This window comes from Leisingera sp. ANG-M1 (genome assembly GCF_000813745.1).
In the GTDB taxonomy this organism is placed as follows: domain Bacteria; phylum Pseudomonadota; class Alphaproteobacteria; order Rhodobacterales; family Rhodobacteraceae; genus Leisingera.
Map to the genome: position 1 here is coordinate 1 of NZ_JWLC01000020.1, position 57,671 is coordinate 57,671.

Genomic DNA, 57,671 nt, shown 5'->3' on the forward strand with positions numbered 1-57,671 from the left:
TACAAACAGTGAAGCTGACACTCCATCATCGGCCGAAGCCTAAGAGCGCGACATACAGACGTTTGATCCATCGAAAGAACCAAACCGCCCGCATATCTCTTCAGTCATCCATCAATGTCAAAGAGCTTCATCCGGAGGCAAAAATCAGACCGTTGCGCCAATCTCCTCAGCGCGCCCGCCTGCCAAATCTCCAAAATGACCCGGTCTCTCCCGAGCGTCCAGCCGTCTCTCCGGCCCGTTTCCCGATCTTCGCTGCGTCGCCGCCGCCCCGTCCGGTGTGTCCCCGCTGCGCCTCAGCGCCGCCGGTGAGGGGGCTTTTACGGATACCCCCCAACACCCGCAACCCCAAAATCAGCAAAATCGCAAATTTCCAAAAAGAAATATCACAAATCAAACAAAATCAACAGCTTACACCAAAACAAATCCAGCAGCACAAACCCGAACCAAGCCGCCCCTGCCCGCTCCAAACCGCCGCCCCAGCACCAAATCCCGCTCCAGGGCAACTTACCCACAGACTCAAACAGCTTACCCACAGAACAAACCACCGGAATCGCCGCATCCAGCCAGAATCCCCCCTTCTTCCTGATCAAAAATACCCGCGGAGGGGGGGAGCCGCAGAGCGGCGGGGGAAAAGCACCAATTCGAAAAAGCGGCCCAATAAATGAAGAGACTGCCCCTATCGGGGACGCAGCAGCCGTGCCCGGCTCATTGCCCGCGCGGCAGCGGCAGGCAGCCGGGAAGCCCTGCGGGCAGGACAATCCTTGCGCCGCTGCCATATAATGCCCTGGCAAAACCCTCGCTGCCGGAGGCCAATGTGATGCTGTACCGGGATGCTGCCAGGATGGCGGTGCCCTCCGGCAGATCCAGCAGCAAATCCTTGCCGGGAAAGACCACCACGTAGGCCGGCGCTTCGTCGGTCAGCACCGCAACAGCCAGAAGGACTGAGATCCAGCCCAGGAAAAGCAGCGGCAGCGCCAGTGCGGCTGACCTAATAGTCATGAATATGCTCCAGCGTCAGGCCGGCCCCCTCCATCCGGCGCAGCCGCTCTGCCAGACCGGCCACTTTCACGGTGATCAAATGGCGGTAGTCGCCGAACCCCTGCCTGCGGCGGCTGAACAGCGCATCCGGCTCCGACGGCTGGCCGGACAAGGCGGTGAACAGGATATCGTCATTGCCGGCGATCTCGGCCACATTCACCCCGTCCGCTGCCATCTGCTTCAGCAGATGCGTCAGCGCCCGGTAGCGCGGGGTCTCGATCTCAATCCCTTCCGGCCTCTCCTGCAGCACGTCGACGCCCTCGTATGCCGCCAGCTGTGCCGCACTGGCACCGGTAACGATCATCCGCAGCCTCAGCGCATCCTGCCCCGTCGCGGCAACCGCTTGCGCAATCACATCCGCATAGGCGGCCTTGGCCCCGTACTCGAGCCCAAGCGCCAGCCGCCGCTCGCGGTCGCGCAGGGAGGCTCCGGCCTGGCTGCGCAGGTCTGCGGCATCTTCGCGGAACCGCCACTTGTACCAGGGCACCTGCTGCAGGAATTCAGCATAGTCCGCGGCCTGACGTGCCGACAAATCGTCCAGAGCTGCACGCTGCCCGCCGCGCAATGCGGCAAAGAGCCGGCCCAGGCTTTCTTCGTAAGCCGCTTTCAGCGCCAGTTCCGCAGTAAAGCTCACCCCGATCACATAGACCATCTGCTTGGTGGCAGTGTCCGTGCCGCCATAGGCTGCGGCACTGCCTGACAAGGCGCATAGCGCACTCCAGAACCCGCCGATCCCCTGCAGATAGCCATAGTCATGCGGGTCGCCGTCCCGGATGACTTCCGCATAATCTTCATAAGCATGCACAATGTGCCATTCGGGATAGGTCATCAGGGTGCGGCTTTCCGGCCGGTGATGCCCCGCGGCAATCAGCGCCTCATATGGCTGCGGGGCGCCCTCGCCGCGGCACATGGTTTCCACATAGCCGACCGGGGCAGCCAGGCCGATGGCCACAAGCAGCAGCAGCAGTACCAGCCGCTTGGCCCACCGCCACAGAAACCTCATGCCGCCTGGCCCGCATTGCGGAACCCGGCCCAAACCGCAATGCCGCCCAGGGCCAGATGCGGCAGGTTTGCCAGGAACCGCGGCAGCGACAGGTCTATGCCTGCGGATTCATTGGTAAAGATCCCCAGATCCAGAAAACCGTAGCCGGTGAAGAAGCCGAACGTCCCGTCGCCGAGATAGGCCAGCCCGAACAGGATCAGAAAGCTGCGCGCGGCGCGGTGCGACAGCAGCCCTGCAATCAGCGCCCACAGCGCTGAGGCCACATGCAGCGCATCGTCATAGATATCCAGCGCGAAGATGCCAAAGGCCAGCCCGTTTTCATCCGTCAGGCCGGGCACATAGTTCAGCGAGGCGGCGATCATCAGCGCCGCGAAATAGCCAAGCGAGAGTTTCTGCAGAAAAGTCATAGCCGCCCCAAATAGCTGTCCCAAAGATTGTTGCGCAGCACCAGCTGCGGATCCAGTTCCCGTTTCGCCTGCGCAAAACTCCCTGCCCCGGCATATGCAGCGGCAAGCTGCTCCAGCGTGGCATGCGGACGGTACGGCAGGTAATAGGCCCCGCCTAGCGCCACGACCCGGTCAATCAGCTCCCGGGTCATCCGCGCCATGTCCGCTTCGGCCCGCTGCGTCAGCTCCTGGCTGAACGACATAACCGCAGCAATCCGGGGACCGGTTGCAAAAGCCAAGGTGCTTTGATCGTCCTGCGCCACATAGCGCAGGGTCACATTCAGGAACTCCTGATACGACGCTGGGATCACTTCACGGCAGGCCTCCAGGAAGCCATCAAAGGCCTCGAAGCCCACAAAATACTCGTGCAGAATATCGGTGCGGTCCGGGTTGCGGTCATCCAGCGTGACCACCGGCTCATTGATCAGCGAGTTACGTGTGGCCTCCCCCGAGCCCAGAACCGGCGCCAGCCGGGTTTCGTTCCACCAGCGGAATGACTTCAAGGTCTCATTGCCCAGCTGCGCCCGGTAGAGGCGGCTGGCGGCGTGGGACATCCAGCCTGACCCCGCAGCCGCCGACAGCTCGGCCTGGTCCGCAGTCTCGCGGTAAGTCACCAGCAGCGCGTTGCGGAAAAACGTCTCGCGTTCGACGTTCAGGCGGCCATAGGCCATGGTGACCTCAGGGTCTTCAATGGCCCTGCGGAACGCTCCGGCAAACTTCCCGGCCTCCATTACCTCGAAAGACGGCGACAACCGGGTGTTCTTCACCATCTCCACGTCCAGATCGACAATCACGCCGATCAGCCCGTAACCGCCCATCGCCATATTAAAGAGGCTGGTGTTCTCCGACGGCGAGCAAGTCACCAGATCACCGTCGGGCAGCACCATCCGCAGCGACCTCACCGTCGACCCCATCGGTCCAAAGGGCACTGGCCAGCCATGGGCGTTCACCGAATAGGTGGCGGCAACGCCGAAATCATGGTTCGACTGCATCACCTTGGGCGACCAGCCCGCCGGGTCCAGCGCTGCAATCACCTGCGACCAGCGGGCGCCGGCATGGGCCCGGTAAGTTCCGCTGGCGCTGTCGATCTCCACCGCGCCATTGTCGAACGTCACCGCTGTGCCATCCCGCGGGATCGCCTGCCCGCCCATGGAATGGCGCGCCGCGCCCACATTGAACGGCCGGCCCGCCGCTCGGGCCTCATCCAGCTCGCGGCGGACCGCGGCCACCAGGGCCTCACCCGCGTCTTCCCTGACGATCAGATGCTTATGCACCGGCGTTGCCGACAGCCCGCTGGCATCATTCAGCATATTGTCACCCGACGGCGCAGCCACCCGCGCCGTGCCGTCGTAAACCGGCAGGTCCGGCCCCAGCCAGCGCGACAGCCCCCATCCCGCGGCGGCACCGGTGCCCAGCAGGGCGGCTCTTCTGCTGAATGTCTTCATGGCTCGAAATCTCCCGCTGCGGATTTGGAAATAGCATGCAGTATTGGAATAAGAGCGTCCCGGAAGGCCTCCGGGTTCTCGATCTGAGGAATATGGCCAACGCCTTCCAATATGGTGAGCTGCGCCCCGGGTATCAATCCGGCCAGCTCTTCGGCCTGCGCCAGCGGGGTCACAGTGTCCTCCCGCCCCCAGATCAAAGCCACCGGCAGATCAAGCGCCTGCCAGGGGTCCGCGCGCGTGCTGAGCGCATCTCGCGGCGGCACAAACAGCTGTGGCAGCCAGTCTGCCAGCGCCTCGGTATACCCCTGCCGCCGCATGGGTTCCTGCAGCAAGGCTACAGTTTCCGCGGTTGCCGCCTGCTTCACATGCATGAAGCCGCGCAGGAATTGCCGGGTCAGCAGCGGGTTTGAGGCCGTGGCCGCAGTAATGTGTTCAAGCAGGATACGGTTTCGAAGATAAACAGGGACACCCTTAGCGGCCTGATGGCTACCAAGCGCAATGGCGCCATCCACAATCACCAGGCCTAACACCAGATCCGGGCGCCGCAGCACCGCCTCAGCCGCCGGGCCTGCACCAACGGAATGGGCCACCACAACCGGTCTGCTGTCCAGCGCCTCCAGCAAGGCCACCACCCGGTCCGCCTGCCGCAACCGGCTGTAATCACCATCCACCGGGTGCTGCGACCATCCAAAAGGCACCATGTCATATGCAATCGCGTGAAAGCCTGCCTGGCCCAGCGTCTCCAGCGTCGGCAGCCACAGCCCGGACCAGGCCGCCGTGCCATGTGCAAACAGCACAGGCGGGGCCTCAGGCTGGCCTGCCTCCAGCAGGAACACGCCGCCTTCCGCTGTGGCAGCAAAACGCCCCTGTTGCGGCACGCCAGTGCCGTACCCGGCAGTTTCGCGCCTTTCCGCAGCCCACCGGAAGCCGACAGCGGCAACAATGAGAACAACCAGAGCAGCCAGAAGAAGCCGCACAGAAAATTTGACAACACGTGCTGAAAATACAGAAATCATTGACGCAAACTTGATCACAGCGCCGATGATTGCAAGTTCCGGAAAATATGACCCCTGCAGCAGAACCTGGCTTTCGGCTCCGAATTGACGCTTGCTTTGAAATCCCATGCATTGTGAACTTGTTCACAGGAAAGTTGCGGCTTGTGACCTATACGCTGCAAATCCCTGATTCCGGTGCTGCGCATTGTCTGTAACCCGCGCACCCCCCGGGATCACCTGCGGAACTGGCAGCAATCACGGACGACGCCGCTTTGCCGGAAAGCGGGAAACCGTCTGGAAGGAGTAACAATGATGCGTTGGAGCAAACCCCTTGCCCTTGCAGGCGGACTGTCCGTTCTTGCTGCGGCGGCCCTGGCACAAGAGGTGCTGAAACCCGTAAAACTGCTGCAAACCTCCTCGGACTCCCTGCTTCTGGAGCGGCAGTTCTTTGGCCAGGTGGCCGCCAAGCAAACTGTCGATCTGGCGTTTCAGGTCGGCGGCCAGATCCTTGCATTCCCGGTTACCGAAGGCAGCGAAGTCGATCAGAGCGGGCTGATTGCCGAGCTGGACCTGGAACCGTTCGAGCTGCAGCTGGAGCAGGCCCGCCTGCGCAAGGAGCAGGCCGACCGCACCGTCGCGCGGCTGGAAAAGCTGACCGGCACCGTCAGCCAGGTCTCCATCGACGATGCCGAGACCGAAGCCGGCCTCGCCCGCGTCGCCCTGCGCGATGCCGAATACGAGCTTGAGCACGCCACGCTGGACGCGCCCTTCAACGCTCTGGTCTCCAGCCGCGAGGTCGAGCAGTTCACCACCATCAGCGCCGGCACCCCGGTGGTTCGGCTGCACGACATGTCCGAGCTGCACATCAAGGTCGATGTGCCGGAAATCCTGTTCCAGCAGGCCGATGAAAGCGACGTGCTGACCATCGTCGCCAACTTCCCAGGCCAGGACACCGACTATCCGCTGGAAATTCTCGAGTTTGACGCCGAGGCCAGCAGCGTCGGCCAGACCTACCGCGTCACCTTCCGCCTGACCCCGCCCGAGGACCGCCAGATCCTGCCCGGCGCCTCCGCCACCGTAAATGTGCGCGTCGACACCGGCGACAACGCGATCCGCGTGCCCGGCACCGCTCTGGTTGCCGCAACCGACGGCAGCACCGGCGTCATGGTCTTTGCCCCGGCAGGTGCCGAGGAAGGCACCGTCACCTGGACCCCGGTTCAGGTCGAAGCCACCCAGAACGGCGATTTCCGAATCGCGGACGGCCTGTCCGGCGGCGAGGAAATCGTGCTGACCGGCGGCGGTGCGCTGAAGGACGGCCAGCAGGTCAGCCGTTTCACCGGTTTCGGCAACTGAGGGCGGAAGCATGGACATTGCACGCGGGTCGATCAACCGGCCGCTTTACACCTGGATCATCATGCTGGCTGCCCTGTTGGGCGGCATCTGGGGCTTTCTGAACCTCGGCCGCCTTGAAGATCCGGCCTTCACCATCAAATCCGCGGTCATCGCAACCCAGTACCCTGGCGCCAACAGCGAGCAGGTGGCCCGCGAGGTCTCCGAACCGCTGGAATCCGCGATCCAGAAGATGGGCGAGGTAAAACTCATTACCTCGATCAACCAGCCCGGCTTCTCGCTGATCGAAGTCGAGATGCAGGACACCTATGACGGCACCGAGCTGCCCGCCATCTGGACCAAGCTGCGCGCCGAAATCCGCGACGCCGCTGCCGGCCTGCCCGAGGGCGTCAGCCAGCCAATGGTGAATGACGGCTTCGGCGACGTGTTCGGGCTGTTCTATGCGGTCACCGCCGAAGGCTACACCGACGCCGAAAAGCATGAGCTCGCCACTTTCCTGCGGCGCGAATTGCTGACGGTGGACGGGGTCGCCGACGTTGAAATCGCCGGCCTCCCGCAAGAGGCGATCTTTGTCGAACCCAAGATGGCCGTTGCGGTCAACCAGAACATCCCGATCGACGCAATCAACAACGCCCTGGCCACTGCCAACTCGGTCCGTTCGGCTGGCAGCCTTGATGCAGGCCCAGCGGAAACCCGCCTCAGCGCGCCGGAAGGCTCGGACTCCGTATCTGAAATCCAGGGCCTCACCATCGGGTCGCAGGGCGAGGTGGTCAATGTGATCGACATGGCCGACGTCCACCGCGGCCGCATTACAAACCCGGACCTGATCATCCGCTTTGACGGGGTCGAGGCCTTCACTCTCGGCATCGCGGGCCTCGCCACCGAAAACATCGTCGAGGTCGGGCACAACGTCGACGCCAAGCTGGCCGCATTGGACAGCCAGATCCCCTACGGCGTCGACCTGAAACCGATCTACCAGCAGCATGTGGTGGTCGAACAGGCCTCCAACGACTTCCTGGTGAACCTCGCCATGTCGGTCTCTATCGTGGTGGTGGTGCTGGCGCTGTTCATGGGCTGGCGCGCCGCCGTGGTGGTGGGTTCCACCCTGCTGCTGACCGTCGTGGGCACCCTGTTCTTCATGAACATGTTCTCGATCGAGATGGAGAGGATTTCGCTGGGCGCGCTGATCATCGCCATGGGCATGCTGGTGGACAATGCCATCGTGGTTGCCGAGGGCATGCAGATCTCCATGCTGCGCGGAAAGACCTCGCGCGAAGCCGCCCATGACGCTGCCTCGAAAACCCAGGTCCCGCTGCTGGGCGCCACCGTGATCGGCATCATGGCCTTTGCCGGCATCGGCCTCAGCCCGGACTCCTCGGGCGAGTTCCTGTTCTCGCTGTTTGCCGTCATCGCCATCTCGCTGCTGCTCAGCTGGCTGCTGGCGCTGACCGCGACACCGCTTCTGGGCCATTACTTCTTCAAACAGGGCAAGGGCGGGGACAAGGACGCCTATGACGGCATCCTGTTCCGCACCTACGGCGCCATCCTGCGCGCCTCGCTGAAACTGCGCTGGCTGGTGGTGGCTGCGCTGATCGGCGTCACCGTGGCCTGCTTTGCTGGCTTCGGGCTGGTGAAGCAGCAGTTCTTCCCGAATTCCAACACGCCTCTGTTCTTCGTCCACTACAAGCTGCCGCAGGGCACCTCGATCCACACCACCTCAGACCATATGCAGGTGTTCGAAAACTGGCTGGCCGAACGCGACGACGTGGTTTCCGTGGCCTCTTTCGTGGGCCAGGGCGCCACCCGCTTCATGCTGACATACTCGGCGGAAAAGCCGAACCCCAGCTACGGCCACCTGATCATCCGCACCGAAAACCTTGAGGCGATCCCGCCCTTGCAGGCCGACCTCGAGGCCTTCGGCCAGGCGCAGTTCCCCGAGGGCGAATTCCGCACCAAACGGCTGGTCTTCGGCCCCGGCGGCGGCGACCCGATCCAGGTGCGCTTCTCCGGCCCCGACCCGCGCGTGCTGCGCGAACTGGGCGAGGAGGCGAAGCAGCGGCTGGCAGCCGCCTCGCCGGATATCCTGATCCCGCGCCACGACTGGCGCGAACAGGAAGCGGTGCTGAAACCGGTCTATGCCACCGACCGCGCGCAAACCGCCGGCGTCACCCGCGAGAACATCGCCGATGCCCTGCAGTTCTCCACCGACGGGCTGCAGATGGGCGTGTTCCGCGAGCGCGACCGGCTGATCCCCATCGTCGTCCGCCGCGCGCCGGAAGAGGGCTACAACATCTATGACCAGGTGGTCTTCTCCTCCTCGGCCGGAAAGTTCGTGCCGCTGGAGCAGATGATCGACGGCGTTGATGTGGAGATCGAAAACACCCTGGTGCACCGCCGCGACCGGCTGCCGACCCTGACCGTCGGCGCCGACATCCCGCCGGACCTCACTGCCGCCACCGTCTTTGCCGAAATTCAGGAGACCATCGAAGCGATGGAAATCCCGCCCGGCTACATCATGGAATGGGGCGGCGAGCATGAAAGCTCGGGCGATGCCAATGAAAGCCTTGGCAAGCAGCTGCCGGTGACGCTGCTGATCATGGTGCTGATCTCGGTGCTTCTGTTTAACGCAATCCGCCAGCCGGTAATCATCTGGCTCCTGGTGCCGATGTCGGTCAATGGCGTGGTGATCGGCCTGCTGGGCACCGGCTTCCCCTTCACCTTCACCGCGCTGCTGGGCCTACTCAGCCTGTCGGGCATGCTGATCAAGAACGGCATCGTCCTGGTCGAGGAGATCGATCTGGTCCGCGAGACCGGCAAGCCCTTGCGCGAAGCGATTGTCGAGGCCTCGGTCTCGCGTCTGCGCCCGGTGATGCTGGCGGCGGTGACCACCATCCTCGGCATGGCGCCGCTTCTGACCGATGCGTTCTTCGTGTCTATGGCAATCACCATCATGGGCGGCCTGGCCTTTGCCACCGTGCTGACCCTGGTGGCGGCGCCGGTCTTCTACCTGATCTTCTTCCGCCGGGTGGAGAAACGGGAACTGGCCCTGGCCTGAGGCCAGCTGCCGAAACACTTGCAAAAGCCCCGGCAAACCCGCCGGGGCTTTTTCTTATCCGCCCTGCCCCGCAGCGTGCTGGCAGATGCGAGTGATAAACGCCTGCACGGTCTGCACCCGCGCGATGCTGCTGGTGTCCGGATGGCTCAGCAGCCACAGCCCGGCCTTGGACTGCAGCTGTCCGGGCAGCAGCTCCACCAGATCCGGATGCGCCCGCCCCAGATAATGCGGGAAAGGCGCGATGCCCAATCCGCTTTTGACCGCCTCAAGCTGGGCAAAAATGCTGTCGGTGCTCAGCGCCACATTGCAGCGGCCCGCAATCTCCGCGAACTCCCGGCATTGCACCGTCTGCGCCAGATCCCCTGAGGCAGCGATGATGTTGTGCCCCTCCAGATCCGCAACCGAGTCAAAGCCCCCGATCTCATCCAGATACAGATGCGAGGCATAGATCCCGAAACTCACCTCGCCCAGATTGCGGCCCACCAGCCGCTCCTGTTTCGGAGAGCCGATGCGTACCGCAATATCCGCCTCGCGGTTCAGCAGGTTCACCTTGCCGGTGGACAGCAGCAGCTTGACCCGCAGCTCGGGATGCAGATTGTGCAGTTCGCGCAGCTGCGGCGCCAGCAGGGTCTGGCCCAGTCCGCTGGGCGCCGCCACTGTGACCGTGCCCGCAAGCTGGCCGTCGCTGCCGGAAATGGCATCGCAGATCTGCAGCACCTGATTTTCCATCTGCTCGGCCCGGCGCAGGATCAGGCTGCCGCAGCTGGTCAGCTGAACGCCTGAGATGGAACGGTCGAACAGCGTTGCCGACAGCGCCGTTTCCAGCTCGCGCAGCTTGCGCCCCACCGTGGCCGGGCTTTCTGCCAGCTGCCCCGCCGCCCCGGCAATACTGCCCGCGCGCGCCACCGCCAGGAAGATACGGAACAGATCCCAATTCTGGGTCATCACGGGGGCGGGCCTCAGGCCCCGGACTGTCTGCATTGCGCCGGACACTCATCAGAGAACAACAGGAATGCGTCTCCAGCTAATTCCTAGCCCATTGTAATACCAGTCAAATTTACTTGTGCTGCCGTGAGCTCAAAAAAAATCCGCCGCCTTTCAACGGTTTATGTGAAAATTTCCCATTTCCTCAAAATGACGCGCCGCGCTTCAAATCTGATGCGTTGAGTTTCCCCAGCCCCTCCACAGGTCAGTCGCGACCGCGCGCAAACGGAGCAGCGCCGGCACAACTGGAGGAAAGACAATGACAGAACAGAACAGCATGGGCCCGATCACAGGGACAGCAGGCCCCGACCTTCTTACCGGGACAAACGGCAGCGATGCGCTGCAGGGCCTTGGCGGCAATGACACCCTGGTGGGCGGCCTTGGCAAAGACACACTGGACGGCGGTGCCGGGTCCGACACCGCAGGCTTTCGCGACATCGACGTGCCGGTCGAAGCCGATTTGGCAGCTGGCACCGCAACGCGCGAGACCGGCTTTGCCATCGTGTCCGAGGACCAGCCGCTGGCCTCGCTGACCACCGCCCAGACCCCGGCGGAGCTGGTAGCGCAAGCCGCGGCCGGCAATCTCTACTATAACATCCACACCAGCGACTTCCCCGGCGGCGAGATCCGCGGCCAGCTGCTGGTAGACAGCGACACAACCGACAACGGCATCCGCACGCTGACGCTGATCGCAGCACTGGACAGCGCCCAGGAGCCCGGCGGCGCCAGCGACTCCCAGGCCACCGGCGAAGGCCGGGTGGTGATCGTGGTTGACGGCGATGACGTCACCTACAGTTCCGAACTTCAGGTCACCGGCCTGGCGGTTTCCGATCTGCTGCCGGTGGCGGGCGTCAGCGCCATCCACCTGCATAATGCGCCTGCCGGTCAGAACGGCCCGGTCATCACCGACATCGTGCAGGATGCCGGCGGCGATGCAAACGGCCTCAACCCCGGCACGGAAGACGGCAATGTCTTTGACGAGGTGGCGGAAACCGACACCCTGATCAGCATCGAAAACCTGGATGGCTCCGATGACGGCGACCGGCTGCTGGGCGACCGGGACGCCAATGTGCTGAACGGCAACGGCGGCGATGACCTTATTCGCGGCCGCCGCGGCAATGACGAGCTGAACGGCGGCGAAGGCAACGACGACCTCCGCGGCAACCGCGGTGCCGACACTCTCGACGGCGGCGCCGGCGATGACGAATTGCGCGGCGGCCGGGGCAGCGACCAGCTGGGGGGCGGCAGCGGCAACGACCTGCTGCTTGGCGGCGCTGGCAACGATATCCTCAGCGGCGGCGGCGGCCGCGACACCATCGACGGCGGCGCAGGCATTGACACCAACTCCTTTGCCAACATCAACCAGGGCGCCGCAGACGCCTCGATCGCCGGTGTCACCGTGGTGCTGAACGCCGACGGCTCCGGCACCGCGTCCTACAATGGCGGCGGCGGCAATGGCCCGCTGATTGAGGAAGAGTTCACCGGAATCGAAAACATCACCGGCTCGTCCAACAACGATGACATCCGGGCGCTGGGAGCAGCTCCGAATGCCATCGACGGCGGTGACGGCGACGACTTCATCGCAGGCGGCGGCGGTACCGACTTCCTGACCGGCGGCGAAGGCACCGACACCAACAGCTTCATCAACATCGGTGCCGAAGTGGTGGCCGACCTCGGCTCCGGCAGCGCCTCTTACCAGCCCAATGAAACAACCACCGTGTTCGAAAACTTCAGCGGGTTCGAAAACCTCGACGGCTCGGCCAACAATGACCAGCTGTTCGGCGACGGCAGCGCCAATACCCTCACCGGCAACGAGGGCAACGACCTGCTGGTCGGCCGCGGCGGCAATGACGTGCTGGAAGGCGGCGCAGGCAACGATATCCTGCGCGGCGGCGGCGGCGCCGACACCACCGACGGCGGCGAAGGCATCGACACGGCGGACTTCCAGGACATCGGCGCCGCGGTAATTGCCGACCTGAACACAGGGACCGCTGTTTACCAGGGCCCGAACGGCGCCGTGGCAGACACGCTCCGCAGCATCGAGAACCTGACCGGCTCCTCCAACGACGACATCCTCGTGGGCGACGCGGGCGATAACCTGCTGGCTGGCGGCGCAGGCGCCGACACCATCAACGGCGGCGCAGGCAATGACGTGATCCGCGGCGATGCCATCGGCGACGGCGAGGCAATCACCGTCACCGTAACCAACACCCTGGACGAAGGCGGCACCTTCCTGACCCCGGTCTGGTTCGGCTTCCACGACGGCGAGAACTTCGACCTCTGGACCGATGGCGAGGCCGCCAGCGGCGGGCTGGAACGCATCGCCGAGGACGGCAGCGTCGAGGGCATCGCGGCCGAATTCAACCGGCAGGTGGCAGGCGGCGGCGTCGATGCCACCCTCATCGGCGCCAATGGTGCGCCGGGGCCGATCGACCCGGGCGAAACCGCCAGCTTCACCCTTAATGTGAACGCCGATCAGGTCGGCCGCGGCTTCTTCACCTGGGCCACCATGATCATCCCCTCCAACGACGCCTTCCTGGCCTCGCCGGATGATGCGCTGCAGGACTTCATCTTTGACGCCGACGGCAACTTTGCCGGCCCGCTGGTGATTGAACGCTTCGGCAGCGATGTGCTGGATGCCGGCACCGAGGTGAACACCGAAGAGGGCGCTGCCTTCCTCAACCAGACCGCCCGCGACCAGGGCACCGCCGAGAACGGCGTGGTCCGCCAGCACGAGGGCTTCAACGGCTCCGAAGGGCTGCCGGATGGCACCCCGGTCAACATCCTCGGCGGCACTACCGCGGCGGGCACCATCGTTGACCCGGTGGAAGGCGACTTCACCCGCAATGGCGGGGAAGAGCAGCTGTTGCGTATCGTGGTCGATCTGGCCGAGGGCGGCAATGACGTGCTGTCCGGCGGTGATGGGAACGACCTCATCGACGGCGGCCGCGGCAACGACCTGCTGCGCGGCCAGCGCGGCAGCGACACCCTGGAAGGCGGCGACGGCAATGACCTCCTGCTGGGCGGCGGCGGCCGCGACCTGGCCGAAGGCGGCGCGGGCAATGACCGCCTCGACGGCGGCCGCGGAAGCGACACGCTGGACGGCGGCGCGGGCAACGACCGTCTCGACGGCGGCCGCGGAAGCGACACGCTGGACGGCGGCACCGGCAACGACCGTCTCGAAGGCGGCCGCGGCGCCGACACCTTCGTCTTCAACGAGGGCTTCGGAGACGACGTGATCACCGATTTCAACGCCTTTGCGCGCGGCGAGACCGTGGACCTGACCGGCGGCGATTTCGGCTTTGCCAGCTTTGACGACCTGTCCGGCTCCATCAGCCAGGACGGCAGCAACGCGGTGATCGACTTGGGCAGCGACGGCACGATCACCCTTCTGGGCGTGCAGGCCGCCGACCTGAACGAGGACAACATCCTCATCTAAACCAGCCGGCTGCGGCAGTCACTCTACCGCCGCAGCCTCCCCGTTTACCTTTTTACTCCCGCTGCAGAGAAAGGCCGCAGATGCCCCCGCAAACCGCATCCCGCCCCGAACTGAGGCACGCCTTCCTGCGCTGCCTGCCGGCCCTGGCCGCCACCGGCGGCTTCAGCCTGATCATCAACCTGACAATGCTGACCGGCCCGGTCTACATGATCCTGGTCTACGACCGCGCCCTGCCCAGCGGCAGCGTGCCAACCCTGATCGGCCTATCGGTGCTGATGATCGGCCTCTACGCCGTCTTCGGCCTGCTGTCCCAGGTCCGCGCCCGGCTGCTGGTGCGCATCGGCAACCGGATTGCCAATCTGCTGCAGGCCCGTGTCTTCTCAGCCCAATTGCAGCAGACCGCCCGCCAGGGCGGCACCAAGGGCCAGGACGCCCTGCGCGATCTCGCCACCCTGCGCGAATTCATCGGCGGCCCCACACCTGCGGTGCTGTTCGATGCCCCCTGGACCCCGGTCTACCTCGGCTTCGCCTGGCTGCTGCACCCCTGGCTCGGCTATGCTGGGCTGGCTGGCGTGCTGGTCCTGCTGCTTGCAGCGCTCCTGAACAACGCGCTGGTGCAGCGCGGCGCCCGGCAAACCGCGCCGGACCAGGCCCGCGCCGCCCGCATGATGGCCGACATCACCCGCAATCACGAAGTGATCGGCGCCATGAAGATGGGCCGCGACCTTTATGCCCGCTGGAGCAGCCTGCAAAACCAGGCCATGGTCCGGCAAAGCCGCACCAGCGACCTGACTTCCGACCTCTCCGCCCTGTCCCGCACCCTGCGGCTGCTGCTGCAATCCGCGGTGCTTGGGCTGGGCGCCTACCTGGCCATCGGCGGCGACCTCAGCGCAGGGTCGATCATCGCCGCCTCGGTGCTGACCGGCCGCGCGCTGGCCCCGGCCGAGCAGGCGATTTCCGGCTGGCGCCACTGCGTCGCCGCCCGCGGCGCGCAGCAGCGGCTGGAGACCCTGCTGGCCGCAAACCCCGAGGCCGCCAGCAGCATCCGGCTGCCGCAGCCCAAGGGCGCCATCGAGCTTAAAAACGTCTTTGCCGCCGCTCCCGGCCAGACCCAGCCGGTTCTTAAGAACGTCAGCCTGTCGCTGCAGCCGGGCGAAGTGCTGGCGGTGATCGGCCCCAGCGGCTCGGGCAAATCGACCCTGGCACGGGTGATCGCCGGCGCCTGGCCCGCGATGCGAGGAGATGTGCGCCTCGACCGCGCTGCCATCGCCTATTGGAACGCAGTGCAGCTGCAAAGCGCCATCGGCTACCTGCCCCAGTCGGTAGAGCTGTTCGACGGCAGCCTGCGCGAAAACATCGCGCGTTTCCACGCGGATGCCAAGGACGAGGACATCATCGCCGCAGCCGCAGCAGCCAACGCCCACGATCTGATCCTCAGCCTGCCCCAGGCCTACGCCACCCCCTTGGGCGAAGGCGGCAATGCGCTGTCCGGCGGCGAGCGCCAGCGCATCGGCCTCGCCCGTGCGCTCTACGGCAGCCCCGCAGTTGTGGTTCTGGATGAGCCGAACTCAAACCTCGATGCCGCAGGCATGACCGCTCTGAACATGTCCCTCCAGCACCTGAAAGCCTCCGGCAAAACCGTGATCCTGATCGCCCACCGCCAGAACGCATTGGCACTGGCCGACAAGGTGCTGGTGCTCGACAAAGGCCAGGTATCGGCCTTCGGCCCGCGCGAGGATGTGCTCAACACCTATTCGAAAAACCGCGCCGCCATGACCCGCAAGAAGGAGCAGGAAAATGCCTGATACCGCACCTGAGCCCACCGGCAGCACCCGCGGCTGGACCCTGTTCGGCCTGGCGGTCAGCACCGCCATGCTGGGCGGCCTTCTGGCCTGGAGCCTCAGCACCCGCATCGACGGCGCGGTGATCGCGCCCGGGACCGTCGGCCTGCAAACCAGCCGCCAGGTGATCCAGCATCTGGAAGGCGGCATCCTTGCGGGAATCAGGGTCCGGGAGAACCAGCAGGTTGCCGCGGGCCAAGTGCTGGCCGAACTCGACACCACCCAGGACCAGGCAGAACTGAACGCGGCCAACAGCCAATTTGCCAGCCTGACCCTCCGCCAGGCCCGCCTCAAGGCCGAACGGGCCCAGTCCGGAACACCGGATTTTTCCGTTCCGCTGCCGCCGGTGGCCGGAACCGCGGACATCCTCGCCGCCGAGACCGGCCTGTTTGAAAAACGCACCGCCTCGGCCCGGGCGGAAACCGCGCTGCTGCAGGCCCGCCGTGCCGCCCTTGCAGCGCAGATCAGCGGCCTCACCAGCCAGAACCGCGCCCTGCAGGCCGACCTCGCCCTGACCCGGGACGAGCTTGCCACCATCGAAACCCTGGAGGCCAAAGGCCTGGTCCCCGTCACCCGCCTGCTGGAGGTGCGCCGCAGCATTCTGAACCTCGAGGCCGCAATCTCGGGCAACGCCGCCCAGACCGAAAGCCTGCACGCACAGATCGCCGAGGCAGACAGCGAGCTGACCCGCAACACCGCCCGCTGGCAGGAGGAGATCTCCGTCAGCCTGGCAGAAACCGGCCAGCAGCTGCGCGAGCTGCAGGAGCAGCGCACATCGCTGCAGGACCGGATCCGCCGCAGCCGCATCACCGCACCGCGCGCGGGCCGCGTCCTCAACCTCGCGTTCCACACCGCCGGCGGCGTCATTGCGCCCGGCCAGCCGCTGCTGGAGATCGTGCCTGTGCAGGATGAAACCGTCCTTACCGCCAGTATCCGGGTCACCGACATCGACCGGGTGGCCGCCGGCCAGCCCGCGCGGGTGCGTCTGACCGCCTTCAGCGGCAACCAAACCCCGGAACTGCACGGCGAGGTGAAAACGCTGTCTGCCGACACGCTGACCGACCCGGCCACAGGCCAGCCTTACTACAGCGCTGAAATCACTGTCGCCGCCGCGGAATGGCGCCGGCTCGGCGGCCAGCCCCTGGTGCCCGGAATGCCGGCAGACGTGATGATTTCAACCGGTGAACGGCTTGCCGCCACCTATCTCACGCGCCCGCTGCAGGACGCGTTCTCAGGTGCCTTCCGGGACGACTGACCCCGGTTCAGCCGGGCGGCCTCAGCCGTCCAGCCGCTTGGCGCGCAGCAGCGGCTGGTCAAAGTTATACATGACCAGCTGCCCGTCGGCGCCGATATCCATGCGGTTGACCAGACCGATCTGCTGCAGGAATTCGCGCTCCACAATCATCGTCTCTTCGTCGCACAGCCCGCCGCCGATATCGAAGGGCGAGAACATCAGATTTTCCACATCCGGCCCGAAGGTTGTGGTGAAGCTCCTGCAAGGGCCGGAGCCGTACAGCGTGCCATTGTCGAAATCGAACCGCAGTTCCCCAAAGGGCTGCAGATCAATGTCTTTGACCTCCTGAACGATCCAGGCCCCGTCGAAATTCTCTGCCGTAAGTGCCGCCATTGAAGCTCCTCCGTCCTGTCCGTTCCTATCGTCAGATGCAAAGACCAAGACGGCAATACCGCCGGCGCAAACCCCCGCCAGAACCGCAGCAAAGGCGGTGCGGACAGAGGGCAGACCCATCATTTGGCGGTACTGGCTGGCCGGAAAGTCATCAGCGTCTCTCCTTGATGCACATGGGGAGGTAGTCTGCGCAGCCTGCGGGGATTGACAAGAAAAAAATCTTGCCGGAATCCGCCTTCCATGCAACGCTTAAGGGCAGGCGATGCTAACGTACTCGTTTTAAATAGTTTTTTATCTCAGGAGTTGCCCCATGCCTCTTGATGGATCTGCCGCTAAAGAAATCAAGCAACAGATGGCCCTCGCGAAGAAGCGGGAACTGTCCTTCGGGTTGTGCTTCGGCAAGAAAATCGAAAACTCGGTCTTTCTCACCCATAAAACCAAGGCTGCCAAGATCTTGGGCAAGCAGGCAAAGTCGGACGGCGAGACGCCGCAGTTCTCCTTCGGCACGCTGAAACTGGACGGCAAGGAGCTGTCGCTGAAGGTCGAGGGCAAGATCGTGCCCGGCATGGCCCGCAAGGCCAAGAAGATGTTCATGGTGGTGGGCCTCAAGTACAAGATCCTGATCCTGGATCCCTCCGGCGCCGTTGTTGAAACCGAAGACGACGAGGACGAGGCAGGCGACGCCCCGCAGGACGCCCCCGCCGCCAGCGGCGACACTGCCACTGAAGCACCGGAGGATGCGCCCGAAGCCGGTTCCTCTGAACCGGACCCGGCCGAGGCCAAGTGGAAGACCACAGCAACCAAGGTCGAGGCCAACCTGGCCAAGCTGCGCGAGATTGCCGGCATCGACCTCTCCAAGGCGCTGGCGCTGTGGAAAGCAATCCAGGCCAAGGCCGAAAGCGGCGGCTATGCCGCGGCGCTGGAACATGTTGCCAAACTCTCTGAAGAGATGAAAACCGCAGCCAAGGAAGCTGCAGCCAATGCCAAGCGGCAGGCGATGCTCGAAGCCAAGTGGCAGCAAGCATCCGCCAAGCTCGAGCCCCTGGTCAGCGAAGTGCTGGCGATGCAGACGCCGCAGTCCGGGAAGATCGAGGCAGTCTGGACCCAGATCACCGCCCGCGCCGCCGCAACGCCGCCGGATTACGAAGGCGCGCTCAAGGCCGTCGGCCCGCTGGCGCAAGCGATTTCCAAGGCCCGCCAAGCCGCCGCTGAAGCCGCAGAAGACACTGCCGAAGAGGCATCGCCGTCAGGCGCTCCGGCCTCCGGCGGAGACACAGCAACAGAGACCAAACAAGAAGCCCCGGCCAAAGCCTCCGGCGCTGAGGCGCCGCCCTCGGGCGATGGCGGCGATGATGCCGCCGAAGTGGACGTGGCCGAGCAGATCGCCCGCATCGAGGCCGCACTGAAGGCGCTGCGGGACGGGCCGGTCAAATCATACAACACCATGGTACCGGAGGCAGTCAGTACCACGCCTGACAAATGGAAAGCGGCGCTCGACAAGGTCGAGGCGCTGGCCGCCCAGGCCAAGGCCAACCCCGAAGCTGCCAGCGGCGCCAAGCTGGATGCCGGCGAAAAGGCCCTCGGCGCGCTGGAAAAAGCGGTTGCCGCCGACACCGAAGCCAAGACCGCCTTCCAGAAAGCGCTGGAGATCTTCGACCTGCGGATGGTGCCGCTGACGAGCCATCCCAAGGCCGCAGCACCTGAAATCGCGCCGGAAATTACCCGCATCAACGGCCTGCGCACGGCGGCCATCGAAAAGGCCAAGACCCACGACCTGAAAGCCGCCACCGATGACCTGAAGGCGGCCGAAAATGAGATCGCCAAGGCTGAGGTTCTGGCCGATGACTTTGCCCATTTCATGGCGCTCGACCCGGACCGCAAAGCGCTGGCGGATGCCGACCGCGGCAAGACCACCGGCGATCCGGCCTTGGACGACTCGGCCCGCGAAATGGAGCGGCTATATGATGCCGCGCAGCAGGACAAGGCTGCCAAGAAGTTCAAGGACGGCGTCAAAAAGCTGGAGCAGATTGCCGACGTCAATGCCAAAACCGCCAAGGTGAAAACCCTGCGCAAACGCTATGACGACTGGCGCCCGAAGGCCAAGACCTGGGTCGACAGCTGGGCGGGCCTCGCCGTAGCCGTGAAAAACCTGCTCAAGGACAAGCTGGACGAGGCCAACGGCTATTATAACGATTCAGACGTGGCCACGAGCAAAGACTACGGCGAGTCGGTCAAATTGCTTGGCAAGTTCTGGAATGTGCGGCCCTTCATCGAAAAGGAAATTCCCGTCGTCCAGCAATACCCGCCAAAGCTGACAGCCTTCGAGGCCAAGCTGAAGGACTTCAAGGACCACGACGGGGCGTCCGGCATCCAGGTCATCATCCTGAAGATGGAAGCGGATCTGGCCTCGGCCAAGTCCGAGGCGGCGCTGCACAAATTCTCCTCGGCGCTGGCTCTGCTTGATGCGACACAAGGCGATTGGGCCAAAGCCACAGCCCAGGCGGATGCCTGCAAGGCTTACAAGGAAAAGCGGGTTGCCGTGCAAGGCAAGATCGACGCCCTGAAAAACGTGCCCCCGGCCGAACCGATGGTGGCCGACGCCAAGGCGCTGATGGCCGAGGCTGCAGCGCTGGCGCTGAAACACGACTACCCGGCCGGCAGCAAGGCGCTGGACGAGGCCGAAAAGCGCGTCGGCAATGCCAAGGCCGCAGCCGACGCCTCGGTCGAGCTGGACGGCATGACCGACACCGCCGCGCTCGACGATCTCAAGAAAAACTGGGACCCGGCCTTCAAGGTCTTCACCGGCATCCGCGACAAGGTCGTTGCAGCCGACACCGGCAATGACTTCACCGCGTTGATCGCCAAGGCGCAGCTGCCCGCGGCCGAAGCGGAAAAGGCAAAGACCGCCAAGAAATGGGACGATGCGCGGGCGCATCTGGACAGCGCCATCTCGAACCTGAAAATGGCCATGGTGCTGATCCACCAGCACCGCGCCTATGGCGATCTGAAGACCTCGCTGACCGCCAAGGCCGCCGCCCTGGCGCCGCTGAACGACACCAACTGCATTCAGCCGCATATCGACGACATCACCCGGCTGACCGGCGAGGCCGACAATCTGATCAAGCCGGAAGGCTATGACTACAAGGGCGCCGAAGCCAAGCTGGGCGAAGCCCGCAAGATCGAAGAGCAGGCCCGCGCGGACGGTGCGCTGTTCCAAACCATCAAGGCCGACCGGGCCAAAGGGGCTGCGGTCATCGCCAAGATCGTGACCGAGGGCGGAGCGGTCGAAACCCAGCTGACCCACCGCAAGACCGAGATCCAGACGCTGCTGGACGAAAGCACCGCCAAGCAGACGGCCCGCGACTTCAAGGGTGCGGCCGAAAAGGCCAGCGCGGCTGCGGGCTGGGAAAAGGCTACGGATGAGGATCTGAAGACGCTGAAAACCGTGCTGGGCTGGGAGAACCAGTATTTTGTTACGCCGCGCGCAGCGCTGGTCGGCCCCGGCAAGGAGGCCGGGGTGCATCAGATCGCCCGCGCCGATGCGGCTTATGCCAAATACGAGGCGGCCAAGGCCGCCCATACTTACTCTCTGGCGCTGCGGCTGTTTGAAAAAGCCTATCAGGCGATCCTGGCCTGCCAGCGGCTGATTGCCGCCGCAGACCTGTACAAACCCGCCGAGACCGATGCCAAGGCAGCGGTGGATGCGCTGGCGCCCGAACGAAACGGCGCCACCGAAGACCGGATCAAAGCGCTGGAGGACCGCTTTACAGCGGCCAAGATCGACACCGCCAAAACCGACCTGACCGACAACGACTATTCCCAGGCCGAAAAGCTGATGAAGTCGATCACCGCAGATGCCAAGGCCCTGCTCGCCTCGGTCAAAGGCTCGTCGGACTATGAGCCCGCCCGCGCCGCGGCCGAAGCCAAGCTGACCGAGGCCAAGGCCCACAAACACGCCGATGCGATCCAGGCGCAGCTCACCCGGCTGTCGAAAAAGTACGAAAACCTCGTCAAACTGGCCCCCAGCGATTACGCAACCGCCAAGACCATGGCCGAAGAGGTAACAGCCTCAGCCGAGGAGGCGATCAGTTCGGCGGGCACCCAGGGCATTCTGGAGGCGGTGAACGGCGCCATCGGCGGCGACGAAGACAGCGCACCCTGGTGGCCGCAGGTGCAGGCCGCGAAACTGGCCATCAATGGCGTCGGCCTGCGCGAGAATGCAGCGGTGGCCAAGACCCAGCTGGATCTGGCCAATACCGAGATCGAGAACTGCCAGAAGGACGGGCTGGACGCCAAAACCGCCAAGGGCCACCTGCTGGCCGCGCTCGAAGCCTGCAACACGGCCAACGAGGTGATCTCGCAATACGCCTTCATCATACAGGAAATCACCCGTGCCCGCGCCGGCATCGGATCGGTCCGCGGCCATGCCGAGGCCGCCTATGTGAAGGATGAGCTGGACGAGGCCGAAAAGCTGCTGGACGGCGCCGAAACCGCGGCCAAGGCCGGGCAGAACTACACCAAAGTCAGCGCCGACATCGAAAAGGCAATTGCGCTCACCAAGACCGCGCAGGAGCTGGCCGATCTCTACAAACAATACAAGGAGCTGCGCGCCAAGCCCGAGGTGGAGCCGCGCCTGGCGGTGCTGGAAAAGCACGAGCACCGCTATGCCATCAAAGCCAGCATCGACACCATGCGCAAAAAACTGGCTGACGCGGCGGCACAGGCGGCCTCCAAGAACACGGCCGAGGCCATCAAGCTCTTGGAAGAGGCCCGCGCCATCGGCACCAGCGCCTTTGTCATGGCCGAAATGCGTGCCAACAATCCCCCCAAACCGGAGGACATCAAGGAAATCCTGTCGCGGCCCAATGGCACCGACGAACTGGACGCGATGATCGACAATCTTGAGCCGGAGGCTCAGCGCGCCGTTGTCAAAGTTGCTTTCAAGGAGCGTTTCGGCTGCGATATCAAAAACTTCAGCAACGAAAACCTGGCGCCTGCCAGCGAAATTGCCGATGCCGATCTGAAGGGCCCCAACATCGTTGCCTTCTACAAGGCAATGCAGGACCTGCCGCTGGACCACACCCTGAACAACGACTCGCTCAAAAGCTTCGCCATCAACGAGGCAGCAAAAGGCGGCTCGATGTACCAGGGCGACAAAAAGCGGATCGTGATGCACGAAGGCGACGCCGGCCTGTCGCCCAATTACGCCTTCGGCAGCGACGATGCCGTGGGCAGCCTGGACGATGCCGCCACTCCGGAGGAACGGGCCGAGCTGGAGAAATGCAAACCGGCCAACGACGAGCCGGTCACTTTCTTCAACTGGAACACCCTGCATGAGGTGGGCCATGCGGTGGACGACAAGAAAGGCTTCATGAACAGCAACGGCGGCAAGAAGGACTACGGCGGCTGGACCGAACACGGCATGGATATTGCCGGCATCGCCGAGAAGATCGCAACCAAGTTCAGCTACGACAAAGCCTATGTCACTGAATACATGGCGCATAACAAAAGCGCCCATGTGCCGGACAAGCCCGCGGATGAGACCTGCTCGGACGAAGACTGGGAGGCCCGGCGCATCAAGATGCAGGCCTTTGTCGACATGGCCTCGGAGCCGGCCAAGCCCTGGTCCAGCATGGCCACGGCCAAGAAGCTGGCGATTGGCGGGGTGGTCTATCAGGAAAGCTACACCAATGCCTGGAACTCCTATCTGCTCAGCGAGCGGGCCAAGGGGATCACCGGCTATCAATTCCGGGCCCCGGGCGAATGGTTCTCCGAGCTCTATGCCGCTTATCATTCGGGCAAGCTGAAACCGAACCATCCGGCGGTTGGCTGGCTGTCAAAACTCTGAGCGCTGGAAATGGAACAACAAAAGGGCTGTTGACCGATGTCGTTATTTCACCCCGTCAACCTGGTCTGCCCGCAGTGCGAGGCACCGGTGACCATGATGGCTGTTGGCAGCGTCAATGCCGATCGCCGCCCGGACCTGAGAGAGGATATTCTCTCGGACCGGTTCCAGGACATGTCCTGCGAGGCTTGCTCCGAAAGCTTCCGCCTGCAGCCGCAATTCAATTACCTGGACGCAGGCCGCGGCCAGTGGATTGCAGCCATGCCCGCAAACCGCCTGCGCGATCATCTGGAGCTTGAAGACGAGGCGCGGGAGCTGTTTTCAACCAGCTATGGCGACGCTGCACCCGCGGCGGCGCGGGATGTGGGCGGCGGGCTGGCAGTGCGCCTCACCTTCGGCTGGCCGGCGGTTCGGGAAAAGCTGCTGGTGCGGCAGCTGGAATTGGATGACGTGATCGTGGAGATGATGAAACTGCACATCCTGCGCAGCGTCGAATCCGTGCCTCTGGCCGAAGGCATCGAGCTGCGGCTGACCGGCACCGATGACGACACCGGCGGCTATGTCTTTGCCTGGCTGGAAACCGCATCAGAGCAATATATCGAGTATCTGACCGTTCCCGCAGAACTTTACGAGGCGATCCACGCCAATCCCGACGGGTGGCAGGCGATCAGGGACCGGCTCGAAACCGGGCCGTTTGTCGATATGCAAAAACTCTACATGGGTGAAGGCCGGGCAGCCGGATAGCCCGGCCCGCTGCGGCTCGGCGCTGCGCCGCTAGGCGCTCGCCCGGACCACGATTTCGCCAAGGAAACTGCAGTTGTCATCGCGGTTCTCAGCGTTCTGCAGGATCTCGACCAGCCGCTCTGCCATCCGGGTGATCGGCTGCCGGTACGTGGTCAGCTGATAATTCGGCCGCGCCGCCTGCGGCACGTCGTCAAAGCCGGTAACGGCAATATCCTCCGGCACCCGCAGGTTCATTTCGTGGCGGATAGCATCGATCGCCCCCATCGCCAGCGCATCGTTCTCGCAGACCAGCACATCCGGCAGATCGGCCCGCGCCCGGCCCTTCAGAGTCTGTGTCGCGATGCCATAGGCCAGGTTTGAATCATAGCTTTCCACCCCGATCACCTCGGGCTGCACCCCTGTCTCCTGCTGCCACAGCTCGACAAAGGTCTCCTTGCGCCGCAAATGCGCTGAGTGCGTATCAGGCCCGGCCAGGAACATCGGCTTGCGGTAGCCGCGCGACAGCACATAGGCCGTCATCTCCCGCATAGCTTCCCGGTCATCCACCGAGATCGAAATGGTATTGGCGTTTTCCGAGCTGCGGGCAAAGATGATCAGCTTCTTCACCCGCCGCGCGCCGGTGGCGGCATTCAGCAATGCGTCGCTGAACTGCAGCCCGATCAGGATCGCCGCATCGACACGGCGCTGGCTGGCCGACAGCAGCGCGTGGTTGGTCTCGGTGCCGTCCAGCGTGTTGACCAGCAGCGTGTCCCAGCCGTTCTTGCGCAAGACCCGGGTCAGCCGCTCCAGCATCACCAGCTTATGCGGATTATTGAAGTCGTCAATCAGCAGCGCCACAAGGTTCGAACGCTCCGAGGCCAGGCTGGCCGCCTGCAAATCCGGCAGGTACCCCACAGCTTCAGCTGCTGCCAGCACCTTGGCCCTGGTCTTGGGGGAGATCGAAGCATCCTTCTTGAACGCCCGGCTCACCGTCCAGCGCGAAACGCCCGCCGCCTCGGCGACATCATCGGCGGTGACCGTCTGGTCGGCATGGCTGGAATCGGTCTCAGTCATCTCTCTCTCCGTGCTGCCTCCCTAATTCAGATTCGGCGTCAATGGTAGCGGTTCCCTGCTCCTTTTGCACGCGCGTGCAGAATTTTCTTGCACGCGCGTGCAAACCGGTGTTCGTTATGGCCTCAACAGCGATTGCGGATTCGGGAGAGAGAGATGCTGAAGGTTGGTTTGCTGGGTGCGGGCCGCATCGGGCAGGTGCATGCGGTAAACATTGCCGGGCATACAGGCAGCACCCTGGCAGCGGTGTCGGACGTGCATGAAGCCGCCGCCGCGCAACTGGCCGGGCAATTTGGCGCCCAGGCCCGGTCCTCGGAAGAGATCCTGGCGGATTCTTCGATTGACGCGGTGCTGATTGCCACCTCGACCGACACCCACTCGGACCTGATCGAGGCCGCCGCCGCCGCAGGCAAGGCGATCTTGTGCGAAAAGCCGGTCGATCTGTCGCTGCAACGCGCCCGCGCCTGCCAGGCCGCAACCTCGGACGCCAAGGCGCCGATAATGATCGGCTTCAACCGCCGCTTCGATCCGAATTTCGCGGCTCTGCAGCAGGCCGCCCAATCAGGCGAAATCGGCAAGGCCGAGCTGCTGTCGGTCACGTCCTTTGACCCGGCGCCGCCGCCGGTCAGCTATATCGAGGTCTCCGGCGGGCTGTTCCGGGACATGATGATCCACGACTTCGACATGGCCAATTTCATCATGGGAGAAGCCCCGGCCAGCATCGCCGCCACCGCCAGCGCCATTGTCGACCCGGCCATCGGCGCGGCTGGCGACGTGGACACCGCCGTGGCAACCCTGACCTACGCCGACGGCCGCATCGCCGTCATCAAAAACAGCCGCCGCGCGGTCTACGGCTATGACCAGCGGGTCGAGCTTCTGGGCTCTGAAGGGCTGCTTTCGGCCGCCAACGTGCTGGAAAACACCGTCTCCAAATCGACCGTGGCCGGTGTCACCAGCGCCAAGCCCGAGCATTTCTTCCTGGAACGCTACATGCGCGCCTATGCGGCGGAATGGGATGCCTTCGTCGGCGCAGTGGCAAACGTTACCGAAGTCCCGGTCACACTGGCCGATGGGGTCACCGCGCTGGCGATGGCCGAAGCCGCAACCGAGGCTGCCAAGACCGGAGCCCCCGTAACACTTGCCGAATAACAGGACCAGAAGCGGGCAAAAGAGACACCGAATTTCGCAATACAATCAAATCAATAGGGAGGAAATCATGAGGAAACTTCTAGCAACAGCCGCCGCCGTGGCCACCATCGCCACCGCCATGCCGGCGCTGGCTGCCGACATCATCGTGGTCGCGCACGGTCAGGCCAATGACCCGTTCTGGTCGGTGGTCAAAAACGGCGTCGAAAAGGCGGCCGAGCACACCGGCGCCAATGTCGAATACCGCGCGCCCGAGACCTTCGACATGGTCGCCATGTCACAGCTGATCGACGCCGCCGTGAACCAGGAGCCCGACGGACTGGTGGTCTCGATCCCCGATGCCGATGCGCTTGGGCCCTCAATCGAACGCGCGGTCTCGGCCGGCATCCCGGTGATCTCGATTAACTCCGGCTCGGATGTCTCCAAGGACCTCGGCGCGCTGCTGCACGTCGGCCAGGATGAGTTCGACGCGGGCAAGGCCGCAGGCGCCAAGCTGGCCGCGATGGGCGGCACCAAGGCGATCTGTGTCAACCAAGAGGTCGGCAACGTGGCGCTTGACCTGCGCTGCGCCGGATTCACCGAAGGCTTTGGCGGCAATGCCACCGTCCTGCCCACCAGCAACGACCCCGCCGAAGTGGAATCCAAGGTGCGCGCGGCGCTGGAATCCGATCCGGATGTGGACACCGTGATGGCGCTCGGCGCCTCCACCGCGGGCGAGCCCTCGGTGGCCGCAGCCAAGGCGACCGGCCGGGACGTGAATGTCGCCACCTTCGATCTGTCGGCAGGCTTCCTGCAGGCGGTTGCCGATGGCGAGGCCGCCTTTGCCATCGACCAGCAGCAGTTCCTGCAAGGCTACATGTCGGTGAACTTCCTGGCGCTGCACGCCGACTACGGGCTGATGCCGGGCGGCAATGTGCCTTCGGGCCCGAACCTGATCACCGCCGAAAAGGCGGCGCAGGTTGTCGGCTTGTCGGCTGAAGGCATCCGCTGATCAAACACACCAAATGGAGCGGCGCCCCGGCGCGCCGCTCCGGCAGACAGGGGAGGCTGCAGTGACAGACACAACGACACCCATCGGCGACGAGAGGCTCAAGCAAGAGACCTTCTTTGCCAAACTCATGAAACGCCCGGAATTAGGGGCCATTGCCGGTGTCATCCTGGTTGTCGCCTTCTTCCTGGCCACTGCCGACAGCGCCATGTTCACCTTGTCGGGCATCATGAATTTCATGACCCCCGCCGCCCAGCTCGGCATCCTGGCGATCGGCGCCGCATTGCTGATGATCGGCGGCGAGTTCGACCTGTCGATCGGTTCGATGGTCGCCTTTGCCGGCCTGTTCTTCGGCGTCTGCGTGGTCACCTGGCAATTGCCGCTGATCCTGGCGATCCCGATGACCTTTGTCTTCGCCGCCTGCGTCGGCGCGGTGAACGGCTCCATCGTGATCCGCACCGGCCTGCCCTCCTTCATCGTGACGCTCGCCTTCCTGTTCATCCTGCGCGGCCTCTCGCTGGTCGGACTGAAGCTCGCCACCAACGGCTCCACCCAGCTGCGCGGCGTGCGCGACGCGGTTGAGGGCGATTGGCTTGCCCCCATCTTCTCCGGCGATGCCTTCGAAGGGCTGTTTGCCGCCCTTGCCCAGGCCGGCCTCATCGACACCTTCAAAAGCGGCACCCCCAAGGTCCCCGGCATCCCGGTCGAGATCCTGTGGTTCGTCGCAATTGCCCTCCTGGCCACCTACGTGCTGCTGCGCACCCCCGCAGGCAACTGGATTTTCGCCACTGGCGGCGACTCCAACGCAGCCACCAACTCCGGCGTGCCGGTGAACAAAGTGAAAATCTCGCTATTCATGCTGACCGCCTGCTGCGCCGCCCTGGTGGCCATCATCACCGTAATGGACGCAGGCTCCACCGATGCCCGACGCGGCTTCCAGAAAGAGTTCGAGGCGATCATCGCCGCAGTGATCGGCGGCTGCCTGCTGACCGGCGGCTACGGCTCGGCCATCGGTGCCTTCTTCGGCGCGATCATCTTCGGCATGGTGGTGATCGGCCTCACCTACACCGGATTTGACCAGGACTGGTTCCAGGTCTTCCTGGGCGGCATGCTGCTGATCGCCGTGCTGTTCAACAACGCCATCCGCAAGCGCGTGACAGGGGAGCGCTGAGATGACCCAAGACACCACTTTCCATCACGGCGACGCCCCAAACGCCGCGCCGATCATCCAAATGACGGATATCGAGAAGCACTTCGGCAATATTATCGCGCTGGCCGGCGTCAGTTTTGATGTGGTGCCTGGCGAATGCCACTGCCTGCTGGGCGACAACGGCGCCGGTAAGTCCACTTTCATCAAGACGATGTCCGGCGTGCACAAACCCACCAAGGGCACCATCACCTTCGAGGGGCAGGAGATGAACTTCAACTCCCCCCGCGATGCAATGGAAGCAGGCATTGCCACCGTGTTCCAGGACCTGGCGATGATCCCGCTGATGAGCGTCACCCGCAATTTCTTCATGGGCCGCGAACCCACCAAGGGCAGCGGCATCCTGAAACGCTTTGACGCCGAGCGCGCCAATGAGATCACCATGGAGGAGATGCGCAAGATGGGCATCAACCTCCGCGGCCCGGACCAGGCAGTCGGCACCCTGTCGGGCGGCGAACGCCAGACCGTGGCCATCGCCCGCGCCGTCTACTTCGGCGCCAAGGTGCTGATCCTGGACGAGCCCACCTCAGCGCTTGGCGTGCGTCAGACCTCCAACGTGCTGGCCACCATCGACCGGGTCCGCAAGCAAGGCGTCGGCGTGGTCTTCATCTCGCACAACGTCCGCCACGCGCTGGCGGTGGGGGACCGCTTCACGGTGCTGAACCGCGGCAAGACCCTGGGCACCGCCAAACGCGGCGAAATCACCCCGGAAGCGCTGCAGGACCTGATGGCCGGCGGCCAGGAGATGGCCCAGCTCGAAGGTTCGCTCGGCGGCACCATCTGAACGTTCGCACACATAAGCCGGAAAGAAATGTCGCACCAGTTCAAAAGCTCACCGCCTGGCCGAAAGGCCGGGCCGCGCCGACCCGCCCCCGTCAAACCGGAGGTTTGCCTCCGGCAAAACGGGCGGCGCGATTGCGCCACCCCGCGGGTCTCTGCGGCCCTCACGGCCAAAATCAATTAGAGGCACCCATGACCGCCCTGCCCCAACCCCCTTTAAACATCGCCCTGATCGGCACCGGCTTCATGGGCAAATGCCACGCCCTGGCCTGGCGCAATGTCGCCGCCGTCTTTGGCGGCGCGCATCCCAATCTGGAGCTGCTCTGCGATGCCAGCGAGGACGCCGCCAGCGCTTTTGCCGCCCAATTCGGCTTTGTCCGCAGCACCGCCAGCTGGCAAGAAGCGGTGACCGATCCGGGCATCGACGTGGTCTCGATCACCCTGCCCAACGGCATGCACCGTCCGGTGGCGGAGGCTGCGCTAAAGGCAGGCAAGCATGTCTGGCTGGAAAAGCCGATGGCGCTGACCCTGGCAGACGCGGAAGCCATGGCCGCAACCGCCGCCGCTCACCCCAGTCAGGTGACCTTGCTGGGCTACAATTACCTGCGCTCCCCCGCCTTCCAGGCCGCCCGCGCCATGGTGCAGGCGGGCGAGATCGGCGACCCCGTCACCTTCCGCGGCGTCTATGACGAGGACTATTCCGCCGACCCGGACCTGCCCTGGTCCTGGCGCATGACCAAGGAGGCTGGCGGGCTGGGCGCCCTGGGCGATCTCGGCTGCCACCTGATCAGCCACATGCTGGACTTGATGGGGTCGGTCGAGGAACTCACCGGCCAGACCCAGATCGTGGTGCCCAACCGGCCTTCTCCGGACGGTCCCAAACTGGTCGAAAACGAAGACAGCGCCTTTGCCATGTTCCGCTTCGCCTCCGGCGCCCAGGGCTCCTTGGCCACCTCCCGCGTAGCGCGCGGCCGCAAATGCCGCCTGCAATGGGAGGTGCACGGCACTAAGGGCACGCTGGCATTCGACCAGGAAAACATGAATGAGCTCTGGGTCCACCGCGCAGGCGAAGCCGGTTTCACCCGCCACCTGACCGGCCCCGATCAGCCGGACTTTGCCGCTTTCTGCCCGGCCCCCGGCCACAACTTCGGCTTCAACGAGCAAAAGGTGGTCGAGGCCCGCGACCTGCTGAAGGCCATCGCAGGCAACGGCCCCGCGGCGCCGGATTTTGCCCGCGGCCTCATTATCGAACGCATCATCCACGGCATCGCTGCCTCAAAAGGGCAGCCGGTAAGGATCTGAACGCTATGAGCAAATCTCTGGACGTCATCACCATCGGCCGGGCCGGCGTCGACCTTTATGGCGCGCAGGTCGGCGGGCGGCTCGAAGACATGGGCAGCTTTGAGAAATACATCGGCGGCTCCCCCGCCAACATCGCCTGCGGCACGTCCCGGCTGGGCCTGAAAACCGGCCTGATCAGCCGCGTCGGAGACGAGCACATGGGCCGCTTCATCCGCGAGCAGCTGGCCCGCGAGGGCGTCGACACCCGCGGCGTTGCCACCGACCCCGAGCGCCTCACTGCGCTGGTGATCCTCGGCATCCGCGACCAGGAACGCTTCCCGCTGATCTTCTACCGCGAAAACTGCGCAGACATGGCGCTGAGCGAAACAGACATCGATGAGGCCCTGATCGCCGACACCCGCGCAGTGGTTGCCACCGGCACCCACCTCAGCCACCCGCAGACCGAGGCGGCGGTGCTGAAGGCGCTGCAACTGGCCCGCAAACACGGCGCCCGCGCCGCGCTCGACATCGACTACCGCCCCAACCTCTGGGGCGTTGCGGGCCACGGCGACGGCGAAAGCCGCTTTGTCGAAAGCCGCAAGGTCACCGACAAGCTGCTGTCGACGCTGCATCATTTCGACCTGATTGTCGGCACCGAGGAGGAATTCCACATCGCCGGCGGCGCCACCGATACGGTCACAGCCCTGCGCAAAGTCCGCGAAGCCTCAGACGCGGTGCTGGTCTGCAAGCGCGGCGCCCTGGGCGCGGTGGCCTTTGACGGCGCCATCCCGGACAGCCTGAACGATGGCCAGGCAGGCAAAGGCTTCCCGATCGAAGTCTTCAACGTGCTCGGCGCCGGTGACGGCTTTTTCTCCGGCCTGCTGAAAGGCTGGATGCAGGCCGAAGACCCCGCGGAAACCGACTGGCCAACCGCCCTGAAATACGCCAACGCCTGCGGTGCCTTTGCGGTGTCGCGCCACGGCTGCACCCCCGCCTACCCTTCCGCCGAGGAGCTGAAGTTCTTCCTGGAGCGCGGCATCACACAGCCGGACCTGCGCAACGACCCGGAACTGGAGCAGCTCCACTGGTCCACCACCCGCCAGCGCCGCACGGGCGGCGACTGGTCCGAGATGCGGGTCTTTGCCTTTGACCACCGGCTGCAGCTGGAGGAAATGGAAGGCTATACGCCGGCAAAAGGCAGCGCCTTCAAGGAATTGTGCCTGAAAGCCGCGCAACAGGTGCAAGACCGCAAGCCCGGCTATGGCATCCTCTGCGACAACCGCATCGGCAAAGCAGCACTGCATGCGGCCTCCGGCTCCGGCCTGTGGATCGGGCGGCCCGCGGAATGGCCCGGCTCCCGCCCGCTGGCACTAGAGCCGGAACTGGGCCCCGACTTTGGCGGCCTCGTCGAATGGGCGCGGGAAAACGTGGTCAAGGTGCTGTGTTTCTGCCACCCGGACGACGATGCCGAGACCTGGCGGCAGCAGGAACAGACCGTCCTGCGCCTGTTCCACGCCGCCCGCCGTAACAATCTGGAACTGCTCTTGGAGGTGATCCCCTCCAAATGCGGCCCCGTCGATGACGACACCACCCCGCGGATCATTCAGCGTTTCTATGACCTTGGCGTCTACCCGGACTGGTGGAAGCTGGAGCCGTTCAAGACAGAAACCGCCTGGGCCAATGCGGTCGCGGCCATTGAGCGCAACGACCGGCACACCCGCGGCATCGTGGTGCTGGGCCTGGACGCCCCGCAAGAGGAACTGGCCGCCAGTTTTGAGCGCGCCGCGCGGTTCGATCTGGTCAAGGGCTTCGCCGTCGGTCGCACCATTTTCGGCCAGGCCGCCCGCGACTGGCTGGCGGGCAACATCAGCGACGAGGAAGCGGTTCAGGTGATGGCCGCCAACTACGCACGGCTCTGCGGCGTCTGGGACGCGGCCCGCGCCACGGCAAAAGGATAATCAGATGTCCACGATCAAACTGACAGCCGCGCAGGCCATGGTGAAATGGCTGAGCGTGCAGATGACCCCCGAAGGAGAGCGTTTCATCGACGGGATCTGGGCAATCTTCGGCCACGGCAATGTGGCGGGCCTCGGCGAGGCGCTGCAGCAGGCGGATGATGCCTTCCCTACCTGGCGTGGCCAGAACGAGCAGACCATGGCCCATGCCGCTATCGCCTATGCCAAGGCCTCGAAACGCACCCGGGCGCAAGCGGTGACCTCTTCGATCGGCCCCGGCGCCACCAACATGGTGACCGCAGCGGCGCTGGCGCATGTGAACCGGCTGCCCCTACTGCTGATCCCCGGCGACGTCTTCGCAAACCGCCGCCCCGACCCGGTGCTGCAGCAGGTGGAGGATTTCGCCGACGGCACTGTCTCGGCCAATGACTGCTTCCGCGCCGTGTCGCGCTACTTCGACCACATCACCCGGCCCGAACAGCTGCTGACCGCCCTGCCGCGGGCACTGCAGGTGATGACGAATCCGGCAGACTGCGGACCCGTCACCCTGTCCTTCTGCCAGGATGTGCAGGCCGAGGCCTATGACTACCCCGAGGCTTTCTTTGAGCCCAAAGTCTGGCACATCCGCCGCCCGGCGCCCGATGCGCGCGAGCTGGCGGAAGTGGCAGAGCTGATCCGCAAGGCGCAGAACCCGGTGATCGTCTGCGGCGGCGGCGTGATCTACTCCCGGGCCGAGGAAGAGCTGGCAAGTTTCGCAACCCGGCACGGCATACCGGTGGTCGAGACCCAGGCCGGCAAATCGGCACTGGCACAAGCGCATGAGATGAACTTCGGCGCGGCGGGCGTGGACGGGTCGGCGGCCGCCAATTCACTTTGCAGCACGGCTGATCTGGTGATCGGCGTTGGCACCCGTTTCCAGGATTTCACCACCGGCTCCTGGGCTTTGTTCCAGAATCCGGACCGCCGCATCGTCTCGATCAACGTGGCCGCCTATGACGCCGCCAAACACGGCGCCGTTGCGCTGGTCTCGGACGCCAAAGTGGCATTGGAAGGCCTGAGCGCAGCGCTTGGATCGCACAAGGCGCCTGGTTTTGACGCACAGCCGCGGCTGGACTGGCTGGCCAAGGTCGATGCCCATTGCGCCGACCGCCACGGCGGCGAAGGCTATCTGCCGATGGATGCCGAGGTGATCGGCGCGGTGCAGCGCACCTCATCCAAGGCCACTGTGGCCATGTGCGCAGCCGGCACTATGCCCGGCGCGCTGAAACTGCTGTGGCAGGCGCCGAAAGGCGGCTATCACATGGAATACGGCTTCTCCTGCATGGGTTACGAGATTGCCGGCGCCATGGGGCTGAAACTGGCGCAGCCGGACCGCGACGTGATCTGCTTTGTCGGCGACGGCTCTTACATGATGGCCAATTCCGAGCTGGCCACCGCGGTGATGCGCCGGGTGCCCTTCACCGTGGTGCTGACCGACAACCGCGGCTATGGCTGCATCAACCGGCTGCAGATGGGCACCGGCGGCGAGCAGTTCAACAATCTCTACAAAGACTGCCGCGTGGAAGCGCAGCCGCAGATCGACTTTGCCGCCCATGCCGCCGCGATGGGCGCGCATGCAGTGAAGGCGCAGGATATTGCCGATCTCGAGGCGCAGCTGCTGGAAGCCAAGGGTGCAGAAATCCCCACGGTCATCGTGATCGAGACCGACCCGATGCAGGGGCCGGCCGAAGCAGGCGGCAGCTTTTGGTGGGACGTGGCGGTTCCGGAGACCAGCGCCAACGGCAAAGTCCAGGAAGCGCGGGCAGCCTATGACGCCGCGCAGACCCGCCAGAACCTGGTGAACTGAGACAAGGAAGCGGGGGCCTCGCCGGCCCCCGCACCCCCGCGCCAGAGAGCCGGTGGGCCCTCCGGCACCTCCCAACCTACGACCACGAAGGACACGCGAAGATGATCCAGTTCGGCACCAACCCGATTGCCTGGGCCAATGACGACGACCAGACCCTGGGCGCCCATATCCCAACCGCGCAGATCCTGGCGGAAGCGGCAGAGATCGGCTTTGACGGCATCGAGAACGGCCACCGCTGGCCGGATGATCCGCAAGCGCTGAAAGAACTTCTGGGCAGCCATGGGCTCGCCTTCATCTCCGGCTGGCATTCGCTGAACCTGCTGACCCGTTCGATGGACGAAGAAAAGGCCGCTATCCAGCCGCATCTGGACAAGCTCAAGCACAACGGCTGCAAGGTCTGCATCGTCTGCGAAACCTCCAACTCAGTGCAGGGGCTGGACGTGCCGGTCAATGATGCGCCGGTGCTGAGCAGTGATGAAATGGCGTCCTTTGGCGACAGGGTGGAGGAGCTTGCGCAATACTGCGCGGGTCAGGGCATCGCGCTGGTCTATCACCACCACATGGGCACCGTGGTTGAAACGCCGCAAGAGATCGATGCCTTCATGGCGGCCAGCGGCCCCGCCACCCGGCTACTTTTCGATGCTGGACACGCCTATTTCGGCAGCAACGGCTCCGATCCGGCAGCAATCCTGCGCAAATACGCCAACCGGGTCAGCCATTTCCACGCCAAAAACGTCCGCCCCCAGGTGATGGCTGAGGTGCGCAGATCCGGCCTGTCGTTCATGGACGGCGTGCGGGCAGGCGTCTTCACGGTGCCGGGCGACCCGGAAGGCGGCGTAGACTTTGCGCCGCTGCTGCAGATCCTGAAAGACAGCGGCTACCAGGGCTGGATCGTCATCGAGGCCGAGCAGGACCCCGATGTCCGCAACCCCTTCGAATACCAGAGCCTTGGCCTGAAGACCCTGAAAACCCTGGCACAGGAGTTGGAACTGGCATGAGCACACTGCTGCGCAAACCCTTCGGCACCCACGGCAAGGTGCATGAGATCACACCCGCCTCGGCCGGCTGGCGTTATGTCGGCTTTTCCCTCTACCGCCTGCGCCCCGGCGAAACCGCGGAAGAAGCCACCGGCGGCCGCGAGGTGATCCTGGTGATGGTCGAGGGCAAAGCCGCCCTCACCGCTGCCGGGCAGGACTGGGGCATCTTGGGCGAGCGGATGAGCGTCTTTGAAAAGACCCCGCCGCATTGCCTCTATGTCCCCAATGGCGAGACCTGGCAGGCCACCGCAGAAACCGACTGCACCATCGCGGTCTGCTCCGCCCCGGGTAAATCCGGCCACCAGGCCCGCCGCATCGGCCCGGACGGCATTACTCTCACCAAACGCGGCAAGGGGGTGAACACCCGCTATATCAACAACATCGCGATGGAGAACGAGGATTATTGCGACAGCCTCTTGGTGACCGAGGTCTTCACGCCCAATGGCCACTGGTCCTCTTACCCCAGTCACCGCCACGACGAAGACGACTTCCCGCGTATCACCTATCTGGAAGAGACCTATTACCACCGCCTGAACCCGGCCGGCGGCTTTGGTCTCCAGCGGGTCTATACCGATGACGGCGAGCTGGACGAGACCATGGCGGTGAAAGACGGCGACGTGGTGCTGGTGCCGCGCGGCCACCACCCCTGCGGCGCGCCCTACGGGTTCGAGATGTATTACCTCAACGTCATGGCCGGTCCGCGCCGCAACTGGCGTTTCGTTCCGGCCCCCGAGGTCGAATGGATCATGGAGCGGGACGCTTAGGACCGCCCAAAGGAACCGAGAAACGCCGCCAAGTACCGTTGCGCTAAGGGCTGCAGAGACCCGCGGGGTGGCGCAGCCCGGCCAGCAGCCGGGCAGGTGGCTTTTGATATGCCTGGCGAAACTCCGGAGAAAACAAAATGACACACACCTTCCAGCTGGCCGCCTGCGCCGAGATGCTGTGGCAGGACCGTCCCATCGACTGGCGCGCCGCCCGCCTCCGGGAAATGGGCTTTGGCGTCGGCCTGTGGAACTGGCCGGACCACGATCTGGCCGCGCTGGAGAAAACCGGCGCCGATTTCACCATCATGAACGGCTACCTGGCCGGCCGCCTGGCCGATGACGAGGGCGCCGAGGAACTGCTGCAGTCAGCCCGGGAAACCGCGCAAGTAGGCAAGCGGCTTGGCGTGGACCGGCTGAACCTGCATGGCACTGGCCTCGGCAACGGCGGCCTGCCCGTCACCCCATGCGAAACCGTCACCGGCACCATGTGGCTGAAGGCCCGCGACACCCTCGCGCGCATCGCTGACATGGCGGAAGAGGAAGGCGTCACTTTCACCCTGGAAAACCTCAACCTGCCCGTGGATCACCCCGGCGTGCCCTTCGCCCGCGCCGAAGACACGCTGGCGCTGGTTTCGGCCGTGGACCACCCGCGCCTGCGCCTGAACCTCGACCTCTACCACGCCCAGATCGGCGAGGGGAACCTGATCGAACTGTGCCGCGCCTGCCTGCCCTGGATCGGCGAAATCCAGGTGGCCGACGTGCCCGGCCGCTGCGAACCGGGCACCGGCGAGATCAACTATCCCGGCATTGCCCGGGCGCTGAAAGACATGGGCTACCGCGGGCCGGTCGGCATTGAAGCCTTTGCCGCAGCAGACCCGGAAGCGGCGCTGGACGCCTTCCGCACCGCCTTTACGGTCTAACCTTGTAACACCCGGCGCCATCCAGAAAACAGGCGCCGGGCCGCCACAGACGCATCAATTCGCTTCCAGCACCGCATTCAGGAACTGCTGGGTACGCTCCCGCTGCGGGTTCTCGAACAGTTCCGACGGGGCCGCCTGCTCCTCGATCGCGCCGTTGAAGAAGAAACACACCCGGTCCGAGATGTCCTTGGCAAAGCCCATCTGGTGGGTGACCATCAGCATCGTCAGGCTATGGGCATCGACCAGCTTGCGGATCACATTGGTCACCTCGCCGATCACTTCCGGATCCAGCGCCGAGGTCACCTCGTCAAACAGCATCACCTTGGGCCGCATCGCCAGCGCCCGGGCAATCGCCACCCGCTGCTGCTGGCCGCCCGACAGCCGCGACGGGTACTGGTCGCGCTTGTCGGCCATCCCCACCATGTCGAGCAGCTCCAGCGACCGCGCCTCCGCCTTCTTGCGCGGCATGCCCAGCACCTGCACCGGACCTTCGATGCAATTCTGCAAGGCGGTCATATGCGGAAACAGGTTGAAGTGCTGGAAACACATGCCGATCTTCGAGCGGATGCGGCGGATATGGGCGGGGCTCGCGGGCACCAGAACGCCGTTCTTCTCCATATGGGTCAGCGGCTCGCCATCCACATAGATCACACCGCCGTTGATCGTTTCCAGCGTCATCAGCATCCGCAGCACCGTGGTCTTGCCGGAGCCGGAGGGCCCGATGATCGTCACCATCTCGCCCATGTCGATGTCGAGATTGAGGTTATCCAGAACCGTCAGCGCGCCATAGCTTTTGCGCACGTTCTGAAACCGCACCATCGGAATGTTGTCCCCCTCCAGTTGCAGGGGGTATTGGCTCATATCTTCGGTCATCACTTACATTCCCATCTTGCGGCGCACCCATTGCTCAAATCGGGTGATAAAAAACGCGGTTGGCAGTGAGATGGCGAGGAACAGGATCCCGACCATCGTATAGGGTTCCAGGTAGCGGTAGCTTTGCGCGCCCACGGCATTGGCAGTGTGCATCAGCTCGGCCACCCCGATCACCGACAGCATCGGTGTGTCCTTGAAGATGCCGACCAGGTAATTGCCCATTCCGGAAATCGCCGGCGGCAGGGCCTGCGGGATGATCAGCCGCCGGTAGGTCTGGACCGTCGACATGTTGATCGCGGTTGCCGCCTCCCACTGGCCTTTTGGCACACTCTCGATGCCACCGCGGTAGACTTCGGACAGATAGGCGCCGTAATGCAGCCCGATCGCGATCAGGCCCGAGGTCCAGGGCGACAGGTTTATCCCGAACTGCGGACCCACATAGAAGACAAAGAACACCTGCAGCAGCAGCGGGGTCGAGCGGATGAACTCGACCAGCTCGCGCACCACCACAGTCAGCGGGCGGAACGGCGTCCGCTGCGCCAGAACCAGCACCAGCCCCAGCACCACCGCAATTGCATAGCCGCCGCCCGCGGCCATCAGGGTCTTGCCGGTGGCATCCAGGAACCGCGGCAGCAGCTCCCATGTCCATTCCCAACGCCATTGCATCGCTCAGGCCCTCCCAATCTTGAATGCCATCTTGCGTTCAAACGAGCGCATGAAGGGGGTGACGCAGAACCGCGCGAAAACGTAGTAGAGGATCAGCGCGGTGCCGAAGGTCTGCACCGAGAGGAAGGTCGAGATATTGATCTGGCGCGCCTGGAACATCAGGTCGGTGACCGAAATCAGCGCCACCAGCGCAGTGCCTTTCAGGATCTCGATCACCAGATTGCCCCAGGGCGGCAGCATGATCACAAAGGCCTGCGGCAGGATGATCCGCCGCATCCGTTGCGCCGGTGTCATGTTGATCGCCTTGGCGGCCTCCCACTGGCCTTTCGGCACAGCCAGGATGGCGCCGCGGACCAGCTCGGCCCCGTAGGCGCCCATGTTCAGGCCAACGGCGATGAAACCGGCGGTGAACTTGTCCATGGTGATCCCGAACAAGGGCAGCACAAAGAAGATCCAGAACAGCTGCACCAAGAGCGAGGTGCCGCGGAAGATCTCGACATAGACGGTGGCAAAACCCTTGACCGCGCGGTTCGGCGACAGCCGCATCAGGCCGAAGGCCAGCGCGATGCCAACCGATACCACGGTGGCCAGGACAAATTGCACAAGCGTGATCAGCGCGCCGTCTAGCATACGGGGACCATGCGCTTGCAGGAATTCAAGATAAGACAAGAGGGGCGCTCTCCGGTTCTGTCCCGGTGCGGGGCGTTAAAGGGCCAGCGCCCGCCCGGAAGGCCGGGCGCTGGTGTCTTGATGCAAAAGAAAGGCCAGGGTCAGCGGTTGGTGCAGGCCCATTCCATCGAGGCATCTTCGGCCGGCACGTTCGACGGCAGATAATCCCACTGCTCCACCGCGGCCAGCATCTTGTCAGACCCCAGGTAACCGGGCATCGCGGCGTTGAAATCGGCACGGAACTGGTCATCCTCGGGGTGGAAGCCCACCGCAACCCAGTTGAAGGTCCACTTCGGCAGCGCATTGGTGTCAGTGGCCGAGATGCCCTCGGTCTTGTCCGCCAGATCATAGGCTTCCACCGCCGTCATCGCGCCGATCTCAGCCCGGCCGGCCTTCACTGCTGCCAGCACTTCGGTGGTGCCCGGCAGCTGCATGATCTTGCTTTCCGGGATGCCGACCTTCAGCGCCTCCTCGACATTCACATATCCCGCCACCGCGGCCATGGTGACGCCCGCGTTCTTGATGTCCTCATAGGTCTGCAGATTGCCCGGATTGCCGTCCGGCACGATGAACGCATTGCCGAACTGGCCGATCGGCTCGGAAAAGTCGATGTTGGCGCAGCGCGAGCCCAGGATGTACATACCGCCGGTGATGACATCGACCCGGCCCGCCATCAGGCTGGGGATCAGCCCGGCCCAGTCGGTGACCACCGGTTCGATCTCGGTGTGGCCCATCTTCTCCAGCAGATCCAGGGTGATCTGGTTGACGAACCCCAGCGGCTCGCCGTTCTCGCCCGGATGCGCCCAGGGCGCCGCCGCAGCAAAGCCCAGCCGGATCGGTTCACCGGCGGCAATGCGGTCTTCCAGCGGCCCGGCGATGGCCGAACTGGATGCAAGCGCAAGAATGGCCGCAACGGCACCGCCCAGAATCTTGGTTTTCATAATGACTTTCCTCCTTGTTGCAGAACGTGCTCCGCCATCCGGCCAGACGCGTCTGACGGTGGAAAAGCGGGTTTCCCCTGCGCTTTTCGCGTCTGTTCGGGGATCGGGCGGCGGGTCTTTCGCAAAAGCCTGGCGCCCGGGGCAATCACACGGCCGGGTCTGTCCCGCCGCTGATGCAATGCGGATTAGTAAGGGGCGTCTATCCCTCCCATTTCGACATAAACCGATTTGATCTGGCTGTAGTGGTCCAGCGCCGCGCGCGAATTCTCGCGCCCTACTCCGGATTTTTTGACGCCGCCAAATGGCATCTCCACCGGCATCACGTTGTGGGTGTTGATCCAGCAGGTGCCCGCCTGGATGCGGTCGATCACCCGGTGCGCCCGCTGCAGATCGCGGGTGAAAACGCTGGCGGCGAGTCCAAATCCGGTATCATTGGCACGCCGGATCACCTCGTCTTCGTCTTCGAATTCCAGGATCGACATCACCGGGCCGAAAATCTCTTCGCGGGCGATGCGCATATCGTCACTGACACCGGTAAAAACCGTCGGCTGCACAAAGCTGCCGTCTTCGAAACCCTCAACTTCGGCCCGTTCGCCGCCGTAAAGCAGCCGCGCGCCCTCCTGCTGGCCCAGCTGCATATAGCCCAGAACCTTGTCCATATGCGCGGCGGAAATCAGCGGCCCCATCTGGGTTTCCGGGTCCAGCGGGTCGCCCAGCCGGATCGCACGCACCCGCTCGATCAGCCGGGCTTCGAATTCCGCACGCATATCCCGATGCACAAACACCCGGGTGCCGTTGGAGCAAATCTGCCCAGTGGAATAGAAATTCCCCAGGATCGCGCCGCTGACCGCGGTTTCGATATCCGCATCCTCGAACACGATCAGCGGCGACTTGCCGCCCAGCTCCATGGTGACATGCTTGATGTCTTCCCCCGCCGCCGCCATCACCCGGGCGCCGGTCGGCACCGAGCCGGTCAGCGAGATCTTCTCGATATCCGGATGCGCCACCAGGGCGGAACCAACATCTCCATAGCCCTGCACCACATTGTAAAGCCCCTTGGGCAGCCCGGCCTCGACCAGGATCTCGGCAACCTGCAGCGCGCACAGCGGCGTCACCTCGGAGGGTTTGAACACCACCGCGTTGCCGCAGGCCAGCGCCGCGGCGCCTTTGTAGCAGGCGATCTGCGTCGGATAGTTCCAGGCGCCGATCCCCAGGCACACTCCCAGCGCCACCCGCTTGGTGTAAACAAAACTCTCTCCCAGCGGAATGCACTCGCCATTGATGCTGCTGGCCAGGCCACCATAGAATTCAAAGGCTTCCGCGCCTGAAAGCGCATCGGCGACGATGGTCTCCTGATAGGGCTTGCCGGTGTCGAGCGTCTCCAGCACTGACAGATCATGATTGCGTTCGCGCATGATATCCGCCGCGCGCCGCAGGATCCGGCCGCGCTCGGCAGGCACGGTCCGTTCCCATTCCCCTTGCGCCCGCCTAGCACTCGCCACTGCGCGCTCGATCACCGCAGGCGTCGCCGAATGCAGCCGCGCGATGACCTCTCCGGTCGCCGGGTAAATACAGTCAATCACCCGGCCGTCCGTGTCCTCCACATAAGCGCCGTCAATGTAATGCGAGGCCTGCGGCTGGGCGCGCGCTTTAACATCCGAACCCAACGGAACCTGCGCCGCAGCGCCGGCTGAAAGCATGGCTTGTCCGTCGGGTTTGACTTGCATAGACGCTCCCCTCCTTGGCGGAGAAAGGCAGGCGCGAAAGCACGCCTGATTCGTGGCTGGTCACTAAAAAGGTTACGGCCAGAATAACGTTTTACGCAACACAAATATCGGAACCAGTATTTTTTACTCCCCAAGCTTCACTTTTCATACGAATTTCGCAGAAATGTGATCTCGCGCCGCCAAAACCCGAAATCTCCCCCTGCAAGCGCTAGCCCCAGTTGCTCTTCAGCAGGAACTGATTCTTGAAGTTCTTGAGACCGGTCATCACGTCGCAAGCGCCGATGTCCGGGCTGTTGTGGACATGCGCGCTCAGCAGGCTCAAAAAGCTGGCGCGGTCCTCGCTGACGATCTCGATCAGCAGGTCATAGGCGCCGCTGACCCAGACCACATAAACCACCTCATCCAGCACCGACAGCCGCGCTGCAACGTCCTCAGGCCGGTGCCCGGGCGCGATTTTCAGCCCCACCATCGCCTCGGTCCGGTATTCGGACACGCCGGGATCGGTAATCGCCACAATCCGCAAACTGCCGCTCGACTTCAGCGCCCCGACCCGGTTGCGCACGGTGCCTTCCGACACCCCCAGCCGCTGCGCGATTTCGGAATAGGCCATCCGCCCGTCGCGCTGCAGCAGGTCGATGATTTCCCGGTTCAGCCGGTCGTCCAGCAAAGACGCGCTGCCGCCGCGCACCGGCGCCTCGGTGCCGGCGCCGCGATTGCCAGGGGTTCCGCCGGAATGTCCGCTTTGATCTGCCATAATGCCTCCAATACTTCGAATATCGAAAGTGATAGATGGTTTTCGCAGATTTTGGGAGCTAATTTTTCGTTGACGTATCGCTTTTCGCAATCAACCTTCGAAATACATCAGATTCACAGTCAGCAGCCTGTCCGCCAGACAGTCACCAAGCAAGGAGGCAGCACCCGATGACCACCGCGACCGAACGCCCGCAAGTCAAAACCTTTGCCGGCAACTTCCAAGGCTACGCGCAATCCCAAGGCCCCGGTATCGACGAGGAGATCTCCCGCGTCGGCCCCGGAACGCCCGCAGGCGAATACCTGCGCCGTTTCTGGCACCCGGTACATCTCACCCAGGATCTGGGCGAGCTGCCCAAGGCAATTACCATCCTCGGCGAGGAGCTGGTGCTGTTCCGCTATGGCGAGAACCGCGATCAGATCGGGCTGGTGCACAAATACTGCCCGCACCGCCGTGCCTCGCTGGAATACGGCAAATGCGAAACCACCGGCATCCGCTGCTGCTACCACGGCTGGCTGTTTGCCCCCGACGGCGAGATCCTCGAGGCGCCGGCCGAGGACTCCACCGCCCGCGCCGTGGCGATGGTCAAGGAGCGCACCCGCCTCGGCGCCTATCCGGTGATCGAATACCGCGGCCTGATCTTTGCCTACATGGGCCCGCAGGACAAACAGCCGGAGTTCCCGATCTACGACGCGTTTGAGCATGAGGGCATGACCAGCGCCCCCTACCAGGCGCCTTACACTTGCAACTGGATCCAGGTGCAGGACGCGATTATGGATCCGACCCACACCACTTTCCTGCACAGCCAGAACAGCCACCCGCAGTTCTCCGAAGGGATGATGGCCAGCGGCCAGCTGAAGTTCTACGAGCGCCACGAGAACCACTTCCTCGGCTCCTCCACCCGCCGCATCGGCGACAACGCCTGGGTGCGCCTGAACGAGCTGATCCTGCCGAACTTCACCCAGGCCGGTTCTGCCTATGCCGCCGACGGCACCGAGCAGCGCTACTTCGGCCGCTCCTGCTTCACCCGCTGGGTGGTGCCGGTCGATGATGAAAACACCATCGTCTACGCCTGGGCCAACTTCGGCGACCGCTGGGATCCGCATGAATACAACACCAAGGAAGGCCACGAGATGATCGAACAGGGGGAGGTCCTGGACCGCACCCCGGAAGAGAAACAGCGCTACCCTGCCGATTCCGAGGCGGTCGAAGGCATGGGCCCGATCTCCACCCACAAAGCAGAGAACCTGATGCCCACCGACCGCGGCATCTCGCTCTACCGCCGCCGGGTGCGCAAGGCGATCCGTGATCTCGCCAACGACGGCATCGAACCGCCCCAGCCGAAACGCTTCTACGGCCATTCGGTGCGCACCTACGGCCAGGACACGGTGCTGACCCTGCCGCCGGTGGAAGGCCGCGACGACGGCGAATACCTGATGGCGATCGGCGAAGCGGTGATGGACATGCAGTTCGAGCACGAGGACTGGTGCGACGACAACCGCGACGCCGCCATCATCGAGCGCCTCAAAGGCATCGAGGCCAATGGCATCGGCTGAGGCCTGCGCGTCCTGCCCGAATGCCGGGCAGGGCGGCTGCTCTCAATCCGCGCTAATATTCAAGGAAACGCAAATCATGGCTGTGAAAGTACACGTCAAGAACAACCGCTGGGCCGAAGGCTCCTTCCCCAACACTCCCGAAGGCGAAGAGGTCTTCACCATCACCCGCGACCGCTTCGAAAGCGCCCTGGCGCAATTCCCGGACATGCAGGGCAAGCTGGTCCCCTTCATCGACTGGGACACCGACAACTGGGACAGCTCCATGGCCGAGGCCGAGGTGCTGCTGACCTGGAACCTGCCGACCGAGGATCTGGCCAAGAAAGCGCCCAATCTGAAATGGATCCACTGCATCGGCGCCGGGGTCGAGCATATGCTGCCGATGGACTGGCTGCCGGAGCACGTGACGCTCACCAACAACAAGGGGGTGCATGCGGCCAAAGCGGGTGAGTTCGGACTGATGGCGGTGCTGATGCTGCACTCCCACATGCCCGCAATTGTCACCAACCAGAAACACGCGGTTTATGACTCGCTTTACTGCTCGCCGATTGCCGGCAAGACGCTGGTGGTGCTCGGCACCGGCTCCCTCGGCGGCTCCGGCGCGCAGATGGTGAAGCCTCTCGGCGTCAACGTGATCGGCGTCAATCGCTCGGGCCGCGATGCCGAAGGCTGCGACCGCTGCGTCACCACCGAACAGCTGGACGAGGTGCTGCCGCTGGCCGATTATCTGCTGATCGCCACCCCCGACACACCCGAAACCCGCGGGCTGATGGACCGGCGCAGGCTTGATCTGATGAAACCCACCGCCGGCATCATCAACATCGGCCGCGAAGCGGTGATGGACTACGATGCACTCTGCGACAAGCTGGAGGACGGCTCCCTGGGCGGCGCAATCCTGGATGTCTTCGACCCCGAGCCCATCGCCCCGGAATCGCGCTTGTGGAACACGAAAAACCTGATCGTGACACCGCATGTCTCGGCCGATGACGGCGACGCCTATATCCCGCTGACCCTGGGACTGTTCTTCCGCAACATGGAGCTGTTCCTGGCGGGCAAGCCGCTCTTGAACCCCATCGACCCAAAACTCGGCTACTGAGGAGACAGCCATGAATATCGGATTTATCGGCCTCGGCGTCATGGGCACGCCGATGGCGGGCCACCTGGCGGATGCCGGCCACAGCATCTTCACCTGTCTGAACCGCTCCCCCCTTCCCCAGGACCTGGCCGACAAAGGCGTCGAAGTGGTGGCCAGCCCCGCCGAGGTCGCTGCGCGCTGCGACACTGTCATCGTCATGGTCCCCGACACCCCCGACGTGGAACGGGTGATCACCGGCGAAGGCGGCGTGCTGGAGAATGTCCGCGAAGGCTCGCTGGTGATCGACATGTCCTCGATCAGCCCGATCGCCACGCAGGATCTGGCCGCAGCGGTGAACGCCAAGGGCGGGCTTTACGTCGATGCGCCAGTCTCCGGCGGCGAGGTTGGCGCCAAGGCGGCAACCCTCACCATCATGTGCGGCGGCCCGCAGGCCGCCTTTGACCGTGCTGAGCCGCTGTTCGATCTGATGGGCAAGAACATCACCCTGATCGGCGAGGCCAATGGCGCAGGCCAGACCTGCAAGATCGCCAACCAGATCATCGTGGCGCTGAACATCGAGGCAGTGGGCGAGGCGCTGGTCTTTGCCTCCAAAGCAGGCTGCGACCCGGCCAAGGTGCGCGAGGCGCTGATGGGCGGCTTTGCCTCCTCCAAGATCCTCGAGGTGCATGGAGAGCGGATGATCAACCGGAAAATGGACCCGGGCTTCCGCATCAACCTGCACCAGAAGGACCTGAACCTCGCCCTGCAAAGCGCCCGCGCTCTTGGCGTCAGCCTGCCCAACACTGCCACCGCGCAAGAGCTGTTCAATTCCTGCTCTGCCAATGGCGGCGGCGAGGACGACCACTCCGGAATGGTCAAAGCGCTGGAGCGCCTGGCCAACCACCAAGTGGCCGGTTAACAGCCGTATTTCCACGGTGCCGCCCTGCTCCCAGCAGGGCGGCGTCCGGGATCATCCGGTCCCGCGCCCTTCGAATTTCGCCAGCAGCCAGGCCAGGAACCGCTCTGCGTGCGGGTTCTCCGGGTGGTTCTGCACCGCAAAATAGCGGTCCCGCCCCGGCACTTGGATGCCGAACGGCGCACACAGCTCGCCCCTGCCGATCATCCGCTCCGCCAGGGTTCCGTGCCCCATCGACACCCCCTGCCCTTCGCGCGCCAGGTTCAGCGACAGCACATAGGTGCTGAAATACTGCCGCTCCGACAGCTGCACCCCCTTCAGCCCGGCCTGCTGCAGCCAGTAATCCCAGGCATCGCCGATCCCGGTCAGATCCAGGATCCGCTCCCCCGCCAGATCCTCCGGCGCAGCCAGCCGTTCCGCCACCTCCGGCGCGCAGACCGGGAACAGCGCTTCCTGCCCTAAGCTGAAGCTGCGCTCGCCGAAGCTCGCCTCCCGGCCATAATGGATCTCCACATCCGCATTGCTCTCCAGGAAATCCTGCTCCCACAGCGCCGTCGACACTGTCATCTCGACACCCGGGTTGGCCGCCATGAATTCCCCCAGATGCGGCGTCAGCCAAAAGGTGGCAAAGGCGTAGTTGCACTTGATGTGCAAATTCCGCGCCGTGGAGTACCCCAGGAAGCTGCGGGTGCCTTGCTCCAAAGTGCTGAACGCCCGCACCACGGTCGGCAGATAATTCCGCCCCGCTTCGGTCAGCTGCAGCCCGCGGTGGCCGCGCAGAAACAGCGGCTGGTTCAGATGCTGCTCCAGCAAACGCACCTGCTTGCTGACCGCGGATTGCGTTATCAACAATTCCTCTGCGGCATCCGTAAAGCTGAGATGACGGGCAGAAACTGCAAAAGCGCGTAGCCAATGCAGCGGAGGTGTGACAAACCTTCTATCATTTTCAGACATTTAACAGCCTCAAAATAGGTATTCCATTTCGTCGCAGCTTGGCACGGAATTGGTCGTTTGAAAACAGATACCGAAACTGCGCCTTATCGGAATCAGCAACAAAGACGCCGGCAAACGGCCCAGCACCCCGACAAGGAGACCAAGGTTTGAAGATCGCTTTCACCGATTTTGTTCAGCCAGACCTCGATCTGGAAACCGCGCTCATCGATGAGGCCGGTTTCGAGATGGTTGTCGCTGATCCCCACTGCACCACCGAGGATGAGGTGATCGCGCTGGTGAAATCCAGCGGCGCCGACGCCATCGTGTCGCTCTACGCCCCGATCACCGAAAAGGTGTTTGCCGCCCTGCCCAACCTTCGCATCGTTTCGGTGCCGCTGGTCGGCGTCGATGCCATCGACACCGAAGCCGCCGCCCGCCACGGCGTCTGGATCGCCCATATCCCCGACGCCTGGGTCTCTGAGGTCGGCGTGCACGCCGCCGCCATGGCGCTGTCGCTGGTGCGCCACCTGCCGTTCTACGACCGCTCGGTGCGCGAACGCCGCTGGGACTACGAGGAGCCCGGCGTGCTGCACCGCACCCATGACATGACCTTCGGCCTGATGGGCTGCGGCCGCATCGGCCAGCAGGCGGCCCGCAGCGCTGCCCCCAGCTTTGGCAAGGTCATCGCCTATGACCCCTATATGCCCGCGGGCGCCTGCCCCGAATGGATTGAGCAGGTCGGCACCATCGAAGAGCTGTTCGAACGCGCCCATGTGGTGTCGCTGCACTCGCCGCTGACCGCGGAAACCAAGCACATCGTCAACGCGAACCTCTTGAACCGCATGCAGCGCGGCAGCTTTATCGTCAACGCCTCGCGCGGCGCGCTGATTGACCCTGCGGCGCTGCTGGCAGCGCTCGACAGCGGCCAGCTCGGCGGCGCGGGCCTGGATGTGTTTGAGGTCGAGCCGCCCAATCCGGACGACCCGCTTTTGCATCACCCCCACACCGTGGTGTCGCCGCACGCCGCCTACTACTCAGTCGAGGCCGACGAGGAAGGCCGCAGCCGCGCCATCAAGAACGTCCTCACCTATGCCGCCACCGGCACCCCCGATCACTATGTCGTCAAGGGAGAAAAATAGGCCATGCGCGACCTGACCACCGAAAATATGACCTGCGGCGAAGCACTGCTGCATCTGCTCAAGGCCTACGGGATCGACACCGCCTTTGGCATCCCCGGCTATCACACGGTCGAATTCTACCGGAACTTCGACAAAATGGGCATCCGACAGGTGACCCCGCGCCACGAACAGGGCTCGGCCTATGGCGCCTATGGCTATGCCGCCGCGACCGGCAAGCCCGGCGTCTGCTTCCTGGTCACTGGCGCCGGCGTCACCAATGGCACAACCGCAATTGGAGAGGCATATTCCAACTCGATCCCGATGCTGGTTTTCACCACCATGAACAACATGCATGAGCTGGGCATGAACGGCGGCCGCATGCATGAGTTGCGGTCGCAAGAGGATATCCTCGGCCAGGTCTCAGCCTTCACCCACACACTGCTGGATGCCAAGAACCTGCCTGAAGTGCTGGCGCGGGCCTTCACCGTGTTCAACTCGGGCCGCCCGCGCCCGGTGTCGATCCAGATCCCGCAGGACGTGCTGGCAGGCCCGGCCGGCTTTGATATCGAGGCCTGGCCCTCAGCCCCAAAACCCGGCCCCGATCCGGATGCAACGGCCAAAGTCACGGACATGCTGGCCGAGGCCAAATCGCCAATGATCGTGGTCGGCGGCGGCGCCATCCCGGCCTCTGCCGAAGTGCTGAAACTGGCCGAACGCCTCGACGCGCCGGTCGTCAACAGCTGCGCCGGCAAGGGTGTGATCCCCGAGGACCACCCGCTCTGCCTCGGCTTTGCCCAGGCCTTCGACCCGGTGCGTGACATGCTGCGGGACGCGGATGTGGTGCTGGCCGTCGGCACCGAATTTGCCGAGCCCGACCGTTATTTCACCGCCGACTACCCGATCAACGGCCAGCTGATCCGCATCGACATCGACCCCGGCCAGCTGATGCATTACTCCAAACCCGCAGCCTGCCTGCTGAGCGATAGCAAATCAGCCCTCGCCGCAATCCTGGCAGGCCTGGAGAACCGCAACGGCCCCCAGGTCACCACCGCAGGCGCCGCCCGCGTGGCCGGGGCCGCAGCGCAGTTCAACGGCGACCTCTGCAAGGAATCCCCCAAGCACAAAAAGGCTTTGGAGATCATCCACGACGTGCTGCCCGAGGACACCATCATCTCGGCCGACGCCTCGCAGATCTGCTACACCGGCCTCTACCACTACCCGATGAAGCAGCCGAACCTGTTCCACTTCCCCAACGGCTATGCCGCCATGGGCTTTGGCATGCCGGTCGCCATCGGCATGAAGGTCGGCGCGGGCGACCTCCCCGTGGCCTGCATCACCGGCGACGGCTCCTTCCAGATGACCATCGAGGAACTGGCCGCTGCGGTGGAGCAGAACCTGTCGATCCCCATCGTGGTCTGGTCCAACGGCGGCTACCAGGAAATCCGTGAATACATGGACAGCAAGGGCCTGCCCACCATCGGCTGCAACATCTACAACCCCGATTTCACCAAGATCGCCGAGGCTTTCGGCGCCCGCGGCTTCCGCCCGCAAAGCAGCGATGAGCTGCGCGCGGCCCTGGAAACTGCGCTGGCGTCCGAAGGGCCCACGATCATCGAAATCGACGAAACAGACGCCTGGCTGCAGTAGCAGCCGGGCCCCTGCCCAGCCGGGCCTTCAGGGAGGCGCTGCCATGATCACCAATGCGCAGTCATCAAACATCCATATGGACAAAAAACAGCTCAAGGCGCTGATGCGGCGCAGCGACCGGCCCGGGCTGACCTACCTGGCCGCCTGGATCGCGCTGCTGGCCATCACAGGAACGCCGGTGATACTGACCGCAGGCAGCTGGTGGTTCATCCCGGCGATCCTGGTCTACTCCGGCTGCTTTGCGGTCTCAGCCTATGCGCTCAGCCACGAATGCGCCCATGGCACCGCCTTCCGCACCCGCTGGCTGAACGAAGCTGTGTTCTGGGTGACTTCCCTCCTCTACTACGAGGAGCCTCTGCACCGCCGCTACTCCCACGCCAGCCACCACACCCACACCTGGATCGAGGGCGAAGACAATCAGATGCCCTATGCCCCGATCCCGCTGACCTTTGCGGGCTGGGTGGAGGAGATCCTCGGACTCGGCCTCTACTGGCACCAAACCAAAATGTTCGTGCTGCACTCGCTGGGGATCTTCTCAGAGAACGTCAAACGGGTGACCCCCGCCAGCGAACTGCCCCGGATGCAAAGCAATACCCAGATCTGCGTCGCCATTTACCTTGGCCTCGCCGCAATCAGCATGGCTGCCGGCTGGCTCTGGCCGCTCTATCTGATCGTCATCCCCCGGGTGCTGGGCGGCCCGGTTATGAACGCCTTCATCCTGATGCAGCATGTGGAGATGGCCGAAAACCAGCCCAACATCGTGCAATCGACCCGCTCGTTCCGCACCAATTGGTTCTTTCAGTTCCTCTATTTCAACATGAACCACCATATCGAGCATCACCTCTACCCCACGGTGCCGTTCCACGCCCTGCCGGACCTCAGCGACAAACTGGGCGACCAGCTGCCGCCACCCGACCCAGGGTTCATCAGCACCCATTGGGAAGTTCTCAAAATCACTATCCGCCGCTCTTTGGGACGGAATGACCGCTCAGCCAAAATCCGCCAAGCCTTCTCCGATGACCTGACAGGAGCACAAAATGACCAATCAGTGGCATGACGCCTGCGCAACCGATGATGTGGACGACGAAGACCTCATCACCATGAAACTCGCAGGCCAAACGGTGGCGATCTACAACACCCCCGAAGGCTTCTTTGCCACTGCCGGCATGTGCACCCACGAGGACGAGTCGCTCGACGGCGGGCTGGTGATGGACGGGGTGATCGAATGCCCGCTGCACCAGGGCCGCTTCTGCGTCCGCACCGGCAAGGCCCTCAGCGCCCCGGTGGTGGAAAACCTCAAGACGTATGAGCTGCAGGTCCGCGACGGCCGCGTCTGGGTCAAGGTTTGACACCATGCGCTATGCGGACATGACCCTGGCCCAGGCCGCCCGCACCACCCCGGTGGCGGAGCTGACCGACACGCTGGAAATGATCGACCTGGCGAAGATGCGCGCCTACCGCCTGAACCGCCTGCGCGCCGAGATGAAACGCCAGGATGTAGGCGGCTGCGTACTGACCTCGGTCTACTCCATCCGCTACGCCACCGGCATGCGCGATGCGGGCATCATGCAAAGCCACATCCCACTCAGCTACCTGTTTGTGCCTGCCGAAGGCCCCACCGTCTATTTCGACGGCGAAACCGGCAAGCAAATCGCACAAGGGCTGGAAACCATCGACGAGCTAGGCGACGAGGCGTTCCAGATCTCCTACATGTTTGCAGGCCAGCGCATGGATGAGATGATCGAGCGCTGGGTCAACCAGATCGCCGCCCTGATGCAGCGCCACGGCGGCGGCAGCACCCGGCTTGGCGTCGAAAGCCCGGTGCCGCAGGTCGCCGCGCTGTTTGCAAACAAAGGCCTGGAAGTGGTCCACGCCCACAAGGTCATCGAACCGGCCCGCGCCATCAAATCGGTCGAGGAAATCCTCTGCATGAACTACGCCATTGCGGTGGCCGAGGACGGCATGTGGCGGATGCGCGAGGCCCTGCGCCCCGGCATGACCGAAATCGAGCTCTGGTCGCACCTGTGGAAAGCCAATGTCGAAGCCGGCGGCGACTGGATCGAAGGCCGCCTGCTGGCGGCGGGCGACCGCACCAACCCCTGGCTGCAGGAGGCCTCGGGCCGGATCATCCGCCCCGGCGAGCTGGTGGCCTTTGACACCGACATGGTCGGCCCCTTCGGCTATTCGGCGGATGTCTCGCGCACCTATTTCTGCGGCTCCGGCCGCCCCACCGCCTATCAGCGCGAGCTCTACAGCCGCGCCTATGAGGAAATTCAGCATAATCTCGAACTGATGAAGCCCGGCATGTCCTTCCGCGAGGTGACCGACCGCGGCTTCAAGCAGCCGGAACAGTTCCTCGACCAGCACTATGCGGTGATGGCCCATGGCATCGGCATGTCCGACGAATGGCCCTGCATCTACTACCCGCAGGACGAAGGCCTGATCTACGACGGCGAGCTGCAGCCCGGCATGGCCATGTGCGTCGAAAGCTACGTTGGCGAGGTTGGCGGCAGCGAAGGCGTGAAGCTTGAGGAACAGGTGCTGATCACCGAAGACGGCTGCGAACTGCTGTCAAAATTCCCCTTCGAGGACAACCTCTTGGACCAGTCCCGCGCCTGACCGGCCGCTGCAACGACAGGAAAGACAATGCGCAATATCTACACATTCAACGGCACCCCGGCCCAACGGAATTTCACCGTTGCCGACCTCCGCGCCCGCAAAGGCGCCAAGGACAAACTGACCATGGTGAACCCCTCCAGCCCCGAAGAAGCGCAAGCCGCCGCCGAGGCCGGGATCGACCTGTTCACCCTGTGGGACGAGCAGGTGGAAATGGTCCGCAAGACCGCCCCCACCACCTTTGCAGGCTCCGGCATGGCGTGGGAGGGGCACGTCACCGACGACGACATCCTGCGCGCTGCCATCGGCTCAATGGAGCGCGGTGCGGATTTCTTCTACACTAACCGCAGTTATGACGCGATCGAGCTGCTTGCCAAGAACGGCATCCCGGTGCAGGCGCATATGGGGCTGATCCCGCGGCTGTCCACCTGGGTCGGCGGCCTGCGCGCCATCGGCAAAACCGCCGAAGAAGCCATGGAACTGCACCGGACCTTCAAACGGCTGGAAGATGCGGGGTGTTTTGCCGTCGAAATCGAATGCGTTGCCGAAGAGGCCCTTCTGGCGCTGAATGACAAAACCAGCATCGTCACCTGCTCGCTCGGCTCGGGCTATGCCGGCGACATCATCTTCCTGTTCCTGCACGACATCTGCGGCGAGGCGCCGAACAACCCCAAACATGCCCGCGCCTTTGGCGACGTCGGGCGGCTGCACCGGCAGATCCATCGCGAACGCGTCGAAGCCATGGGCAGGTTCCGCAAGGCTGTAGACGAAGGATCCTTCCCCGGCCCGAAGGAAACCGTGCACATGCCCCCCGAAGAGGCCGCCAAACTGCACGAAGCGCTCGACAAGCTCTGAGCCCCCCGCTGCCCCATGCCCGGGCCTCTGGCACGCCCGGACAACCCCCAGGAGCGCCCTCAGGGCGGGCAAAAGGCCCGGTGACGGCCCAACCTAGCCCGCAGGCTCCGCAGCAATCTCCGCCGCACCCCAGGCCTCCAGCGCGTCGATTACCGGCTTCAGGCTGTGCCCCTTGGCGGTCAGCGAATACTCCACATGCGGCGGCACCACGTCATGCACCTCCCGGTGCACCAGCCCTTCTTCCACCATCGCCTTCAACTGCGCCGTCAGCAACCGCTGCGAGATCCCGTTCAGGTCCCGTTTCAGCGCGTTGAACCGGCGCGGCTGCACCATCAACTCATGCAGGATCAGCAGCGTCCACTTGCCGCTGATCACACTCAGCGTGCGCCGCACCGGACAGGTCAGATGGCCCTCTGGAAATCTCGTTTTGCCGTCCTGCATCGTCATCCGCCCCCCCATCGTCAGTACCCTTTTGTGCTCTACTGGCTAAAATAGTGCGTACTGGACTGATTGTTCCTGCTGTCTATGTAGCAGCCATCGCTTCGAACAGAAAGGATGCGAAACATGAAACCCCTGACAACCCTGCTTGCCTCCGGAGCACTGATGATGACTGCAGCAACCGCCGCCCTGGCCAATGACGCGGTGCAAACCATCCGCGAATTCTATGCAGTTGCGGACGCGCGTCCGATGGATGCCAAAGCCGTGCGCAGCTATTTTGCCGATGCCTTCATTGATCACGACGGCCACCACAACGGCAGCCACGCTGATGCGGTCGCAGGCGTCTACGGCGCGCTGGCGGATGGCGCTCCGGATTCACGGCATGACTTGGCGATGGTGCTGCCATCGGGCGAGGACAAGGCCATCGTCTACTGGCGCTACAAGGGCACCAATACCAACAACCTGTTCGGCATGCCCTCCACGGATCCGGCCCGTGCCTTTGACATTGCCGGCATCGAAATCTTCACCGTCCAGGACGGCAAGATCACCGAGATGCGGCATGTGGAAGAAATCGCCAAACTGGTCGAAACACTGACCGGCGAGCAATAGGCCTTCCAAGGCAAGCCCCCTGGGATTGCACCTCAGGGGGCTAAGGTTTCAGGTCAGACCTGCTTTTCCGGCAGATGCACCACCAGCCCGTCCATCGCCTCTGTGACCTGGATCTGGCAAGTCAGGCGCGAGCGTTCCGGGTCCGGCTCCCAGGCGAAATCCAGCATGTCTTTTTCCATCTCGTCCATGCCGGGGAGCTGCGCCACCCAGGCCGCGTCCACATAGACATGGCAGGTCGAGCAGGCGCAGGCGCCGCCGCAATCCGCCTCGATGCCCGGCAAATTGTTGTCGCGCGCGCCTTCCATCACCGTCAGCCCGGTTGCGACCTGGACCTCATGCCGTGTGCCATCGTGCTCCACATAGGTGATCTGTGCCATATTCCGTTTTCCTTCTCTAACCTTCCGGTATTGCGGTCTCATCCGGGTCATTGGTGAAATAGGCGATCCGCTCGCTCAGCACCCCGGTTTCGTCAAAACGGATGCAGGCTGCGCCTTGAAAATCCGTGCCGGTCACCCGCCACCAGCACCAGGCGATTGCAGGCGCCCCGCCGCTCACCGTCAGATCCGAATACTGCAGAAATGGCGCCGGCACCTGGCCGCCGCACAGGCTGGCGCCTGCGGCCTTGAAGCTCTCGACAAAATCCGGAAGCCCGTCGCGGCGGATCCGGCCGGTGTCCGGATCGTCATAAAAGAACCCGGGCGCCGTGGCTGAAAGGCTGAGCTTACCGTCACCGGTGCGCCACCCTTCCAGATAGGTTTCAAGCTTTTCCCTGCCTTGCATTTCCTGTCTCATCCGTTGTTTGAGCCCGAACAGCACTTACCGGTGCGCGCCGAGCGGCATTTGGCCAGAGGTTTGCGGATATAGTCACCCACCCTCTTATTTGTTACTGTTTTCCAACATATGTCACAACATTTTTTGCGATTTCCGTTACAAAATACCGATCTCGTTACGAATACAGAACTTTATTGCATCACCCCTTCCCTTTAGGAGAACCCTGCGCACACCCTCCCTCTTGATCTAGTACGACATCGCACAATATAAATTCGATATCGTATCAAATGGAGTCAGCTATGACATTGCCGCGAAGAAAGATGATAGCTCTCACTGGCGGCGGCGTGGTTCTTGCCGCTGCAGCTGCGGCTGGCGGTTTCGTTGCCACCCGCAGCCCGGACACGGCGCTGGCGCCCTGGCAAACCGCCGGGCGCTATGATGATCCCCGGCTGGCGGCGCTCAGCTGGGCCATCCTCGCGCCCAACCCGCACAACCGCCAGCCCTGGATGGCGCAGCTGCGCGGCAGCGACGAACTGCTGATTTGGCGCGACGGCTCCCTGAACCTGCCGGAAACCGACCCTTTTGACCGCCAGCTTACCATTGGCATGGGCTGCTTTCTGGAAGTCTTCCGCCAGGCCGCCGCCCAGTTGGGTTTCGCTGCGAAACCTGTCCTATTTCCTGATGGCGGGGACGGCCCGGTGGCCCGCATCCGGCTTGAGCCCGGCGGACGGCCGGACCCGCTGTTCGCCCAGGTTCCGGCCCGCCGCACCAACCGCAACGCCTATGAAGACCGCCTGCCTCCATTGGATGCCCTGCGCCCCCTCGCCTCGGCGGTGATCACCGAAGCCAGCAAAGTCGCTGCCCTGCGCACGCTGACCTGGGAGGCGATGCGGATCGAGATGGCCACGCCCCGCACCCACCTGGAGAGCGTCCGAATGATGCGTTTCGGCAAGCGCGAGATCGAAGCCAGCCCGGACGGTATTGCCCTCCGGGGCCCGGTGCTCGAAGCACTGATGGCTGCCGGGCTGCTGACCCGCAAAGGCCAGGCCGATCCCGCCAGCGGTGAATACGCCCAGGCGCTCGCCATGCTGAAATCCGCCATGCTGGCCACCCCGGCCTATGCGGTGATCACCACCCGGGGCAACAGCCGCAGGGATCAGATCGAAGCCGGCCGCCGCTGGGTCCGGCTGCACCTGGCGGCAACCGGCCAAGGGCTGGCAATGCAGCCGGTCAGCCAGGCGCTGCAGGAATACCCGGAACAGGCGGATCTTTATGCCAAAGCCCGCAAGCTGCTGGCCTCCCCGGGCGAAACCGTGCAAATGCTGGGACGTGTGGGCTATGCCCCGCGTGCAGCCCCCAGCCCGCGCTGGCCTTTGGAGACCCGCCTGATTGATGCCTGACACCCCGCCTGCCCCCGTTTTCGAAGTCCTGACAGAGGTTGCCATCATCAGCCAGCTGGCCAACGCCGCTTTGGAGTCCTGCCTGCCGCAGGGGCTGATCGCTGCGCATTTTGCGGTGCTCAGCCACTTGGTCCGCACTGGCGACGGCCAGACACCGGCAGACATCGCGCGGGCGCTGCAGGTGCCCAAGACCTCCTTCTCCAACACCCTTGCCGGTCTGCAGAAACACGGCCTGGCCGAGGCGCGGCCCAATCCCAGGGACGGGCGCTCCAAAACCATTTGGATCACCGGACAGGGACGCAAGCTCCGGGAAGACACGGTTGCCGCGCTGGCTCCCGCCCTGCAGGAGCTTGCCGGCCGCACCGGCCCGGGCACGTTCCATGCGCTGCTGCCGTCATTGCGCAGCCTGCGGGCGGAAATGGACGCGATGCGCAACCCGTAGCGGGCAGCCCCGGCGTATAACCGGCGGAACGGCGAAGCTTGGTCGACCCCGCCCTCTTCCAGCCAGCAGCCGGGGTTTCGCTGCGAAACCACCGCCGCCTGCGGAAGCAAAAAACCCCGGCCCAAACGGACCGGGGTTTCGCAGCGAAACCTGACAGGCGCTCCCTGCCCGTTCAGCCGTTTTCCAGCAGATGGCGCACATTGTCCATGACCGCGTCGACCAGCTCTGCGGTGACTTCGGCGCCGGAAAAGCGGATGGCATAGCCCGCGGGGCCGAACTCCCGTTCGATGGTGATGCCATTGGCAACCTGGGTCCTGCGGCTGCGCTCCACCTTCTGCCCGGTCTTCGGGCGGCCGCCGCGGCTGAGGTCCTGCGGTGCTCCTTCGCTGTCTTCGATGACCGGCAGCACGGCCTCCCATTCCTCGACCGCAGACCGCCCCGCGGCTTGCTCCAGCGCGGCCCGGAGCCGGTCCGCCCCGCCGCACCGCAACGCAGACGCCAGGCGCAGGCACTGCCGCTCGTTGAGGCCGGTGGCATGGGACAGCATGTCGCCAAGCTCTTCATGGATCAGCGCAAAGGAACGGATCTTGGAGCGTTTGGCTTTAGAGGCGTTCTGAAACAGCACCGCCACGGCTTCGTCAACGGTCGGGAACACACCATCATGCACCGCCGACGCCGCCGCCCGGCCGCGCTCATACTGGCTGAGGCCGGAGCGGATTTCGTTCTCCTCGATCATCGCCACCATTGCATTGGCAATTGTTCCCGGCGCGCGGATGAAAGCCGGGATCGTTCGGAACCGCTCGCCGCTGAGCGCATTCAGCCGCCGCAAAGCCGTCAGGCGGCGATAGCCCGAAACCAGGGCGTATTTGCCCGCCTCCTCGGGAT

49 protein-coding genes (1 of these 49 running past the window's edge) are annotated in these 57,671 nt (G+C 64.0%); 30 read left to right on the forward strand and 19 right to left on the reverse strand.

Features of this window, described 5'->3' with window-relative positions; translation table 11 throughout:
- On the forward strand, window positions 1–665 hold a 665-nt coding region (locus RA19_RS27220), incomplete at its 5' end, for a hypothetical protein (protein WP_206540285.1).
- Window positions 666–705: 40 nt separating this feature from the next.
- Here the strand turns inward: RA19_RS27220 and RA19_RS16785 are convergent.
- The 5 genes from RA19_RS16785 to RA19_RS16805 are packed head-to-tail and all read right to left on the reverse strand — an operon-like array spanning window position 706 to window position 4,909.
- The gene (locus RA19_RS16785) at window positions 706–999 is read right to left on the reverse strand and encodes a hypothetical protein (RefSeq protein WP_039164703.1); all 294 of its coding nucleotides are present in this window, start codon (window positions 997–999) and stop codon (window positions 706–708) included.
- Window positions 989–2,041, reverse strand: coding sequence for a hypothetical protein (locus RA19_RS16790; RefSeq protein WP_039164705.1), 1,053 nt, complete (start codon window positions 2,039–2,041; stop codon window positions 989–991). The genes RA19_RS16785 and RA19_RS16790 overlap by 11 nt, the downstream gene beginning before the upstream one ends.
- Window positions 2,038–2,448, reverse strand: coding sequence for a membrane protein (locus RA19_RS16795; RefSeq protein WP_039164707.1), 411 nt, complete (start codon window positions 2,446–2,448; stop codon window positions 2,038–2,040). The genes RA19_RS16790 and RA19_RS16795 overlap by 4 nt, the downstream gene beginning before the upstream one ends.
- Window positions 2,445–3,932 carry an FAD-binding oxidoreductase gene (locus tag RA19_RS16800; protein WP_039164709.1) on the reverse strand — a complete coding sequence of 496 codons (1,488 nt, stop codon included), beginning with the start codon at window positions 3,930–3,932 and terminating at the stop codon, window positions 2,445–2,447. Before RA19_RS16800 ends, RA19_RS16795 begins: the two co-directional genes overlap by 4 nt.
- Window positions 3,929–4,909 carry an alpha/beta fold hydrolase gene (locus RA19_RS16805; protein ID WP_193748287.1) on the reverse strand — a complete coding sequence of 327 codons (981 nt, stop codon included), beginning with the start codon at window positions 4,907–4,909 and terminating at the stop codon, window positions 3,929–3,931. Before RA19_RS16805 ends, RA19_RS16800 begins: the two co-directional genes overlap by 4 nt.
- Before the next feature lie 327 nt (window positions 4,910–5,236).
- Here RA19_RS16805 and RA19_RS16810 point away from each other — a divergent pair, with 327 nt between their 5' ends.
- On the forward strand, window positions 5,237–6,280 hold the full coding sequence (locus RA19_RS16810; RefSeq protein WP_082020570.1) for an efflux RND transporter periplasmic adaptor subunit: 1,044 nt from the start codon (window positions 5,237–5,239) through the stop codon (window positions 6,278–6,280).
- A 10-nt stretch (window positions 6,281–6,290) separates the two neighbouring features.
- Window positions 6,291–9,332 (forward strand): efflux RND transporter permease subunit, encoded by a 3,042-nt coding sequence (locus RA19_RS16815; RefSeq protein ID WP_039164710.1) that lies wholly within the window; start codon window positions 6,291–6,293, stop codon window positions 9,330–9,332.
- A 54-nt stretch (window positions 9,333–9,386) separates the two neighbouring features.
- Here RA19_RS16815 and RA19_RS16820 read toward each other — a convergent pair whose 3' ends face one another.
- The gene (locus RA19_RS16820) at window positions 9,387–10,277 is read right to left on the reverse strand and encodes a LysR family transcriptional regulator (protein ID WP_052261851.1); all 891 of its coding nucleotides are present in this window, start codon (window positions 10,275–10,277) and stop codon (window positions 9,387–9,389) included.
- A 298-nt stretch (window positions 10,278–10,575) separates the two neighbouring features.
- On the opposite strand from RA19_RS16820, the gene RA19_RS27470 reads away from it, so the two are divergent.
- The 3 genes from RA19_RS27470 to RA19_RS16835 all read left to right on the forward strand — a co-directional run bounded on the left by RA19_RS27470 (window position 10,576) and on the right by RA19_RS16835 (window position 16,851).
- The gene (locus RA19_RS27470) at window positions 10,576–13,755 is read left to right on the forward strand and encodes a spondin domain-containing protein (protein ID WP_039164712.1); all 3,180 of its coding nucleotides are present in this window, start codon (window positions 10,576–10,578) and stop codon (window positions 13,753–13,755) included.
- 80 nt (window positions 13,756–13,835) lie between these two features.
- A complete protein-coding gene (locus RA19_RS16830; protein ID WP_039164714.1) occupies window positions 13,836–15,560 on the forward strand; it encodes a type I secretion system permease/ATPase in 1,725 nt (574 codons plus the stop codon).
- On the forward strand, window positions 15,553–16,851 hold the full coding sequence (locus RA19_RS16835; protein ID WP_039164717.1) for an HlyD family type I secretion periplasmic adaptor subunit: 1,299 nt from the start codon (window positions 15,553–15,555) through the stop codon (window positions 16,849–16,851). The genes RA19_RS16830 and RA19_RS16835 overlap by 8 nt, the downstream gene beginning before the upstream one ends.
- 21 nt (window positions 16,852–16,872) lie before the next feature.
- On the opposite strand, the gene RA19_RS16840 is transcribed toward RA19_RS16835, so the two are convergent.
- Complete coding sequence (locus RA19_RS16840; RefSeq protein WP_039164719.1) at window positions 16,873–17,223, reverse strand: META domain-containing protein; 351 nt, start codon at window positions 17,221–17,223, stop codon at window positions 16,873–16,875.
- Between the two features lie 352 nt (window positions 17,224–17,575).
- On the opposite strand from RA19_RS16840, the gene RA19_RS16845 reads away from it, so the two are divergent.
- Entirely contained in the window at window positions 17,576–23,071 is a 5,496-nt protein-coding gene (locus RA19_RS16845; RefSeq protein ID WP_039164720.1) for a hypothetical protein, read from the forward strand.
- 36 nt (window positions 23,072–23,107) lie between these two features.
- Window positions 23,108–23,812 carry a CpXC domain-containing protein gene (locus RA19_RS16850; protein WP_039164722.1) on the forward strand — a complete coding sequence of 235 codons (705 nt, stop codon included), beginning with the start codon at window positions 23,108–23,110 and terminating at the stop codon, window positions 23,810–23,812.
- A gap of 30 nt (window positions 23,813–23,842) precedes the next feature.
- Here the strand turns inward: RA19_RS16850 and RA19_RS16855 are convergent, their stop codons facing one another.
- Window positions 23,843–24,865: a LacI family DNA-binding transcriptional regulator gene (locus RA19_RS16855; protein WP_039164724.1), complete on the reverse strand. Its 1,023-nt coding sequence runs from the start codon at window positions 24,863–24,865 to the stop codon at window positions 23,843–23,845.
- A gap of 153 nt (window positions 24,866–25,018) precedes the next feature.
- Here RA19_RS16855 and iolG point away from each other — a divergent pair, with 153 nt between their 5' ends.
- From iolG to RA19_RS16905, 10 genes are all read left to right on the forward strand, one after another.
- Window positions 25,019–26,011, forward strand: coding sequence for an inositol 2-dehydrogenase (iolG, locus tag RA19_RS16860; RefSeq protein ID WP_039164725.1), 993 nt, complete (start codon window positions 25,019–25,021; stop codon window positions 26,009–26,011).
- A gap of 67 nt (window positions 26,012–26,078) precedes the next feature.
- Complete coding sequence (locus tag RA19_RS16865) at window positions 26,079–26,999, forward strand: sugar ABC transporter substrate-binding protein (RefSeq protein WP_039164726.1); 921 nt, start codon at window positions 26,079–26,081, stop codon at window positions 26,997–26,999.
- A gap of 127 nt (window positions 27,000–27,126) precedes the next feature.
- Window positions 27,127–28,167 (forward strand): ABC transporter permease, encoded by a 1,041-nt coding sequence (locus tag RA19_RS16870; RefSeq protein ID WP_241479093.1) that lies wholly within the window; start codon window positions 27,127–27,129, stop codon window positions 28,165–28,167.
- 1 nt (window position 28,168) lies between these two features.
- Entirely contained in the window at window positions 28,169–28,987 is an 819-nt protein-coding gene (locus RA19_RS16875) for an ATP-binding cassette domain-containing protein (protein WP_039164728.1), read from the forward strand.
- Window positions 28,988–29,175: 188 nt separating this feature from the next.
- Window positions 29,176–30,285, forward strand: a complete 1,110-nt coding sequence (locus tag RA19_RS16880; protein ID WP_039164730.1) for a Gfo/Idh/MocA family protein — start codon at window positions 29,176–29,178, stop codon at window positions 30,283–30,285.
- A 5-nt stretch (window positions 30,286–30,290) separates the two neighbouring features.
- The gene (locus RA19_RS16885; RefSeq protein ID WP_039164732.1) at window positions 30,291–32,222 is read left to right on the forward strand and encodes a bifunctional 5-dehydro-2-deoxygluconokinase/5-dehydro-2-deoxyphosphogluconate aldolase; all 1,932 of its coding nucleotides are present in this window, start codon (window positions 30,291–30,293) and stop codon (window positions 32,220–32,222) included.
- Between the two features lie 4 nt (window positions 32,223–32,226).
- Entirely contained in the window at window positions 32,227–34,065 is a 1,839-nt protein-coding gene (gene iolD, locus RA19_RS16890; protein WP_039164734.1) for a 3D-(3,5/4)-trihydroxycyclohexane-1,2-dione acylhydrolase (decyclizing), read from the forward strand.
- Window positions 34,066–34,166: 101 nt separating this feature from the next.
- On the forward strand, window positions 34,167–35,063 hold the full coding sequence (gene iolE, locus RA19_RS16895; RefSeq protein WP_039164735.1) for a myo-inosose-2 dehydratase: 897 nt from the start codon (window positions 34,167–34,169) through the stop codon (window positions 35,061–35,063).
- On the forward strand, window positions 35,060–35,866 hold the full coding sequence (gene iolB / locus RA19_RS16900) for a 5-deoxy-glucuronate isomerase (RefSeq protein WP_039164736.1): 807 nt from the start codon (window positions 35,060–35,062) through the stop codon (window positions 35,864–35,866). Before iolE ends, iolB begins: the two co-directional genes overlap by 4 nt.
- Window positions 35,867–36,003: 137 nt before the next feature.
- Entirely contained in the window at window positions 36,004–36,786 is a 783-nt protein-coding gene (locus RA19_RS16905; protein WP_039164738.1) for a TIM barrel protein, read from the forward strand.
- Between the two features lie 54 nt (window positions 36,787–36,840).
- Here the strand turns inward: RA19_RS16905 and ehuA are convergent, their stop codons facing one another.
- The 6 genes from ehuA to RA19_RS16935 all read right to left on the reverse strand — a co-directional run bounded on the left by ehuA (window position 36,841) and on the right by RA19_RS16935 (window position 42,416).
- Entirely contained in the window at window positions 36,841–37,659 is an 819-nt protein-coding gene (gene ehuA / locus RA19_RS16910; RefSeq protein ID WP_039164740.1) for an ectoine/hydroxyectoine ABC transporter ATP-binding protein EhuA, read from the reverse strand.
- Window positions 37,660–37,662: 3 nt separating this feature from the next.
- Complete coding sequence (gene ehuD / locus RA19_RS16915; RefSeq protein WP_039164742.1) at window positions 37,663–38,325, reverse strand: ectoine/hydroxyectoine ABC transporter permease subunit EhuD; 663 nt, start codon at window positions 38,323–38,325, stop codon at window positions 37,663–37,665.
- A 3-nt stretch (window positions 38,326–38,328) separates the two neighbouring features.
- Window positions 38,329–38,994 carry an ectoine/hydroxyectoine ABC transporter permease subunit EhuC gene (ehuC, locus tag RA19_RS16920; RefSeq protein WP_039164744.1) on the reverse strand — a complete coding sequence of 222 codons (666 nt, stop codon included), beginning with the start codon at window positions 38,992–38,994 and terminating at the stop codon, window positions 38,329–38,331.
- Between the two features lie 101 nt (window positions 38,995–39,095).
- On the reverse strand, window positions 39,096–39,935 hold the full coding sequence (locus tag RA19_RS16925; protein WP_039164747.1) for a transporter substrate-binding domain-containing protein: 840 nt from the start codon (window positions 39,933–39,935) through the stop codon (window positions 39,096–39,098).
- A 185-nt stretch (window positions 39,936–40,120) separates the two neighbouring features.
- A complete protein-coding gene (betB, locus tag RA19_RS16930; protein WP_052261879.1) occupies window positions 40,121–41,635 on the reverse strand; it encodes a betaine-aldehyde dehydrogenase in 1,515 nt (504 codons plus the stop codon).
- 235 nt (window positions 41,636–41,870) lie between these two features.
- On the reverse strand, window positions 41,871–42,416 hold the full coding sequence (locus RA19_RS16935) for an Lrp/AsnC family transcriptional regulator (protein ID WP_152615795.1): 546 nt from the start codon (window positions 42,414–42,416) through the stop codon (window positions 41,871–41,873).
- A gap of 167 nt (window positions 42,417–42,583) precedes the next feature.
- Here RA19_RS16935 and RA19_RS16940 point away from each other — a divergent pair, with 167 nt between their 5' ends.
- The 3 genes from RA19_RS16940 (at window position 42,584) to RA19_RS16950 (ending at window position 45,960) form a co-directional block, all read left to right on the forward strand.
- Window positions 42,584–43,969: an aromatic ring-hydroxylating dioxygenase subunit alpha gene (locus RA19_RS16940; RefSeq protein ID WP_039164749.1), complete on the forward strand. Its 1,386-nt coding sequence runs from the start codon at window positions 42,584–42,586 to the stop codon at window positions 43,967–43,969.
- A gap of 76 nt (window positions 43,970–44,045) precedes the next feature.
- Window positions 44,046–45,062 (forward strand): D-2-hydroxyacid dehydrogenase, encoded by a 1,017-nt coding sequence (locus RA19_RS16945; protein WP_039164750.1) that lies wholly within the window; start codon window positions 44,046–44,048, stop codon window positions 45,060–45,062.
- A gap of 10 nt (window positions 45,063–45,072) precedes the next feature.
- A complete protein-coding gene (locus RA19_RS16950) occupies window positions 45,073–45,960 on the forward strand; it encodes a 2-hydroxy-3-oxopropionate reductase (RefSeq protein WP_039164751.1) in 888 nt (295 codons plus the stop codon).
- A gap of 51 nt (window positions 45,961–46,011) precedes the next feature.
- Here the strand turns inward: RA19_RS16950 and RA19_RS16955 are convergent, their stop codons facing one another.
- Window positions 46,012–46,911 (reverse strand): LysR substrate-binding domain-containing protein, encoded by a 900-nt coding sequence (locus RA19_RS16955; RefSeq protein ID WP_082020573.1) that lies wholly within the window; start codon window positions 46,909–46,911, stop codon window positions 46,012–46,014.
- 146 nt (window positions 46,912–47,057) lie between these two features.
- On the opposite strand from RA19_RS16955, the gene RA19_RS16960 reads away from it, so the two are divergent.
- From RA19_RS16960 to RA19_RS16985, 6 genes are read left to right on the forward strand one after another with little or no spacing between them, the layout of a single operon-like run.
- The gene (locus RA19_RS16960) at window positions 47,058–48,029 is read left to right on the forward strand and encodes a C-terminal binding protein (protein ID WP_039164753.1); all 972 of its coding nucleotides are present in this window, start codon (window positions 47,058–47,060) and stop codon (window positions 48,027–48,029) included.
- A gap of 3 nt (window positions 48,030–48,032) precedes the next feature.
- Window positions 48,033–49,655, forward strand: a complete 1,623-nt coding sequence (locus RA19_RS16965) for a 5-guanidino-2-oxopentanoate decarboxylase (protein WP_039164755.1) — start codon at window positions 48,033–48,035, stop codon at window positions 49,653–49,655.
- 43 nt (window positions 49,656–49,698) lie between these two features.
- Entirely contained in the window at window positions 49,699–50,712 is a 1,014-nt protein-coding gene (locus RA19_RS16970) for a fatty acid desaturase (protein WP_039164757.1), read from the forward strand.
- Window positions 50,693–51,004 carry a non-heme iron oxygenase ferredoxin subunit gene (locus RA19_RS16975; RefSeq protein WP_039164759.1) on the forward strand — a complete coding sequence of 104 codons (312 nt, stop codon included), beginning with the start codon at window positions 50,693–50,695 and terminating at the stop codon, window positions 51,002–51,004. Before RA19_RS16970 ends, RA19_RS16975 begins: the two co-directional genes overlap by 20 nt.
- A gap of 4 nt (window positions 51,005–51,008) precedes the next feature.
- Window positions 51,009–52,274 (forward strand): M24 family metallopeptidase, encoded by a 1,266-nt coding sequence (locus RA19_RS16980; protein ID WP_052261854.1) that lies wholly within the window; start codon window positions 51,009–51,011, stop codon window positions 52,272–52,274.
- Window positions 52,275–52,301: 27 nt separating this feature from the next.
- Window positions 52,302–53,126 (forward strand): 3-methyl-2-oxobutanoate hydroxymethyltransferase, encoded by an 825-nt coding sequence (locus RA19_RS16985; RefSeq protein ID WP_039164761.1) that lies wholly within the window; start codon window positions 52,302–52,304, stop codon window positions 53,124–53,126.
- 93 nt (window positions 53,127–53,219) lie between these two features.
- Here the strand turns inward: RA19_RS16985 and RA19_RS16990 are convergent, their stop codons facing one another.
- Window positions 53,220–53,573, reverse strand: coding sequence for a winged helix-turn-helix transcriptional regulator (locus tag RA19_RS16990; protein ID WP_039164764.1), 354 nt, complete (start codon window positions 53,571–53,573; stop codon window positions 53,220–53,222).
- A 117-nt stretch (window positions 53,574–53,690) separates the two neighbouring features.
- On the opposite strand from RA19_RS16990, the gene RA19_RS16995 reads away from it, so the two are divergent.
- Window positions 53,691–54,173 carry an ester cyclase gene (locus RA19_RS16995; RefSeq protein ID WP_052261856.1) on the forward strand — a complete coding sequence of 161 codons (483 nt, stop codon included), beginning with the start codon at window positions 53,691–53,693 and terminating at the stop codon, window positions 54,171–54,173.
- A gap of 53 nt (window positions 54,174–54,226) precedes the next feature.
- Here RA19_RS16995 and RA19_RS17000 read toward each other — a convergent pair whose 3' ends face one another.
- Both RA19_RS17000 and RA19_RS17005 read right to left on the reverse strand, forming a co-directional pair.
- Window positions 54,227–54,550, reverse strand: coding sequence for a 2Fe-2S iron-sulfur cluster-binding protein (locus RA19_RS17000; protein WP_039164768.1), 324 nt, complete (start codon window positions 54,548–54,550; stop codon window positions 54,227–54,229).
- Window positions 54,551–54,566: 16 nt separating this feature from the next.
- Window positions 54,567–54,953 (reverse strand): hypothetical protein, encoded by a 387-nt coding sequence (locus tag RA19_RS17005; RefSeq protein WP_039164770.1) that lies wholly within the window; start codon window positions 54,951–54,953, stop codon window positions 54,567–54,569.
- Window positions 54,954–55,264: 311 nt separating this feature from the next.
- Here RA19_RS17005 and RA19_RS17010 point away from each other — a divergent pair, with 311 nt between their 5' ends.
- Window positions 55,265–56,344 carry an Acg family FMN-binding oxidoreductase gene (locus RA19_RS17010; RefSeq protein ID WP_241479086.1) on the forward strand — a complete coding sequence of 360 codons (1,080 nt, stop codon included), beginning with the start codon at window positions 55,265–55,267 and terminating at the stop codon, window positions 56,342–56,344.
- Window positions 56,337–56,786, forward strand: a complete 450-nt coding sequence (locus RA19_RS17015) for a MarR family winged helix-turn-helix transcriptional regulator (RefSeq protein ID WP_039164771.1) — start codon at window positions 56,337–56,339, stop codon at window positions 56,784–56,786. The genes RA19_RS17010 and RA19_RS17015 overlap by 8 nt, the downstream gene beginning before the upstream one ends.
- 172 nt (window positions 56,787–56,958) lie before the next feature.
- Here the strand turns inward: RA19_RS17015 and RA19_RS17020 are convergent, their stop codons facing one another.
- Window positions 56,959–57,671 carry the 3' portion of a ParB/RepB/Spo0J family partition protein gene (locus RA19_RS17020; RefSeq protein WP_039164772.1) on the reverse strand. 376 nt of this gene lie beyond the right edge of the window, so only the last 713 of its 1,089 coding nucleotides appear in the window; the start codon falls outside the window, past its right edge — the gene reads right to left on this strand; its stop codon occupies window positions 56,959–56,961.

Coding starts and splice junctions, on each gene's coding strand:
- RA19_RS16785 (WP_039164703.1), bottom strand. CDS start 999: ATGACTATTAGGTCAGCCGCACTGGCGCTGCCGCTGCTTTTCCTGGGC.
- RA19_RS16790 (WP_039164705.1), bottom strand. CDS start 2,041: ATGAGGTTTCTGTGGCGGTGGGCCAAGCGGCTGGTACTGCTGCTGCTG.
- RA19_RS16795 (WP_039164707.1), bottom strand. CDS start 2,448: ATGACTTTTCTGCAGAAACTCTCGCTTGGCTATTTCGCGGCGCTGATG.
- RA19_RS16800 (WP_039164709.1), bottom strand. CDS start 3,932: ATGAAGACATTCAGCAGAAGAGCCGCCCTGCTGGGCACCGGTGCCGCC.
- RA19_RS16810 (WP_082020570.1), top strand. CDS start 5,237: ATGATGCGTTGGAGCAAACCCCTTGCCCTTGCAGGCGGACTGTCCGTT.
- RA19_RS16815 (WP_039164710.1), top strand. CDS start 6,291: ATGGACATTGCACGCGGGTCGATCAACCGGCCGCTTTACACCTGGATC.
- RA19_RS16820 (WP_052261851.1), bottom strand. CDS start 10,277: ATGACCCAGAATTGGGATCTGTTCCGTATCTTCCTGGCGGTGGCGCGC.
- RA19_RS27470 (WP_039164712.1), top strand. CDS start 10,576: ATGACAGAACAGAACAGCATGGGCCCGATCACAGGGACAGCAGGCCCC.
- RA19_RS16830 (WP_039164714.1), top strand. CDS start 13,836: ATGCCCCCGCAAACCGCATCCCGCCCCGAACTGAGGCACGCCTTCCTG.
- RA19_RS16835 (WP_039164717.1), top strand. CDS start 15,553: ATGCCTGATACCGCACCTGAGCCCACCGGCAGCACCCGCGGCTGGACC.
- RA19_RS16840 (WP_039164719.1), bottom strand. CDS start 17,223: ATGGCGGCACTTACGGCAGAGAATTTCGACGGGGCCTGGATCGTTCAG.
- RA19_RS16845 (WP_039164720.1), top strand. CDS start 17,576: ATGGCCCTCGCGAAGAAGCGGGAACTGTCCTTCGGGTTGTGCTTCGGC.
- RA19_RS16850 (WP_039164722.1), top strand. CDS start 23,108: ATGTCGTTATTTCACCCCGTCAACCTGGTCTGCCCGCAGTGCGAGGCA.
- RA19_RS16855 (WP_039164724.1), bottom strand. CDS start 24,865: ATGACTGAGACCGATTCCAGCCATGCCGACCAGACGGTCACCGCCGAT.
- iolG (WP_039164725.1), top strand. CDS start 25,019: ATGCTGAAGGTTGGTTTGCTGGGTGCGGGCCGCATCGGGCAGGTGCAT.
- RA19_RS16865 (WP_039164726.1), top strand. CDS start 26,079: ATGAGGAAACTTCTAGCAACAGCCGCCGCCGTGGCCACCATCGCCACC.
- RA19_RS16870 (WP_241479093.1), top strand. CDS start 27,127: ATGAAACGCCCGGAATTAGGGGCCATTGCCGGTGTCATCCTGGTTGTC.
- RA19_RS16875 (WP_039164728.1), top strand. CDS start 28,169: ATGACCCAAGACACCACTTTCCATCACGGCGACGCCCCAAACGCCGCG.
- RA19_RS16880 (WP_039164730.1), top strand. CDS start 29,176: ATGACCGCCCTGCCCCAACCCCCTTTAAACATCGCCCTGATCGGCACC.
- RA19_RS16885 (WP_039164732.1), top strand. CDS start 30,291: ATGAGCAAATCTCTGGACGTCATCACCATCGGCCGGGCCGGCGTCGAC.
- iolD (WP_039164734.1), top strand. CDS start 32,227: ATGTCCACGATCAAACTGACAGCCGCGCAGGCCATGGTGAAATGGCTG.
- iolE (WP_039164735.1), top strand. CDS start 34,167: ATGATCCAGTTCGGCACCAACCCGATTGCCTGGGCCAATGACGACGAC.
- iolB (WP_039164736.1), top strand. CDS start 35,060: ATGAGCACACTGCTGCGCAAACCCTTCGGCACCCACGGCAAGGTGCAT.
- RA19_RS16905 (WP_039164738.1), top strand. CDS start 36,004: ATGACACACACCTTCCAGCTGGCCGCCTGCGCCGAGATGCTGTGGCAG.
- ehuA (WP_039164740.1), bottom strand. CDS start 37,659: ATGACCGAAGATATGAGCCAATACCCCCTGCAACTGGAGGGGGACAAC.
- ehuD (WP_039164742.1), bottom strand. CDS start 38,325: ATGCAATGGCGTTGGGAATGGACATGGGAGCTGCTGCCGCGGTTCCTG.
- RA19_RS16925 (WP_039164747.1), bottom strand. CDS start 39,935: ATGAAAACCAAGATTCTGGGCGGTGCCGTTGCGGCCATTCTTGCGCTT.
- betB (WP_052261879.1), bottom strand. CDS start 41,635: ATGCTTTCAGCCGGCGCTGCGGCGCAGGTTCCGTTGGGTTCGGATGTT.
- RA19_RS16935 (WP_152615795.1), bottom strand. CDS start 42,416: ATGGCAGATCAAAGCGGACATTCCGGCGGAACCCCTGGCAATCGCGGC.
- RA19_RS16940 (WP_039164749.1), top strand. CDS start 42,584: ATGACCACCGCGACCGAACGCCCGCAAGTCAAAACCTTTGCCGGCAAC.
- RA19_RS16945 (WP_039164750.1), top strand. CDS start 44,046: ATGGCTGTGAAAGTACACGTCAAGAACAACCGCTGGGCCGAAGGCTCC.
- RA19_RS16950 (WP_039164751.1), top strand. CDS start 45,073: ATGAATATCGGATTTATCGGCCTCGGCGTCATGGGCACGCCGATGGCG.
- RA19_RS16955 (WP_082020573.1), bottom strand. CDS start 46,911: ATGTCTGAAAATGATAGAAGGTTTGTCACACCTCCGCTGCATTGGCTA.
- RA19_RS16965 (WP_039164755.1), top strand. CDS start 48,033: ATGCGCGACCTGACCACCGAAAATATGACCTGCGGCGAAGCACTGCTG.
- RA19_RS16970 (WP_039164757.1), top strand. CDS start 49,699: ATGATCACCAATGCGCAGTCATCAAACATCCATATGGACAAAAAACAG.
- RA19_RS16975 (WP_039164759.1), top strand. CDS start 50,693: ATGACCAATCAGTGGCATGACGCCTGCGCAACCGATGATGTGGACGAC.
- RA19_RS16980 (WP_052261854.1), top strand. CDS start 51,009: ATGCGCTATGCGGACATGACCCTGGCCCAGGCCGCCCGCACCACCCCG.
- RA19_RS16985 (WP_039164761.1), top strand. CDS start 52,302: ATGCGCAATATCTACACATTCAACGGCACCCCGGCCCAACGGAATTTC.
- RA19_RS16990 (WP_039164764.1), bottom strand. CDS start 53,573: ATGACGATGCAGGACGGCAAAACGAGATTTCCAGAGGGCCATCTGACC.
- RA19_RS16995 (WP_052261856.1), top strand. CDS start 53,691: ATGAAACCCCTGACAACCCTGCTTGCCTCCGGAGCACTGATGATGACT.
- RA19_RS17000 (WP_039164768.1), bottom strand. CDS start 54,550: ATGGCACAGATCACCTATGTGGAGCACGATGGCACACGGCATGAGGTC.
- RA19_RS17005 (WP_039164770.1), bottom strand. CDS start 54,953: ATGCAAGGCAGGGAAAAGCTTGAAACCTATCTGGAAGGGTGGCGCACC.
- RA19_RS17010 (WP_241479086.1), top strand. CDS start 55,265: ATGATAGCTCTCACTGGCGGCGGCGTGGTTCTTGCCGCTGCAGCTGCG.
- RA19_RS17015 (WP_039164771.1), top strand. CDS start 56,337: ATGCCTGACACCCCGCCTGCCCCCGTTTTCGAAGTCCTGACAGAGGTT.